Raw genomic sequence first — 57,671 nt, 5'->3', positions numbered from 1 at the left:
ATCGTCTTCGTCCTGAGCCTGAAGGACCGCGTCCTCACCGAGAAGCCCGCTGAGCGCTTCACGGTCGGCATGTTCTTCGGCTCGTTCGTCTTCAACCCCCGCAAGCACCCCGACTTCGGCTGGACCTGGCTGACGAAGTTCTTCGTGATGTTCGGCTACGCCGGCATCGCGACCTTCCTGCCGCTGTACCTCGTGACGAAGTTCCAGCTCGACGAGCAGGGCGCGGTCGGCACGATCCTGCTCGCCAATCTCGCCTCGATGGCCGCGATGGCGATCTCGTCCCCGCTCGGCGGATTCCTCTCCGACAAGCTCGGCAAGCGCCGTCCGTTCGTCGCGATCGCCGGGGTGATCATGGTCGTCGGCCTCGTGATCCTCGCCGTCGCCCCCGACGTCACGACGGTCATCATCGCGCAGGCGATCATCGGCCTCGGCGCCGGCTCCTTCCTCTCGGTCGACCTCGCGCTCGCCACCGAGGTGCTGCCCAACCCCGACGACGTCGCGAAGGACCTCGGCGTCCTCAACATCGCCAACGCGCTGCCCCAGTCGATCGCACCGGCGATCGCCCCCGGCATCATCGCGCTCGGGGCGGCGACGCCGCTCGGCGGCTACACCACCTGGTACCTGTTCGGAGCGCTCGTCGCGCTCGCCGGTGCCGTGCTCGTCTACCGCATCAAGGGAGTCAAGTGACCATGACGGACACCACCACAACGACCCGCCCGTGGCTCGACACCGAGCTGCCCGTCGACGAGCGCGTGCAGCTGCTGCTCGACGAGATGACGATCGAGGAGAAGGCCGGTCTCTTCTTCCACACGATGATCGCGATCGGCGACCTCGACGAGCCGAACCCGATCTTCGGCACGCCGAGCGCTCGCGAGTTCATCGACGTCAAGCAGATGACCCACTTCAATCTGCTCGGCGCTGCCCCCACCGGTCGCGAGATCGCGGCGTGGCAGAACGCGCTGCAGGACCTGGCGGCATCCACCCGACTCGGCATCCCCGTGACGCTGTCGACCGATCCGCGGCACTCGTTCAGCGAGAACCCCGGCGCCTCGATCCTCGCCGGCCCGTTCTCGCAGTGGCCCGAGACGCTCGGGCTCGCGGCGACGCGCGACGAGGCGCTCGTGGAGCGCTTCGCCGACATCGCCCGACAGGAGTACACCGCGGTCGGGCTGCGCGTCGCGCTGCACCCCCAGGTCGACCTCGCCACCGAGCCGCGTTGGGCGCGCCAGACGGCGACCTTCGGTGAGGATGCCGAGCTGTCGGGCGCGCTCGGCGCGGCATACATCCGCGGCTTCCAGGGCGCGTCGTTCGGTCCTGGTTCGGTCTCGACGATGACGAAGCACTTCCCCGGCGGCGGTGCGCAGAAGGACGGCGAGGACCCGCACTTCCCGTACGGCCGAGAGCAGGTGTACCCGGGCGGCCGGTTCGAGCTGCACCTGCAGCCGTTCGAGGACGCGCTCGCCGCCGGCACACGCCAGATGATGCCCTACTACGGCATGCCGGTCGGAACCGAGTACGAGGAGGTCGGCTTCGGCTTCAACAAGTCCGTCATCACCGGGCTGTTGCGCGAGCGGTATGGCTTCGACGGGCTGGTCTGCACGGACTGGGGCCTGATCAACGACTCCGAGATCTTCGGTCAGCCGTTCCCCGCGCGAGCGTGGGGCGTCGAGGAGCTGTCGCCACGCGAGCGGATGAAGAAGGTGCTGGATGCCGGCGCCGACCAGTTCGGCGGCGAGGACTGCCCCGAGCTGCTGCTCGAGCTCATCGCCGACGGTGAGATCAGCGAGGAGCGCATCGACGTCTCGGCCCGACGGCTGCTGCGCGAGAAGTTCGAGCTCGGACTGTTCGAGAACCCCTTCGTGGATGCGGATGCCGCGGACGAGATCGTCGGAAGCGCGGAGTTCCGGGCAGCGGGTGAAGAGGCGCAGCGCGCGTCGATCACGGTGCTCGCGAACGGCGGGGCGCTGCCGTTCAGGCGCGGGCTGAAGCTGTACGTCGAGGGGATCGATGCCGCCGTCGCCGCCGCATACGGCGAGGTCGTCGCGACGCCGACCGAGGCCGACCTCGCCGTGATCCGGTTGCAGGCGCCGTTCGAGGAGCGGGAGACGATGTTCGAGAACTTCTTCCACGCGGGCTCGCTCGACTTCGATGCCGACACCGTGGCGCACGTGCGTGCGGTCGCGGCGGCAGTGCCGACCGTGGTCGACGTGCTCGCCGACCGTCCGCCGATCCTCACGCAACTCGTGGACGCCGCGGCGGCGGTCACCGTGAACTGGGGCTCCTCGGGTGCAGCACTGCTCGACGTGCTCAGCGGTGCAGCACCGGCGCAGGGCAGGCTGCCGTTCGACCTGCCGCGCTCGATGGCCGCGATCGAGGCATCCGCCCCCGATGTGCCGTTCGACACCGCCGACCCGCTGTTCCGCTTCGGGCACGGTCTCTCGCTCTAGCCCCGCCCCCCCCGGTGCCGACCGGCCCCCTTGCGTGCGAGCCACCCCTTTGGCGACGTATGCAAGGGGGCCGGTCGCATGGAAGGGGGCCGCTCGGCGGATGGGGGAGCGGGCATCCTGTCGCCTGGCGACAACGGCGAGCGGGGATGTGCCGGGAGCAGGTTGGAGGAAGAGCACAGGCGACTTCGTCATGGTTTGTCGCAGACCTACCATGAGAGCATCCCTACTTCTCTTCGAGAGGAATGCTCATGGTCGACGCCGCCGTCCGCTCTTCGACGCCATCCGCCGAGCCGAACACCGCTCAGCGCACCCCGCAGATCGATGTCTCCCAGCTCACCGACAAGCTGCTCGGCACCTGGGGCGACACCCGCCGCCAGGCGCGCGAGATGATCAAGGACTCGGCGTTCTGGCGCAAGGACGAGCTCGGCAAGGACGAGCACCGCGAGCGCGTGCTGAGCCAGCTGCACCTCCTCGTCGACAACAAGGCGGTGCACCGCGCCTTCCCGAAGTCGCTCGGCGGCGAGGAGAACAACGGGGCCAACATCGCCGGCTTCGAGGAGCTCGTGGTCGCCGACCCGAGCCTGCAGATCAAGTCGGGCGTGCAGTGGGGCCTCTTCGGCTCGGCGATCCTGCAGCTCGGCACGAAGGAGCACCACGAGCAGTGGCTGCCCGGCGTCATGGACCTGTCGATCCCCGGCGCGTTCGCGATGACCGAGATCGGCCACGGCTCCGATGTCGCGGCCGTCGGCACGACCGCGACCTACGACGCGGAGACGCAGGAGTTCGTCATCAACACGCCGTTCCGCGGTGCGACGAAGGAGTACCTCGGCAACGCAGCCCTGCACGGCGTCGCGGCCACCGTCTTCGCGCAGCTGATCACGAACGGCGTGAACCACGGCGTGCACTGCTTCTACGTGCCGCTTCGCGGCGAGGACGGCGTCGACCTCCCGGGCATCGGCCGCGAGGACGACGGCCTCAAGGGCGGCCTGAACGGCATCGACAACGGACGCCTGTCGTTCGACCACGTCCGCATCCCTCGGACCAACCTGCTGAACCGCTACGGCGACGTCGCCGCGGACGGCACGTACTCCAGCGCGATCGACAGCCCCGGCCGCCGCTTCTTCACGATGCTCGGCACCCTGGTGCAGGGCCGTGTGTCTCTCGACGGTGCGGCCTCGTGGGCATCCGCGCTCGGACTCCAGATCGCGATCACCTACGCCTCGCAGCGCCGCCAGTTCGACGGCGTCGACGGGCACGAGGTGGTGCTGCTCGACTACGGCAAGCACCAGCGCCGTCTGCTGCCGCGTCTCGCGACGACGTACGCGCAGATCTTCGCGCACGACGAGTTCCTGCAGAAGTTCGACGGCGTCTTCTCCGGCCGCACCGACACCCCGGACGACCGCGAAGACCTCGAGACGCTGGCTGCCGCGCTGAAGCCGCTGTCGACCTGGCATGCGCTCGACACCCTGCAGGAGGCACGCGAGGCCTGCGGCGGTGCCGGGTTCATGTTCGAGAACCGCCTCGTCGGACTCCGCGCCGACCTCGACATCTACGTCACGTTCGAGGGCGACAACAACGTGCTGCTGCAGCTGGTCGGCAAGCGTCTGCTCACCGACTACGCCAAGCAGTTCACCGGAAAGGATGCTGCGGCGCTCGCGAAGTTCGCTGTCGGGATGACGGCGGGCAAGGTGTTCCACGGAGCCGGTCTGCGTCAGCTGGGTCAGGCGTTCGCCGACCTCGGCCAGGTGTCGCGCTCGGTCGAGAACGGCCTCCGCGAGGAGCAGCAGCACGCGCTCCTCGCCGGACGAGTGCAGCAGATGGTGTCCGACATCGCCGGGCGCCTGCGACCTGGCGCGAAGGACAGGGCGCTGGGCTCCCGACTGTTCAACGAGAACCAGGCCGAGCTCATCGAGGCCGCCCGTGCGCACGGCGAACTGCTGCAGTGGGAGGCGTTCACCGACGCCGTGCACACGATCACCGATGCCGACACGAAGCAGGTGCTCACCTGGCTCCGCGACCTCTTCGGGCTGCAGCTGATCGAGAAGCACCTGGCCTGGCACCTGATCAACGGTCGTCTGTCGACGCAGCGAGCCGCAGCGGTGTCGAGCTACATCGACCGCCTGTGCGCGCGGCTGCGTCCGCACGCGCTCGACCTCGTGGAGGCGTTCGGCTACGAGCCGGAGCACGTGCGCGCGCCGATCGCCTCCGGCATCGAGCAGCAGCGCCAGGACGAGGCCCGCGCGTACTACGCCGACCTCGCGGCGTCAGGCTCCGCCCCGATCCAGGAGAAGGCGCTGAAGGCCAGGAAGCGCTGACCTCGGCGTTCACGATGCAGTGATCCCGCCCCGAGCCGCTGCGTTCGGGGCGGGATTCGTGTGCGGTGCAGGCGGTCTCGCTGAATCCCGCACATGAACTCCCCGTGTAGCGTCGATCCGGCGCCGGCCGCGGCGCATGATCGAGAGCAGGGAGCACCCGAATGACCACCGTCACCGCCTATGCCGCACCGAGCGAGGCAGCGCCCCTCGAGAAGACGACGATCGAACGCCGCGAGCTCGGGCCGCACGACGTGCTGATCGACATCGCCTACGCCGGCATCTGCCACTCCGACATCCACACCGTCCGCGGTGACTGGGGTCCGCAGCACTACCCGCTCGCACCGGGGCACGAGATCGCCGGTACCGTCGCGGCGGTCGGCACCGAGGTGACGAAGCACGCGGTCGGCGACCGGGTCGGGGTCGGGTGCCTCGTGAACTCCTGCGGCGAGTGCCGCAACTGCCTTCGCGGCGACGAGCAGTTCTGCACGCAGGGTGCGGTCTTCACCTACGGCGGCACGGACCGCGACGGCACGATCACCCAGGGCGGCTACTCGCAGCAGGTCGTGGTCACCGAGGGCTTCGCGCTGCGCATCCCCGACGGGCTCGCCCTCGATGTCGCGGCGCCGCTGCTGTGCGCCGGCATCACGACCTACTCGCCGCTGCGGCACTGGAACGTCGGACCGGGCACCAGGGTGGCGGTCGTCGGCCTCGGCGGTCTCGGCCACATGGGCGTGCAGATCGCGCACGCGATGGGGGCAGAGGTCACGGTGCTCTCGCAGACCCTGAACAAGAAGGACGACGGGCTGCGGCTCGGCGCCGACCACTACTTCGCGACCGGCGACTCGGAGACGTTCCGCGACCTGCGTTCGTCGTTCGACGTGATCCTCAACACGGTCAGCGCCGTCGTCGATCTGCGCGCATACCTCGGGCTGCTCGACGTCGGCGGCACGATGATCTGCGTCGGAGCCCCCGCCGAGCCGCTGCCGGTGCAGGTCATGTCGCTGATCGGCGGTCGCCGTTCGCTGGCCGGCTCGAACATCGGCGGCATCCAGGAGACCCAGGAGATGCTCGACTTCTGCGCCGAGCACGGCATCGGCGCCGAGATCGAGGTCATCCCGGCCTCCGAGATCAACGCCGCCTACGACCGGGTGCTCGCCTCTGACGTGCGGTACCGCTTCGTGATCGACGCCTCGACCTTCGAGGACTGAGACGACGACTGGAGGCTGCGGGGGTGCCGACCAGCACCCCCGCAGCTCCGCGCCATCCGACCAGCGTCAGCCGACCAGCGTCAGCCGACGAGGACCTCGGCGCCGGTCATGCGTGCCACGAGATGCGGTGCGAGCGGAGCATCCGTGGCGAGCACGACGCGGACCGTCGCGCCGGGCTGATCCACCGGTCCACGGCGCTGGCCCCTGAGATCGCAGATCACCTGACCGCGTGCCGGTCCCTGCGAGGTGTCGACCACGACGTCGACGGCCGGCGCGTTCGTGGCGGTGATCCCGCCGACCGCGATCGCCGCGGCGAGGGGATCGTGCAGGGCGCTGCAGCGATCGCCGTAGGTCTCGACGTAGAAGTCGAAGTAGAAGTCGAGCATCGCCCCCACCGTCTTCGCCAGCGGCGCATCCGAGGCCAGCAGGGCTGCGCGATCCTGCTCGTCGAACACGTTCTCCATCGTCACGTCCAGCGGCACCAGCGTGACCGGCCAGTCCGCCGCGAGCGTCGCGGACGCGGCCTCCGGGTCGTTGCCGATGTTCGCCTCGGCGACCGGGGTGATGTTGCCCGGTACGAGTGCGGCGCCGCCCATCGCGGTGACCTGCGCCACCCTCGACGGCAGGGTCGGGTCGAGTTCGAGCGCCGTCGCGATGTTCGTCAGCGGGCCGACCGTGATCACCTCGAGCGTGCCCCGGTGCTCGTGCGAGAGCCGGATCAGCATCTGCGCCGCGCTCTCCTGCTCCGCTGCTCGCGCTGCGACCGGCAGGTCGACCTCGCCGATGCCGTTGTCGCCGTGCACGTGCGGGGCGCCGCCGTCGAAGGGGTGCGAGAGGAAATCGTGTGCGCCGATGGCCACCGGCACGTCGGTTCGGCCGGCGAGCTCGAGCAGTGCGAGCGTGTTGACTGCCGCCTGCGCGGCGCTGGTGTTCCCGCTGACGGTGCCGATGCCGACCAGCTCGATCTCCGGAGAGGCGAGGAGGTAGGCGAGGGCGAGCGAGTCGTCGATGCCGGTGTCGCAGTCGAAGTAGACGGGACGGGTGGGGGTGAAGGTCATGAGGTGCTCCGGTGGTCGGGAGGGCGGCCGCGGGTGCGGCCGCCCCGTCGGTCAGTCCGCTGCGGGAGTCCGCGTCGTGATGAGGAAACTGGTGAAGAGGGCACGGTCGTCCGCGAGGCGCTGATGCTGCTGGAGGAGGACGGGCTCATCATCACGCGCCGTGGCATCGGCCGATTCGTCGCCGACGACCTCCCTCGGGTGGGCCTCGAGGAGCTGCGGCCGTTGGAGCAGGCGCTCTCCGACGGAGAGGACGACGTCGTCGTCCGCACGGTCAGCTTCGAGCTGCAGTCCACCACCGACTTCACCTCCAGCAAGCTCGCCCTGGACCCCGCGGCGAACACCTGGTTCCGCGAAGCCGTCGTCGAGCGGCACGGTGAACCCGTCGCCATCCTGCAGGAGCATCTGCCGGCAGGACGCTATCTGAGCGACATCAGCCAGGAGCTCGCCGACGGACTGGATGCTGCGGCGGCATCGTCGTCGAGCGTGCTGGCGGCGCTGCGCGAGCAGACGAGCGTCGTCTTCGACTCGGCGGTGTGCGAGATCACCGTCAACGTCGTCGGCACCTCCCGCGGTGCGCTGCTCGGTCTCGGCGCCTCCGATCCCGTGCTCATCCTCACCCAGACCGTGACGACCGGGGGCGTGCCGGTCTACCTCGCCAAGTGCATCGTCTCGTCGAGAGTCGGTCACCTCTCCGTCGTCCAGACCACCACCTGAATGCGAGCCGTCGTGCAGAACCCTCTCTCCCTCACCATCGTCGGCAGCATCAACGTCGACCTCACGGCGCGTGCCGATCGTCTTCCCCAGGCCGGCGAGACCGTCGGCGGCGGCCGGCTGGTCCGCGAAGCGGGTGGGAAGGGCGCCAACCAGGCTGCGGCGGCCGCCCGGCTCGGCGCCACCGTCCGGATGATCGGCGCAGTCGGTACCGACGGTGACGGTGCATGGATGCGATCGGAGCTCGACGCGGCCGGTGTCGACACGAGCGGCATCGCGGTCAGCGAGGAGCCGACCGGCGTCGCCCTGATCGTCGTCGATCGAGAGGGTGAGAACCAGATCGCCGTCTGCGAGGGGGCGAACGGCGACATCGATCTCGACGGCATCGTCTTCGCGCCGGGTGAGGCCGTGCTCGCACAACTCGAGATCTCGATCGACCTCGTGGCCGAGCTCGCCGAGCGCGTGCAGGGCTACCTCGCCGTGAACGCTGCGCCAGCTCGGGAGCTGCCCGACGTCGTGCTCGAGCGCGCTGACCTCATCATCGTGAACGAGACCGAGTACGCGCTGATCCCGGCGCTCCGCGAGGCGAAGCGCGTTGCCGTGACCTACGGCGCCGACGGGGCTCGGCTGTTCGAATCCGGCGTCGAGGTCGCCGCGGCGCCGGCGGTCAGGACCACGGTCGAGAACACGGTCGGAGCCGGCGACGCGTTCTGCGCCGCGCTCACGATCGGCCTCGCATCAGGGGTGGCACCCGCGGATGCGCTCGCCGCCGCCTGTGCGGTCGGTGCCGCCGCCGTGGCCGATCCGCGATCGCAGCCGCTGCTCTCCTCGTACTCCAGCTACCTCCGGAGTTGAGTCCGCTCGGCGATGTCAGCCACCCCGGCTAGCCTGAGCGCATGACCTCCCTGATCACCGGCCCTGACGACCGCGCCCGCTGCGCCTGGGTGGGCGACGATGTCGAGTACCGCCGGTACCACGACGAGGAGTGGGGAACGGCGCTGCACGGCGACCGGGCGCTGTTCGAGAAGATGGCGCTCGAGGGCTTCCAGGCCGGGCTGTCGTGGATCACGATCCTGCGCAAGCGGCCGAGGTTCCGAGAGGTGTTCGCCGGGTTCGACCCCGAGCTGGTCGCCGAGTTCGATGATGCAGACATCGAACGGCTGATGGCGGATGCCGGCATCATCCGCAACCGCGCCAAGATCCTGGCCACGATCGGCAACGCGAACATCGTCCGAGGCATGGCCGAGGGCGAGCTCGACGTGCTGATGTGGTCGTTCGCGCCGGCGGCATCCGATTCCCGACCTCACTCGTTCGCAGACGTGCCCGCGGTCACAGCCGAGTCGACGGCCCTGAGCAAGGAGCTCCGCCGCCGCGGCTTCCGCTTCGTCGGTCCGACCACGATGTACGCGCTCATGCAGTCGGCCGGGATGGTCGACGACCATATCGAAGGGTGCTGGCGCGCCTGATGGATGGGCAATTCTGCCCATGCGGTGATATACCGAGCCGCGGTTAGGATAATCACGTGCGCCGTACGGCCTGAGGTCATCGGCACGAAGTCGAGCACGGACCTGTGGGGGGAACACGGTATGAAGGCGCTGTCATGGATGCGTGCGCGGCCGAAGACGTTGGCGTCGGCGGCAGGTGTCACGGTCGGCGTCATCGCGATCACCACCATGGCGTTCACGTATGAGGGGTTTCCGACCACCAAGGTCGATCTGAACGACGGCGGCGTCTGGATCACCAAGACCTCGAGCCTGCTCGTCGGTCACTTCAACCACGAGTCGACGGTCCTCGACGGAGGGCTCCGCACGACCGGCGAGAACTACGACATCCTGCAGGCGGCATCGAACATCCTCGTCGTCGATGAGAACGCCTCCACGGTCACGAGCGTCGATCCTGCTCGGGTATCGCTCGGAGACTCCGCCGGGATCCCCTCGGCCTCGAAGGTCGCGCTCGGCAGCAGCACGGCGGCGATCCTCGATCAGAAGACGGGCGAGCTGTGGGTCGTGCCGGTGCAGGGCGTCTCCTCGTTCGAAGCCGAGGTCAGGGACCCGGTCGCCGAGCTCGGCGCGAACGCCGATGTCGTGGTCGCGGACGACGGGACGGTCTTCGGGCTCTCCGCTGAACGCGGTGAGGTCGTCACCGTCCCGGTCGACACCGAGGGCGAGCCGCTCGACTCGTCGACCGCGTCGGTCGGCGAGATCGACGCCTCGGCGAAGCCCACCATCACCGCAGTGGGCCGCACCCCGGTCGTCCTCGATGCAGCGGCTGGTGTGGTCACCTCGCCGGGCGGATTCCGCACCGAGGTCGCGGACGCCGATCAGGCTGTCCTGCAGCAGGCATCGGCGACCACGGACGCCGTGGCGGTCGCCACTCCGACCGCGCTCCTGAGCGTGCCCCTCGACGGCAGCGAGCCGACCGAGGTCGACGCCGGCTCGAACGGCACCGCAGCGGCACCGGTGTGGCTGCGGGGGTGCACCTATGGAGCATGGGCGGGGTCGGCGACGTTCATCCGGGAGTGCCCTGGGACTGCGAACGACGTCAATGCGACGGTCGACGGCGCTGAGGACTCGAAGAGCCTCGTCTTCCGCGTGAACCGTGACGTCATCATCCTCAACGACGCCGTCGGCGGCGCAGCATGGCTGGCCGACGAGAGCCTCCAGCGCGTCGACAACTGGAACGATCTCACGCCGCCGGAGGGCGAGACCGAGAACGAGGACGACTCCACCGAGGAGACCGTCGAGACGACCCTCCCCGAGCGCAAGGAGGAGAACACTCCTCCGATCGCCGAAGACGATTCCTTCGGCGTCCGTCCCGGCGTGACCACGATGCTGCCGGTGCTCGACAACGACAACGATCCGGACGGCGACGTGCTCGTCGCGACGCTCGCCGAATCGCAGCCGTCGATCGGCACGATCCAGCAGGTGCAGAACGGTGGATCGCTGCAGATCGCTGTCGCGGAGGACGCGTCGGGCTCCACGAACTTCACGTACGAGGCCGATGACGGCCGCGGCGGCAAGGACACCGCATCGGTCTCGCTCACGGTCTACGAGACGAGCATCAACACGGCGCCGGTGCCGAAGCGGAAGACGAGTCTCACCGTCGAGACCGGTGGCACGATCTCCTACAACATCCTTCCCGACTGGATCGATCCCGAGGGCGACGACGTCTACCTGAAGGACGTCGTCCCGGCTCCTGGCGATGAGGTCGACTTCACGACCGACGGTCAGATCACGTACAAGGCGACGGCGAGCCTCCAGGGGCGCAAGGAGATCCAGGTCTCGGTCGCCGACGCGTACGGAGAGACCGCCACCGCGACGGTGACCCTCGACGTTCGTCCCGAGGGCTCGACGCAGCCGAAGACCAATGCCGACCACGTCGTGACGCGCGTCGGCGAGCAGGTCACCGTGGCGCCGCTGGCGAACGACACCAGCTCCGGTCGAGAGTCGCTGCGCCTCGGTCGCGTCAGCGAGGTGCCTGGGGCGACCGTACTCCCCGACTTCCCGAACAAGACGTTCAGCTTCACCGCCGACGCTCCCGGCACGTACTACGTGCTGTACCTGGCGACCGCCGGGCCCGAGAACGGCGAGGGCATCGTGCGTGTCGACGTGCTGGAGGCGAGCGAGACGGACCTCCCGCCCGTCGCCGTCCGAGACGTCGCGCTCCTCCCGACGGGTGGCGACGTCCTCATCGGCGTGCTCGCGAACGACGTCGACCCTGCAGGCGGGATCCTCGTCGTCCAATCGGTCTCGATCGAGGAGAACTCCGGCATCTCGGTGTCCGTGATCAACCACGAGACCCTGCGGATCACCGACCAGGGCGCGCTCACCGACCAGGCACGCATCAAGTACCGGATCTCGAACGGGTCGAAGTCTGCCGAGGGCGAGGTCATCGTGATCCCGATCCCGGCACCGGACAAGATCCTCCAGCCGGATGCGAACGACGACACGGCGATCGTGCGCGCGGGCGATGTCGTCACGATCCCGGTGCTCGACAACGACACGCACCCGAACGACGACGTGCTGCACCTCGCACCGGAGCTGATCGAGCCCTTCATCGATCCCGAGGACGGCGAGGCGTTCGTCTCGCAGGACGTGGTGCGCTTCAAGGCGGGGCCGGTCGCGAAGACCGTCTACCTCACGTATGAGGCGGTCGACTCGAGGCAGCAGAAGGCCGCTGGGTACGTCACGATCCAGATCCTCCCCGTCGACGTGGAGACGAACGCCGCTCCGCGTCCGCAGGACCTCGTCGCCCGGGTGCTCGCCGGATCGACGGCGAACATCGCCGTGCCGCTGGACGGCATCGACGCCGACGGCGACTCGGTCGAGCTGATCGACATCGCCTCGAGCCCGACCAAGGGTCGCATCACCGAGACCGCAGCGAACTACTTCTCCTACGAGGCGTTCGACGATTCGGCCGGCGTCGACGTCTTCAAGTACCGCGTGCGCGACCGCCTCGGCAAGGAGGGCATCGCGACCATCCGCGTCGGCATCGCGCCGGGCGAGCAGACCAACCAGGCGCCGTATGCCGTGAAGGACGCCGTCGTCGTGCGCCCGGGGCGAGAGATCGCGGTCCCGGTCTTGGAGAACGACTCCGATCCCGAGGGTGACGAGATCGTCCTCGTCAAGGACGGACTCGAGGTGCCGACCGAGACGGGCATCACCGCCCGCGTCTCCGGAGACCGCGTGCTGGTGCAGGCGCCGGACAAGGCGCTGGAGACGTCGCTCCAGTACACGATTCGAGACACCCGTGGAGCCACCTCGACGGCTGCGCTGCAGATCACGGTCGACGAGGACGTGCCGCTGCAGGCTCCGGTCGCGCGCGATGACCGCGTTCGACCCACGGACCTCACCGACGGCACGTTGAGTGCCGACATCGAGATCCTCAAGAACGACGAGGATCCGGATGGCACGACGGACCGCCTGAAGGTGACGCTCGGCGACGGAGCCACGCAGCTCGAGAACGGCAAGGTGCGCGTCACCGTCACCGAGGACCTGCAGCTCATCCGATACACGATCACCGATCAGGACGACCTCGCGGCATCCGCGTTCATCTTCGTACCTGCGGAGTCCGATCTCCGACCCATCCTCGACTCGACGAAGCCGATCGAGGTCATGAGCGGCGAGACGAAGGACATCCCGCTCTCGAAGTACGTCACCGTCGCCGGCGGTGGAACCGCGCGCATCACCGAGCACGCCAAGGTGAGCGCGATCCACGCGAACGGCGCCGACCTGGTGCAGGATGAGACGACGCTGGTCTACACCTCGGCCGACGGCTACTTCGGCCAGGACGCCATCACCTTCGAGGTGACCGACGGGACCGGTCCCGACGACCCGGAGGGCCGCACGGCGACGTTGACCATCCCGATCAACGTGCTGCCGCCGGAGAACCAGCAGCCTGAGTTCATCGGCACCGAGATGATCGTCGCGCCCGGTGAGGAGGCGACCAGCCTCGACCTCGCTCCGCTCACGACGGACCCCGATCCGGAGGACGAGGGCAAGCACTCGTTCAAGTACGTGAGCGGTGCAGGCAAGGGCATCACCGCGAAGATCGAAGACGGCAAGCTGCTCGTCGCGGCGTCGTCCGATGTCGAGAAGGGGACAGTCGCGTCGCTGAAGCTCGAGATCACCGACGGCACGACCGAGCCCGTCGACGGCACCGTGACGGTGCGTGTCGGCGCCTCGACCAGGCCGCTTCCGACGGCGAACACCGACACGGTCTCCGAGGCGGACCAGGGCAAGAGCATCACCGTGCCCGTCCTGGCGAACGACTTCAACCCGTTCCCCGAGACGCCGCTGAAGCTCCTGAGCGCGTCGACCGAGTCGGGCTCCGGCGGCGCCTCCGTCAAGGGCGATGAGGTCGTCGTCACTCCCGATGCGAGTTTCGTCGGCACGATGGTCGTGCGCTACCGCATCCAGGACGCGACGAAGGACCCCGACCGCGAGGCGAACGGTCAGATCGTCGTCACCGTGCAGGGCGTCCCGGAGGCGCCGGGTGCTCCGACCGTGTCGAGTGTGCAGGACCGTCTCGTCGTCGTGTCGTACGGTGCGCCGTCGAACAACGGTGCGGAGATCACGAAGTACACGGTCAGGTCGGTCGGCGGCAATCCGTACACGAAGGAGTGCCAGTCGACGACCTGCACGCTCGACGGGCTCACCAACAACGTGGAGTACACGTTCCAGGTGACGGCGACGAACCGCGTCGGCGAGTCGAAGCCCTCGGGGACGTCGGCCGTCGCGCGACCGGACGCGCGCCCCGACACCCCGAACCCGCCCACCCTGGTCTTCGGCGACAAGTCGCTCAAGGTCAACTGGGTGACCCCGACGACGCCGGGGTCACCGGTCGAGAGCTACACGCTGGAGATCTCGCCGGCACCGCCGTCCGGTGTCTCGCAGAAGCAGGCGACCGGAAACTCGATGACCTGGGAGGGCCTCGAGAACGGGGCGAACTACCAGATCCGCGTGCAGGCGCACAACCGCGCACCGGAGCCGTCGAGCTGGAGCGGCTGGTCGGCATCCGAGATTCCCGCGGGTCCGCCGTTGGCTGCTGCAGCCCCGACGACGGCCGAGATCCAGGGCGTGGGCTCGCAGGCGCAGATGCAGGTGTCGTGGGTGCCGCCGAACTCCAACGGCGACGCGATCGACTCGTACGAGCTCCAGGTGTGGGAGGGGTCGACCCTCCGCAGCACGATCACTCCCGGAGCATCCGCCAAGACGCAGGCCGTCACCGTTGCGGCCTCCGAGACGGCGTACACCTACCGCATCCGAGCGACCAACAAGGCTGGGTTCGGGGAGTGGAGCCCGATGTCCGCGCCTCGCCGTGGCGTGAACAAGCCGGGGGCGCCGACCCTCTCGTCGGTCACTCCGGGTGACCGGTCGCTCACGCTCGGCTGGACGGCAGGTGCTCGCAACGGCGCCAAGCAGACTGAGGTGCAGCACCAGTACTCGCTCAACGGCGGTGGCAGCTGGGCGGCGATGCCGGGGAACAACGTCGTCACCGGTCTCAGCAACGGCACGAACTACAACGTGCGGGTGCGCTCGGTCGCGACCGTCGACGGCACGACCTACGCGAGCGACGCGTCGAACCAGATCACGGGCAATCCGTACGGGCCGTTGAAGGCACCATCGACCAGCGCGCAGCAGAACGCGAAGAGCGTGACATTCACCTGGAACGCGAACACCTCGGAGAACGGTCGCGCGATCACGGGAGTCCGCATCCGCATCGACGGCGGCGGGTGGCAGTCCGTCGGTGCGACGGGGAGCCGGACCGTCGGCGACGGCTACAGCGAACGGCACACCATCGACGTCGAGGTGACGGATGCAGCCGGCCAGAAGATCACGGGTTCGGATGCCGGCACCTCGGGCAGGAAACCGGATCCGCGCGCCTGGGTCACCTCGAGCGGTGACGCGAACGGCCAGCCGAACTGCAGCGACGGAACCTGTGCGTACTTCTATCTCAACGCGCAGGGCTTCGACGCCGGCCAGAACATCTCGGTCCGATGCAACAACAACGACGCGACCTACGGTGGCGTCTGGGGTGGCCCGTATTCGATCACGATGGACGGCGCGGGCAACTACGGTGGCCGGTTGAGCTGCTACCTCGGCAACCGCCGTGGCGTGATCGAGGTCTGGGTCATGGTCAACGGCACCGCCTTCGAGCACCGCGTCTGGCAATGACACTTCTTCCGCTTTCAGAACAAGAACAGGGAACGACACACTCATGACAATGACTCCCGAGCAGGCTGCCTGGTTCCAGGGGACCTTCCACCGCCTCGTCGAGAACATCGACAAGGCCGTGCAGGGCAAGCAGGAGATCGTCGGTCTCGTGCTCTCGGCGATGCTGGCGGAAGGGCATGTGCTCCTCGAGGATGCTCCGGGTACCGGCAAGACGAGCCTCGCGAAGGCGCTCGCCGCGACCGTCCAGGGCACCAGTGCTCGCATCCAGTTCACGCCGGACCTGCTGCCGTCCGATGTCACGGGTGTGACGATCTACGACCAGCAGTCGCACCGATTCGAGTTCCACAAGGGCCCGATCTTCGCGTCGATCGTGCTCGCCGACGAGATCAACCGCGCATCGCCCAAGACCCAGTCGGCTCTGCTGGAGGTCATGGAGGAATCGCGCGTCACGGTGGACGGCGTCACCCACGAGACGGGGCGCCCGTTCCTCGTGATCGCCACGCAGAACCCCATCGAGCAGGCGGGAACCTACAAGCTTCCCGAAGCGCAGCTCGACCGATTCCTCATCAAGACCTCGATCGGCTACCCGGACCTCGCGGTGACCGAGAGCATCCTCGCCGGGGCCTCCGACCGAAACCCCTCCGCAGGGCTCGGCGCGATCATCACCACGAGCGCGGTCGCCGACATGGCCGACCTCGGAGCCTCCGTGCACGTGGAGCCTGCCGTGCTCAGGTACGTCGCACAGCTCGCAGAGGCGACGCGTGATGACTCGGCGACCAGGCTCGGTGTCTCGGTGCGTGGTGCCATCGCCATGATCAGGATGGCGAAGATCTGGGCCGCAGCCCACGGTCGGCACTTCGTCCTGCCCGACGACATCAAGGCGCTCGCGCGGCCGGTGTGGCAGCACCGTCTGCTGCTCGACGCTGAGGCCGAGTTCGCCGGCACCACGAGCGATGCTGTGATCTCGCGCGTGCTCGACGACGTCGCGGCTCCGCAGGCCCGAACGGCGGCGTAATGACCGCGGAGGCACTTCAGACGACGCAGACCCCGATCGAACGCGATGCCGGATGGCGTGACGTCGCGGCTGTGCTCGGTGTCCGCGCGCTGTCGCGCCTCCGACTGATCGCTCGTGCGATCCGGCCGCTCGCGTGGGTGCTGATGGCGCTGGCTGTCGCGTTCTGGATCCTCGGCCAGATCGCCGGATGGTCGGAGTTCACGATCGCCGCGATGGTCATCGCCATCACGGTCGCGCTGTGCGCTCTGTTCCTGATCGGACGCACGGCATACGACGTGTCGCTCGACCTCGCTCGCACGCGCGTGGTGGTCGGCGAGCGAGCGGTGGGCGCGCTGACGCTCGCCAACCGTGGCACTCGCGCGATCCTCCCCTCCCGCGTCGTCCTGCCGGTCGGCTCCGGACGAGGCGAATTCGGCATCCAGCGTCTGGCACCCGGCGAGGAGGCCGAGGAGCTGTTCGCGATCCCGACGCAGAAGCGCGGCGTCGTGAAGCTCGGGCCCGTGAGCGTCGTCCGAGGCGACCCGCTCGGCCTGTTCGAGCGTGCACACCGCCGGGACGACCCGGTCGACCTCTTCGTGCACCCGCGAACGATCCTCTTCGACGGCCAGTCGCTCGGCTTCCTGCGCGACCTCGAGGGCATGCCCGCCTCCGACCTGTCGCGCGACGACGTGTCGTTCCACGCCCTGCTGGAGTATCAGCCGGGCGATGACCTTCGTCACGTGCACTGGAAGTCGACGGCGCGGACCGGCACCATGATGGTCCGTCAGTACGAGGAGACCAGGCGGTCGCACTTCGTGATCGGGCTCTCCCGATCGAGCGGCGACTACGCGACAGCAGACGACTTCGAGCTCGCGGTCTCGGCAGCCGGGTCGATCGGACTGCGAGCGCTCAGAGACTCCCAGCGGGTCGACATGCGGGTGCAGGGCAGAGAGCTCCCCTCCGGCACCGGCAAACAGCTGCTCGACTCCCTGTCTGCGGTGGAGAACAGCAAGGCGCGCGATGGCGGCATCGCCGAGCTCGCCGGTGTGCTCGCAGCGACGATGCCGCTCGCGAGCGTCGTGGTGCTCGTGTGCGGGTCGAAGGTGCGCGCGGATGATCTCCGCCTCGCATGCGCGCGGCTCCCGTACGGTGCCAGAGTGCTCGCCGTCGTGACCGACACCACGGTCGACGCCCCGGCGCTCCGTCGCATCGGCGAGGCCGATGTCGTCACCGTCGGAACGCTCGGACACGTTCCGCTCGCGCTGCAGAAGGTGCTCGCATGACCGCCCTCGCCACCACGCCCACGGTCATGCCGGTGCGGCGCTGGGTCCTCGACCTGTCCGCGACCGCCGTCCTCATCGTGATGGCCATGATCGGCTTCTGGCCGACCTTCGCCGGCCCGTCCTTCCTGCCGGCGGCGATCGGCGGCATGGTGCTCGGTCTCGCGATCGCCGCGGTCACCACCTGGCGTCGGTGGGGCATCCTGATCATCACCGGTCTCACCGTGGCGGTCTACTTCGTCTTCGGTGGGGCGCTCGCGCTCCCGCAGACGACGATCGCGGGAGTGATCCCCACGCTCGAGACATTCGAGAAGCTGGCCGTCGGGACGGTCACCGCGTGGAAGCAGATGCTCACCACGGTGGCTCCGGTGGCCGCCGCAGACGGCCATCTGCTCGTCCCGTTCCTGCTCGCGCTCGTCGCGACCACGACCACGGCCTCCCTCGCGCTGCGCCTGTCGAACGCGGCCTGGGCCCTGATCCCCGCCGGCGTCCTGCTCATGACCGTGATCGCACTCGGCACCCCGGAGCCGGCGTTCCCGCTCGTGCAGGGCCTGCTGTTCGCCGTGGCCTCGATCGCCTGGCTGGCGCTCCGGCAGCTGTGGGCGCCGCAGAACTCCGCGGTCTCGGTCGGCGACGTCGATCCGTCGCGCGCTGCGCACATGCGCGCGCGGCGGCTGATCGCCGGCGCGGCCGTGCTGGCGATCGCCGGGGGAGCGGGCATCGCGTCGTCCGCGATCGCGGCGCCGATGGAGACCAGGCACGTCTTCCGCGACGTCATCATCCCGCCGTTCGACATCCGCGACTATCCCAGTCCGCTGCAGGCATTCCGCAAGAACGTGCGTGATGAGAAGGAGAAGACCCTCTTCACCGTTCGCGGCCTGCCGGAGAACGCGCGTATCCGCATCGCGGTGATGGACCAGTTCGACGGCATGGTGTACAACGTCACGGACGGCGGACCGGAGTCGTCGAGCGCGTTCACGCCGCTGCGATCGAACATGTCGCCGGATGCCGAAGGCATCCCCGTGACGCTGCAGGTCGAGGTGGGTGAGTACAGCGGCGTCTGGGTGCCCGATGCCGGAGCCGTGACCGAGATCTCCTACACGGGCGACCGCGGGGAGGAGCTCCGTCGGGGAACGTTCTACAACACCGACACCGGCACCGCCGTGGCGACGCCCAGGCTCGAGAAGGGCGACACATACAGCGTCGACACCGTGATCCCCGGCGAGATCGATGACGACCGGCTCGAGGACGTCGACTTCGGCAAGGTCTCATTGCCGAAGCAGAGCAACGTCCCGGAGGAGCTCACCTCGCTCGCGGCGGAGACGGTCTCGAACGCCGAGTCCCCGATCGAGCAGGTGCGTGCACTGGAGACGATGCTCGCTGACGGCGGCTTCTTCAGTCATGGTCTCGAGGGTGAGGTCATCTCGCGCGCGGGCCACACCTCCGAGCGCATCTCGACGCTCATCGGCGGTGACCAGATGATCGGCGATGACGAGCAGTACGCCGTGGCGATGGCGCTGCTGGCACGCGAGGTCGGCATCCCGGCACGCGTCGTCATGGGGTACTACCCGGACGAGGAGAACGCCAAGGACGCGGAGTTCGAGGCGACCGGCGACGATGTGCACGCCTGGGTCGAGGTCAACTTCGAGGGCGTCGGGTGGCTGCCCTTCAACCCGACTCCGCCTGAGGATCAGGTCCCGAACGATCAGAACACGAAGCCGCGCGTCGACCCCAAGCCGCAGGTCCTGCAGCCGCCGCCCCCGCCGCAGGAGCCGGTCGACCTTCCGCCGACGCTCCCCGACGACCGCAAGTCGGAGGATGAGAACCTCAACATCGCGGGGATCATCGGCGCGATCCTCGTGATCGGCGGCATCTCGCTCGCCGTGATCGCCCTGCTCGCCTCGCCGTTCATCGTGATCGGCGCCTGGAAGGCATCGAAGCGTCGTACGCGTCGGTCGGCGGCGCGCACGGCGGACCGCATCAGCGGAGGGTGGGACGAGCTCACCGATCGCGCGGTGGACTACGGTGCCAGGCTGTCGCCCGGTGGCACGCGCCCGGAGGACGCGGCTCGTGTGCTCGAGACGCTGCCGGTGCCGCAGGTCGTGGCGCTCGCCGACCGGGCGGACGCCGAGGTCTTCGGTCCCGTCGATCCGACGCCTGAGGACGTCGATGCGTTCTGGGGCGAGGTCGATGCGATCGTCGGCGGCCTCGGCAAGGACGCCGGCTTCTGGAAGCGGACGAAGGCACGGCTGAGTCTGCGCTCCCTCATGGACGGTTCGGCGATCTCATCCGGACTGCAGGGCCTCCGCGATGCCGCGACCGCGCGCGTCCGGCGCGAACCTGGCACGATCGACAAGAGCAGCACGAGTACACCCGCCCCATCCGAGAGCGAGACCCCATGACGCAGCCTGCGTTCGCACACATCGCGCCGATCTCCCGACGTGCGATCGGCTACCTCATCGACGCGCTCATCGCCGCTGGGCTCGGGATCGTGCTCGGTGGTGGTCTCCTCATCGCGGCGGCGATGTCCGGTGGACTCGAGGGAACGCTCGCGACGCTTGCGATCGGCGGACCGATCGTCTCGCTGCTGCTGCTGGGATGGTTCGTCGTCTACACGGTCATGCAGGCGGGGCAGGGGTCGATCGGCATGCGCGCTCAGGGTCTCCGCCTGGTCGCAGCGCAGGGCGAGGGCCCGCTCGGATTCGGCAGGACGCTGCTGCGCAACATCATCTTCGGGCTGGCCGGCTCGATCGTCGTCGGCTACTTCACGCCGCTGTTCGACGGTTCCGGTCGATTCCAGGGATGGCATGACAAGGTCGCCGGCTCGCTGATGCTCGATGCACGGGTGACCTCTCCAGGTGCACCTGCGGCATCACCGCCCGTCGGCAGCCAGACCGCCGTGTCGCCCGGCTACCCGGCGACACCTGCACGTCCGGCGACGCCGGCGATCCCCGGCATCCCGCTCCCCGAGGCCCCGGCCGCTGCACCTGCCTCCTCGGCCCAGTGGCCGTCCGCCCAGGCGCCGGCGACCGCGGCTCCCTTCGTCTCCGCGCAGTCTGCGTTCCCGCCATCGGCTCCCGTGCAGCCCGCGGCTCCCGTGCAGCCCGCGGCTCCAGTGCAGTCCGCTCCGGCGCCGTCCTCCGACTCGGATTCGTTGATCGCCTTCGTGCCGGGCATCACACAGGATGCGCCGCCGCCGCGCACGATGCCGGCACCAGAGCCCGAGATCGACGAGACGGTCCAGCAGTGGCCCTCGCCTCCTGCCGAAGCTCCGGTCTCCGCTCGCACCGCTCCACCGTCGCCCGCCGTTCCGGCAGCCGCACCAGCGCCCTCGGCCGCTGAACCCGCCGCCGCCGAACCCGCCGCCGCCGAATCCGACGACCCGGAGGACATCGAGCACACGCGCATCAGCATCCCCGGTCATCGTCTGGTGTTCACGTGGGACGACGGCACCCGCGTCTCGGTCTCGCGCCGCACGATCTTCGGTCGCAACCCCTCGGCAGAGGAAGGCGCCGTGGTGGTGTCGGTGCGCGACGAGACGCTCTCGCTCTCCAAGACGCACTTCGAGGCCGCAGCCGAGTCCGCCGGCGGCTGGGTGCTGGATCGGCATTCGACCAACGGCATGACCCTCGTCCGCGACGGCCAGCGCATCGCGTGTCCCGCTGGGCAGCGCGTGCCGGTGCGGCTCGGCGATGCGCTCGAGATCGGCGATCGCATCGTCACGATCGGCGGCTACGCGTGAGGCCTGCACTGATCGTGTCGACGGGGTCCGCGACGCACCCCGGACTGCGGCGTGCGCTGAACGAGGACGCGCACCTCGCGAGCGCTCCCGTGTTCGTCGTCGCCGACGGCATGGGCGGGCACGAGGGCGGTGAGCTCGCGAGTGCCGCGGTGATCGCGGAGTTCTCGAGCTCCGTCGGCCGCGCATCGCTCGAGCTCGACGACGTGCGACTCGCGCTCGCTCGGGCACGGACCAACGTCGAGGAGCTCTCGACGGCCGGGAACGGTCGCGCCGGGACGACGCTCAGCGGCGTCGTCATCGCCTCGGTCGACGGCATGGGCTACTGGCTGGCCGTCAACATCGGGGACTCCCGCACGTATCGCCTGGCCGACGGAGAGCTGGAGCAGATCAGCGTCGATCACTCGGTCGTGCAGGAGCTCATCGAGTCGGGGGAGCTCACGGTGGAGGACGCTGCGACCGATCGACGGCGCAACATCATCACCAGGGCGATCGGAGCCAGCAGCACGGGGGATGCCGACTACTGGCTGTTCCCGGCCGAGCTGGGCGACCGGATCATGGTGTGCTCGGACGGGCTCACCTCCGAGGTCCCGGATTCGCGGATCCGTGAGGTGCTGCGGACCACGCCCGACCCGCAGAAGGCTGCCGACGTGCTGATCGATGAAGCAGTCGCCGCCGGCGGCAGGGACAACATCACCGTCGTGATCGTGGATGCCGTGCTGGTCGCCTCGCGACCTGGCACGCTCCTGGAGACGGACTCGGACATCGACATGGACACGCGTCCGCGTGAAGCAGCAGGAGGGGTTCGCTGATGCAGACGACCTACCGACCGGGACACTGGTACCTGATCGTCATCCCGGGTGCCCTCGTGGCACTGCCCCCCGACGTCCCTGGCGACGTCGTGGCAGGACTGTGGGAGCGGCTGCCCGAGCAGAAGACGCTCGCGACGGTGGTCGACGTGCTCACCACCCACGCCGGCGGCTCCTTCGCAGCGCTGCCCTCGTTCGTGGCGGCGGTCGCCGAGGGATCCGATGTGCGCATCGCGCTGCGCGGCGACGTGAGCGCACAGGTCGACGATGCCTCCGGTGACACGCACGAGCTCTCCGGGAACGACGTCACGACCTGGAGCGAGCGGTTCATCGGCGGCGCGACGCGCATCGAGATCACGGTCGAGTCGGCCGACTCGGACATCGCGCTGCCCGTGCAGGGCGGCGTCGTGCGCAGCGCAGGTGCGAGCGCCGAGCTGGAGTCCAGCGACGCCGCCCCGCTCGGCGGCGCGCTCGGCCCGACGCCGGTGGTCGCCGCTCCGCCGGCTCCGACGACCTCGAATGGGCCGGACGCCGTCGCCGCTGCGCCGATCGCGGCGCCGCTCCCGGTCGACGCCCCGGAGCGGGAGCTCGAGTCCCAGATCGATGCCGTGCTCGCATCCGAGGTGAGGAGCGATGCCGGAGCGACGGACGCATCCGCGGACGAGCCGGGGTCGGACGCCGAGGAGATCCCGGCGAGCGAGACTCCGACCGAGGCCCTCGACCTGGTGGAGGGCGCAGCAGAGGCGTCCGCCCCGGTGAACGAGGCGACCCTGGGCGCGACCGGCGAGACGCTGGCCTCCGACGATGACTTCGACCAGCTCTGGGGTGCCACCGTGCACTCCGTGCCCGGAGCGCCGGTGCCGCCGGCACCCCTCGTGGCCCCAGCGCCGCTCCCGGTCGCCGGTGACCATGACGGCGCCACCATCTCGGCTGCCGAGCTTCGCGCGCTGCGGCAGCAGCCGCCGATCGCGAACGATGCACCGACGGCAGTGCTGCCGGTGACGGATGCGGCGGCGGCCGGCCGCATCCGTGTCTCGACCGGTCAGGTCGTGGCCCTCGACCGCACGGTGATCATCGGGCGGCGTCCGCGGTCCACTCGCGCCAGCGGTGCGAACCTCCCGCACCTGGTCGCGGTCGAGAGCCCGCAGCAGGACATCTCGCGCAGTCACCTCGAGGTCCGCCCCGAAGGAGACACGGTCGTCGTGATCGACCTGCACACCACCAACGGCTCGACACTGCTCCGACCTGGTGCGGACCCGATGCGTCTGCACCCCGGCGAGCAGACGCTGGTCCTCTCCGGTGATGTGGTGGATCTCGGCGACGGCGTGACGGTCGCCTTCGAGGATCTGCCGTGAGCCGTCGCCCTTCTCCTCCACCCGATCTGCCCGGCTTCACGTACGTGGAGCCCTTGGGGACGGGCGGCTTCGCCGACGTCTTCCTCTACGAACAGGAGATGCCGCGCCGTCGAGTCGCGGTCAAGGTCCTGCTCGCCGACCGCATCTCGAGCGGCGCAGCCCAGGAGTTCACCGACGAGGCGAACGTCATGGCGATGCTCTCGACGCATCCGGCGATCGTGACGATCTACCAGGCAGGCGTCGCCGGCGACGGACGACCCTATCTGGTGATGGAGTACTGCCCGCGCCCGAACCTCCAGCTGCGGGCACGCAAGGAGCCGTTCTCGGTGGCCGAGGCATTGCGGGTCGGCGTGCAGGTCGCCGGAGCCGTGGAGACGGCGCATCGTGCCGGCGTGCTCCACCGAGACATCAAGCCGGCGAACATCCTCGTCACCGAGTACAACCGTCCGGCGCTCACCGACTTCGGCATCGCGTCGACGACGGGGGCCACCGGCGAGGCATCCGGCATGTCCATTCCGTGGTCCCCGCCCGAGTCCTTCGCAGAGCCGCCTCGGAGCGGGCCGCGCACCGACGTCTGGGCGCTCGGAGCGACGTTGTACACGCTGCTCGCCGGGCGATCGCCGTTCGAGCGGCCGGGTGAGCGCAACTCGAGCGCCGACCTGATCGAACGGATCGAGCGGGCGGCACTGCAGTCGCTCAACCGACCGGACTCTCCTGAAAGCCTGCAGCGGGTGCTCGACCGCGCGATGGCGAAGAACGCGAACGATCGGTTCCCGAGCGCCGTCGCATTCGCCCGCGCGCTGCAGAAGGTGCAGATCGAACTGTCGCACTCCGTGACGCCGATCGACATCGTCGACGAGCATCCTTCGCAGGAGGAGCTCGAGGATGACGGCGACGGCCTGACCCGCGTGCGGGAGATCGTGAGCATCGATCCCGATGCCGCCTCGTTCACCCGCCCGTCGGCGACCACGCAGCCGCGGGGCGCGCAGTGGGCGCCCACCGACGTTCCCCGCTTCGACGTGCCACTCGCTGCCGAACCCGAGGTCGAGGCGACGCAGATCCGCCCACCGCGTCCGGCAGCCCCGGCTCCTGATGTCGACGAGCGGACGATCCTGCGCGCTCCGATGGTGGTCGCACCGGATGCGGCGGGCACGCCGTTCACGCAGTCGGCACCCCCGCCGCACACCCCCGTGACCACCGCCCCGCCGGCGAGCGGCGCGCCACCTGCGCCACGCAGTCGACGCGGTCTGTGGGTCGCGCTGATCGCTGCCGCCGTCGTCCTGATCGTCGGAGGCATCATCGGTCTCAACGCGCTCGTCGCCGGCGTGACTCCCGAACCGAATCCGGAGGCGTCGGATGAGACGGTCGCCCCGCAGAACCCCGTGTCCGAAGCCGTGCCCAAGGTCGCAGACCTCCAGGGCGCGCGTGCCGGCGATCAGGTGACGTTCACCTGGACGAACCCCAACCCGCTCGAGGGAGACACCTATCTCTGGACGAATCTGGACCCGGCGAGCGACGGCGCGGTGAATCGCGCCGAGGACGAGATCGCGACGGTCGACGGGGCAGGACAGGTGTGCATCGAGGTGATGCTGCGCCGACAGGACGGCCGCGCCTCCGACACCGTGCGGGCGTGCGGATGAGCGCCGCAGCGGGGGTCACGGTCGAGTTCGCGGGGGAGTACTTCCCGGTGAGCGCCGGCGGACGATTCATCGTGGGCCGCGAGGGCGACCTCGAACTCGACGACAACCTGTTCCTGCATCGGCACTTCCTCGAGATCATGGATGCCGACGGGCTGTGGTGGCTGTCGAATGTCGGGACCCGCCTGACCGCGACCGTCACCGACTCGGCCGGAGGCGTGCAGGCGTGGCTCGCGCCGGGTGCTCGACTGCCGCTCGTGTTCGAGAAGACGACGGTGGTCTTCAGCGCGGGCCCGACCACGTACGAGTTGACCGTGCACGCCGCGGAGCCGACGTTCCGTGCGACCAAGCGCGAGCACGACGACGGCGGAGCGTCCACGATCGGAGACATGCCGCTCACGCTGAGCCAGCGTCTGCTGATCCTGGCGCTCGCCGAGCCGCAGCTGCGGCGCGACGGGACGGGCATGAGCGAGATCCCGACCTCGGCGAAGGCGGCGGAGCGGCTGGGCTGGACGGTCACGCGCTTCAATCGCAAGCTCGACAACGTGTGCGACAAGTTCGATCGCATCGGTGTCCCGGGGATGCGCGGAGGGCAGCGCAGCTTCGCCACCAACCGGCGCGCGCGTCTCGTCGAGCATGTCATCGCATCGCGGCTGGTCACCAGGGCGGACCTTCCACTGCTGGACGCCACGCATGATGAGGAATCAGAAGGAGAGCACGAGTGATCTGGGAGATCGACGATCACGCTCCCGAGATCGAGGGACTCGACCAGCACGGACGACCTGATCCGGCCTACGCCGAATCGCTCGGGTTGATCACCGCGAAGCGCGGACCCCGCGTCGGCGCGGCGCTGCTGGAATGGGCCGTCGCCGTGATCATCGCCCTCCCGGCGATCATCGCGCTGACTCCGGTGCTGGCGCAGGTCGTCGCCGGCGGCTTCGCGCCGGAGAAGTTCTTCGCACGTCCCGACCTGGTCTGGCTCATCATCGCAGCGGCCGTGTCGCAGGGCCTGATGCTCGCGTACGTCGTGGTGCAGCTGGTGCTGCACGGCCGCAAGGGCATCACGCTCGGGAAGGCGGTGTTCGGGATCCGCTCCGTCAACGTCCGCACACTCGAGCAGCCCGGCTTCTGGCGCGGAGCCGTTGTGCGGTATCTCATCGCAGGTGCCTCGTTCCTGATCCCGCTGATCGGTCCGGTGCTCGTCATCGCGCTGTCACCGCTGTTCGACATCGAGCGTCGTGGTCGCGGATGGCTCGACCTCGCTGCCGCCACCTGGTTCGTCGACGCGCGTCGCGGCCTGAATCCCTACGACCAGAAGCGGATGCGCATCGCACGCAAGCGCGTGAAGACCCCCGAACACGAGGAGCAGGCGCCGCTGCCGTCGCTCGCGACCCCCGTCGACCGCGACGCCAGGGCGGAGTACGTGCCGAGCGCGCGCCTCTCCGGCGGCGTGATCGGCGCGCATCGCGGCGGCACCTCGAGCCCTGCTGCTCCGCAGCCCGATGGCGCGGCATCCGGCGCGATGGTCTCGGCCGTACCGCCTTCGCTCGCGACGGGAGCCGCGCCGCCGGCGGCGCCCTCCGTCCCTCCCGCCTCTGCCCCCGCTCCCGCACCCGCAGCGGTCGCCGCAGACCCGGCGGCGTCGTTCGCTCCTCCGCTCAGTCCAGCGCCGCCAGCCGTGCTGCGCCCCGCCACAGCGCCGCCCGCCGCCCCCGCAGCGCCCGCAGCGCCAGCCGGCACGCGCGCAGTGCTGATCCTCGACACCGGTGAACGCATCGACGTTCGCGGCACGACGCTGTTCGGCCGCGCCCCCGATGCCGCCGCTGGCGAAGGCGAGGCGCAGCTGGTGCGCGTGGCCGACGACACCCGATCGGTCTCCAAGACGCACCTCGCCGTGATGCCTGCGCGACGCGGTGTGTTCGCCGTCGACCGGGCATCGACCAACGGCAGCGCGATCATCCGGAACGGTTCCGAGACCGCTCTGGCGGCCGGGCAGCCGGTCGAACTGCAGATCGGTGACACCGTGCGCTTCGGCGACCGGACCCTGTCGGTGGAATGGGTATGAACGCACACGAAGACACGCGCCCCCGGCGCGGTGAGGATGCACGATGAGAGTCAAGCTGACCCTGCGTCGCCCAGCGGCTCCGTTGACCGATGTGGTGGTGATGGCGGACTCGACGGCGACCATCGCCGATGTCGCGCGCCAGATCGCGTCGACCGATCCGCTGCGCAGCATCGCGGCCGCGCCCGCGGACGTGCTCACGTTGGCCGTCGCGCCGCCCACGAGCGATCAGACGACCATGCTCAACCCGGACCTGCTCGTGGGTGACGCGCCTCTCGGCTCCGGCTTCCTCGCGGAGGTCGTCAACGTCGGGCCCAACCGTGCTTCGGTCGGCACCATCGGCGCGCGTCCGGCTGCGCTGCTCAGCGTGGTCTCCGGACCGGCATCCGGACAGGAGTTCCCGCTGCCGATCGGTCACTTCCTGATCGGCCGCGACGCGACGAACGATGTCACGGTCACGGATCCGCTCGTGTCGAAGCGGCACGCCAGGATCGAGGTCGCGCCGACGTTCGTCGAACTGGTCGACCTGAACTCGGCCAACGGCATCCTCGTGGACGGCGGACTCGTGCAGCGCCTCCGTGTGATTCCCGGCCAGCGGTTCACGCTGGGTGACTGCGAGTTCGTCGTGCACCTGGTGAGCGATTTCGACGGCTCGGCCGACGGCGACCCCGTGCTCGAGCGCGGCGGCGCCCTCATGTTCAACCGCAGCCCCCGGGTGGAGGAGCGGTTCAGCGGGCAGGAGCTCGACGAGCCGCGGTACCCCCGCGATCAGGCATCACGACTGTTCCCCTGGCCCATGCTGGTCGCGCCGATCCTGCTCGCGATGACCATGTTCAGCCTGACAGGGCGGCCGGCGTCGCTGTTGATGGCGGCAGCCTCGCCGATGATGATGTTCGGAAACTTCATCTCGCAGAAGACGAACATCGGCCAGCGTCGGCGCAAGGAGGTCGAGTCCTTCGAGGAGCAGTTCGAGCGGCTCGAGGAGAAGCTCTACCACTCGCATCCGAAGGAGCGGGAGGTCCGGCAGAACGAGGTGCCGGCAGTCGCGGTCGTCTTCGACGAGGCGATGCGTCTCGGCCCGCTGCTGTGGACGCGCAGGCCGGAGCACTGGAACTTCCTGTCGGTCCGGCTCGGCGTGTGCGACGACCTCGCCCGCACACGCATCAAGCGGACGGAGACCCCGGAGGCCCTGGTCGAGTACGTCGAGCGCGTCGACCGGCTCGAAGAGCGGTACCGCACGATCACCGGCGTGCCCATCCTGGAGTCCTTGCAGAGCGTCGGGTCGATCGGCGTCGCCGGACCCACCTCGCTCGCGAGCGATGCGCTGCGCGGGATCGCGGTGCAGCTGTTCGGCACGCACTCCCCGAACGAGCTCGTCACTGTCGCGCTCACGGAACCGGGCTGGGCGAACGAGCTGGATTGGCTCAAGTGGCTGCCGCACACCTCGAGTGAGCGCAACCCGTTCAAGGACATGCCGCTCGCCGACTCCGCGTCCACCGGCACGGCACTCCTCAGCGGCCTCGAGGAGATCGTGCTGCGACGCTCACGCGAGTCGAAGTCCGCGCGCCCTCCGTACGGGGCCGACTGGGATCCGATGCGCTACGGCACCGACGTCAAGCGCGCAGCCGAGGACGCCACCTTCCCCGGTCAGACGGCCGTCGTGGTCATCGTGACGAACGACGCTCCCGTCGACCGCGCACGCTTGACCCAGATCCTGGAGCGCGGCGCAGACGTCGGCGTCTACGCCCTCTTCGTGGCTCCAGTCGTCGAGGCGCTGCCGGCGGCGTGCCGCACATTCGTCGATGTCAGCAAGGGGCTCGAGGACGCCAGGGTCGGCACCGTGCGGAGCGGCGTCGACTATCAGGGCGCGCAGGTCGAGGGCGTCTCGCACGCGTACATGATGATGTTCGCCAAGCGGCTCGCGCCGGTGGTCGACTCGAGCACCGTGATCGAGGATGCATCCGACATCCCGAACTCCGTCAGCTTCCTCTCCCTCGTGGGGACCGAGATCGCCGAGGACGCGAACGCGGTCATCGATCGGTGGCGGCAGAACAACACGATCATCGATCGCTCCGGTGCCCCGCAGTCGCGGCTCAAGAAAGCCGGCAACCTGCGCGCCATCATCGGCCAGTCGCAGACCGATGCCATGACCCTCGACCTGCGCCTGCAGGGCCCGCACGCGTTGGTCGGCGGCACGACCGGTGCGGGAAAGAGCGAGTTCCTGCAGGCCTGGGTGCTCGGTATGGCCGCGGCGCACAGCCCCGACCGCGTCACGTTCCTCTTCGTCGACTACAAGGGCGGCTCCGCCTTCGCCGACTGCGTCGACCTGCCGCACACGGTCGGGCTGGTCACCGACCTGAGCCCGCACCTCGTCCGGCGCGCGCTCACGAGCCTTCGGGCCGAACTCCACCACCGTGAGCATCTCTTCAACCGCAAGAAGGCGAAGGACCTGCTCGAACTCGAGAAGCGTCGTGACCCTGAGACGCCCCCGGCACTCGTGCTCGTGATCGACGAGTTCGCCGCGCTCGCCGGAGAAGTGCCCGAGTTCGTGGACGGCGTCGTCGACATCGCACAGCGGGGTCGTTCCCTCGGCATCCATCTGATCATGGCGACCCAGCGCCCAGCCGGCGTCATCAAGGACAACCTCCGCGCGAACACCAACCTGCGCGTCGCGCTGCGCATGGCCGACGAGTCGGATTCCAAGGATGTCGTGGACGACCCGGTGGCGGCGACGTTCTCGCCCTCGCTGCCCGGCCGTGGCATCGCCAAGACCGGACCCGGGCGTCTCGTCCCGTTCCAGTCGGCCTACGCCGGCGGCTGGACCACCGAAGAGGCGCAGGTCGCCGAGGTCAAGGTCGCAGAGCTCCGCTTCGGCTCCATCCAGACCTGGGAGGCCGAGCAGGCCCCGGAGTCCGATTCGCATGACGAGGACCTCGGACCGAACGACCAGAAGCGCATCGTCGCGACCCTGGTGACCGCTGCACGTCAGGCGCGCATCCCGGCTCCGCGTCGACCATGGCTCGACGACCTCGAGGGCGCCGTCGACATCCGCGACCTGCCGGTGCTCGGCGATGGCCAGGTGCTGCTCGGCAAGATGGACGTCCCGGAGCGACAGCTCCAGGAGCCGGCGTACTTCCACCCGGACAAGGACGGCTCCCTGCTCGTCTACGGCACGAGCGGATCGGGCAAGTCGACGGTGCTGCGCACGATCGCGATCGCGGCCGGCTTCGACCCCGCGCACTCGAACGTCGAAGTGTACGGGCTCGATTTCGGATCGGGTTCGCTGAAGAGCCTGGAGGTGCTGCCGCACGTCGGCTCGGTCATCTCCGGGGACGACTCAGAGCGCGTGCAGCGCGTGCTCCGCTCCCTCGCGAAGGTGCTCGACGATCGGGGCAAGCGCTTCAGCGCGGCCAACGCCTCGAGCCTCACCGAGTACCGGGAGATCACCGGCAAGGACGAGGCGCGCATCCTCTTCCTCATCGACGGCTTCCCGCAGTTCCGTGCGGAGTGGGAGTCCACCACGGCGCGGATGCCGTTCTACCAGACATTCATGCGCATCCTCGGCGAGGGGCGTCCGCTCGGCGTGCACGTGATCGCGAGTGCCGACAGGTCGGGGTCCGTCCCCACCGCCGTCAGCGCGAACGTCTCCCGGCGTGTGGTGCTGCGTCTCTCGGACGAGTCCGGCTACGCGATGCTCAACGCTCCGAAGGATGTGCTGGACGAGCGTTCAGCGCCCGGTCGAGCGATCGTCGACGGCCGGGAGACCCAGATCGCGACACTCGGCGGCACCCCCAACGTCGCCGAGCAGACCAAGCTCCTCGAGCGGCTCGCCGAGGGACTGCGCACCGCCGGTGCGAGGGAGGTGCCGGAGATCGGCGCCCTGCCGACTCGGCTGTCGCTGCGGGAGCTGCCCGATCGCCTCGGCGATTTCCCGGTGCTCGGCGTCGCGGAGGACACGCTGGCCGCCAGGGACTTCGACCCGGTCGGCACGTTCGTCGTCGCGGGGCCTCCGGCGTCCGGCAAGACCAACGCGCTGAAGGCGATCATCACCTCGATGCGCCGACTCGATCCGCAGATCAAGCTCTTCCATTTCGGCGGCCGGCGTGCGCAGCTCAAGGACTACGTCGAGTGGACTCGCAGTGCGGTGACTCCGGAGGATGCCAAGGAATTGGCCAAGGAGATCGCCGAGATCGCCGCCGCAGAGACCGTGGGCGTGCGACTGCTCATCGTCGTCGAGGATGTCCCGCAGTTCGCCGACAGCCCTGCCGAGCGCGAGATGAAGGCGCTGTTCCAGGCCATCAACCGCAGCGACCACCTGCTCATCGGCGATGCCGACGTGACCCAGGTGACCAGCGGGTTCGGGTTCATCGCGGACTTCAAGGCGGGCCGCAAGGGCATCATCCTCAAGCCGGACGCCTTCGACGGCGATGCGGTGTTCAAGGTGCCGTTCCCGAAGGTCAAGCGCACCGACTTCCCCGAGGGCAGAGGCATCTTCGTGCAGGCAGGGCGTCAGGTGACGGTGCAGATGCCGTTGGTGGATGCCGCGGCGCAGGCGTGATCGATGGGGAGTTGTCCCCATCGACAGAGGTCGGCGCGTTTCCGTAGTGTGAGTGATGTCGGACCGGAGGGGTCCGGATTCTCGACGAACGAATGAAGGAGTTGACGATGGCTGATTTCGGAGCATCGTATGCAGAGATGGAGCAGGTGGCGTCGTCGCTGTCGCAGGCTCGTGATGACATTCAGGGTCAGCTGGACACGCTGAAGGGTCAGGTCGACACGCTGCTGGGTGACGACTTCAAGACGCAGCACGCGTCCGGCAAGTTCGGTGAGGGATACACCGAGCTGACCACGGGTCTGAAGACGGCTGTGGATGGCATCAACGACATGTCCGAGTCGCTGCTCGGCATGATGCGCGCGATCCAGGACCTGGACCAGCAGCTCGCAGGCAGCTGAACCGGCGCATCGGTTTCGCAGAGAGGGTCGACCATGACGGTCGGCCCTCTCTGGCGTGTACGGCCCTCTACGCTGGGAGCATGAGTGCGTCTGATGCTGTCGATGAGTTCGAGCGCGGGGTCCTCGAGTCGAACGCCCCGCTCGCTTCCCTGCATGCGGCCTCGGCCGCGGCGGGGGAGCTGCGCATGCGTGAGTTGTCCGCGCGAATCGCCTTCCCGTCCTGGCCGGGGGCGACGTCGGCATCCGCGTTGAAGCGCGCTGCGCAGGAGGCGGAGATCACGGCGGTGCTCGACGAGTACGCGGCGTCGGCCCGCGAGCTCATCCGACCTGCCGACCAGGAGCGGTGGGAGGCGTTGGTCGCGGAGGCCCAGCGAAGGAGCGGCGAGGGGCTGCTCGCCGATGAGCTCGGGCGAAGCGCCGTCGGTGCGTCGCTGCTGCGCGAGAAGCTGGGCGGGCGTCCGCATCGCTCACAGCAGCGCGGCGGCATCGACTGCGCCTGCGGCTACGCGATCGACGGCATCCTTCCGAAGGTCCTGTGCCCGGAGTGCGGCGACGTGCTGCTACGGCGTTGGGTGGCCGAGGAGCGTCGGCTGCTTCGGGGACTCCCCTCCTACGCCGAAGCGGTCACGCAGGCCATCGAGGTGACCGCCCAGAAGCAGGCCAAGGTCTACGAGCGCCGTGGTGATCACCTCGCGTCGGAGGCGAGCGCACAGCGCAGGGCAGGCGGGCGTCGGCTCGCCGGTCTCCGCCGCAGGCATCGCGCGGACCTCGCGGCGCTGGATCTGCGGCGCTGGTCGAGTTTCATCGAGCCGCTCGCACGCGAGGCTCGTACGGGGGTGCGGACGACGGCCGCGAAGGCCGCGAAGCGGGGCCTCGGCGCTGCTGCGCTCACAGAACTCTCGCTCCTGTCCGACGCCGCCGCGATCAGGGTGGCGAGCCGCATCCTGGAGAAGCGGAACAACGGCGGCGGCTAGCGATCGGGCGACGGAGCGCGGATGGGGAGTAGTCCCCATCGCGTCCCGCGGATCTTCCCAGTAACGTCGAAGCGTCCGGGAACGAAGGAGGGGGCCATGGCAGGCGAACGCATGCTCGTGCCGATCAGTGATCTGAGCATCACCAGCGAGAAGCTCACGGCGATCGTCGCTGAGCTGGAGTCCGCTGGTGCGAAGCAGGACGACGTCGAGGAAGCCGTCGGCAAGCCGTACGGCGATGGTCGTCTGAAGGATCGCTGCCACGACTTCGAGGGCAGTTGGAACGACAGTCGCGACAAGCTGCTGACCAAGCTCAAAGAGGTGGCCGACCGCGTCAAGGGCACGGTCGACGAGGTCACGAGCCTGGACACCGAGATCGCGTCGTCGATGGAACAGTCCGGTTCGGGTTCCGCACCGGCACCCGGCAATCAGCCGGCCGCGGTCTAAGGGGAGAAGCGCATGCAGACCAGCAAAGGACGCGATGTCGAGGTCGTCCCCGGCGATGCCGTGGCGATCGCCGATCGTGGATCGAAGATCAAGGAACTCGGCGACAGCATGGTCAGTGCTGCCGCGACCCTCAAGGACATCAAGGACGGGTCCATCGACGGCGAAGGCTACGCGATGGACAAGATCAAGGATGTCGTCGGCGACGTCCACAAGGACCTCGATGAGGCGGGCCGCCGGTACAAGCCGGCCGGCACCACGCTGAGCAACTACGCGACCGCGCTGGAGACGGCCCAGAGCCGCATGCGCACGATCGTGTCGGACTGCCAGACGAGCCTCACCGAGCTGCAGACCGCGCAGTCGAACGCGGCGGACGCCGCCGATGCGCTGCAGGCGCACAACAACTCCACGCGCCTGAACCCGCCGGAGCCCGAGGACGCGTCCGCGAACACGACGGCCGGCACGAACCTCGCGAATGCGGCGTCCGGCGCTGCCTCGTCGCTGACGACCGCCGAGACGACGCACAACGACAACCTCGACGCGTTCGACGGCGAGTACGACACCTGGCACACGGCCTACGAGACCGCAGTGTCCGGGCTGAGCGACGCGAACGAGATCGGCGAGGACTCCAGATGGGAGAACATCGCCGGCGTCCTCGCAGTCATCGCCGAGTGGGTGAGCTGGATCGGGCTCGCGATCGCGGTGCTCGGGCTGATCATCGGCGGGCCGTTCTTCGCGATCGCCGCCCTGGTGGTCGGCGTGATCGCGCTCGCGCTCACGGTCGCCCTGATGTTCGACGGGCGAAAGGGCTGGGGGGATCTGGCGATGTCCATCATCGGCATCCTGCCCATCGGCAAGCTCGGACAGGGATTCGGCAAGTTCTTCAAGGCGATCCCGAAGCAGCTCACGGGCCCACTCGGTCAGATCCGGAACATCCGCAACATCTCGGCGCTGCCGAAGGGCGGGTGGAAGGCGGCCAGCAAGGTGAACTTCGCCGACTTCGTGACCAAGGTGTCCAAGACCCGCATGACGGGACCGTTCTCGCTCGCGGGGCTCGGACAGCGGTTCCTCGGCGGTGCGAACCGCTCGTTCACGGTCGCATTCCAGGATGCGGCGGCCGCGGGCACCGGATACGGCAACCGGCTCATCAACCAGCTGCCCGATGCGCTCCAGAGCCTCGCGAAGTCTCCGGCGCCGGACCTCTTCGAGCAGGCGTACAACGTCTACAAGTGGGCGGACAAGGGCGTCGCGCTGGCCGGCGGAAGCCCATCCGGTGGGCTGTCGCCCGCTGGGATGGTCAACGGTCTCACCCGATGAGCCCGCTTCCGGTCTCCATCGGTGGCGCGAGCTGGGATTTCGCGTACGACTCCGAGTGGTTCATCCCGTTGCCGTCTCCCGAGGAGCTGCAGCGCGAGCCACTCGCCGGACAGCAGTGGGTGGCCGCCGCGGTCGGCCACTATGCGGAGCGCACCGAGCTCACCGACGGTGATCGCGAGGCGCTCGCGCTCACGGCGCAGGGGCTGCTCGGCGTCGCCGGGAACGCCGCGAGCCAGCTCTGGTTCGTGCCGCGCGGGATCTACAGCGACATCCTGATCGAGGTGACGGTCGCCGCGGCGGACGCCCTCGACACCCAGGCGGTCCTCGCCGAGATCGCCACGCTTCCCGACTCGACTGCCTCCGAGCTGACCGCGCTCGAGACCGACACCCACGGCAAGGGCTTCCTGCTGCGTCGCACGTCTGCGGTGATGGTCGAGGACGAGGCCCGGCCGATCGCGAATTGGACGGTGATGCTGCGCAAGGGAGAATGGGCGATCATGATCGAGGCGATGGGTTCGACGCTCGAACCGTTCGCCCTGATGGAAGGGCAGATCCCCAAGATCATCGCCGGCATCACCCTGCCGACCGGTGTGCCTGCGTGATCAGCGACCGCACGATCGATACGAGGAGTGCTGCCAGATGAGTGAGATGAACGACCTCGGCGTGGAGTTCCGCTACGGCATCCCTCCGTTCCGGCTGGTGCTCCCTCCCGGTTGGGCGACGCATCTGCCGACCAACGCCGGGCAGCAGGAGGACGTGCGCAAGGCCAGCGCGATCTTCATGCAGGCCGGCCGTCCTGACCTCGACGCGGAGTTCCGCAGCATGATGGCGCAGGCGAATCAGGGCATGCGCCGTACGAAGGTGTTCGCGATCTTCCGGCAGGAGGACGTGCCGCTCGAGGAGCTCCTTCCCCTCTCGATCACGGCGTCCGCGCTCGACGCTCCGGACGCGGAGAACCTGGACGCCTGGGTGACCGAGGCGTTCCGGATCCGCGGTGCGGTCTTCCTCGACGATCACCTGAAGCACATCGTGCGCTGGTCGGCTGAGACCAAGCGTCCGGACGGCGCCTCGGCGATCGACGGGGTCGGCGGGCGCACCGTGACGTACATCATCCCGGTGCCCGGCACACTGCGGCGCAAGGCGCTGGTCTTCACGTCGACGATCGTGATCCCGGACGGCGATGTCATCCCGGCAGATGTGCTGGACGGCATCGAGCTGCTCAGCGACGCCATGATCTCGACATTCGCGTGGGAGCAGCTCGCGGAGGAGCCGGCGGTCCCTGAGACGGCGGACCACGCTGCAACCACCGACAGCTAGGCGCCGGGAGATCGATGGGGACTTGTCCCCATCGACAGGGTCGCCCGGGGGTCCGTAGTGTGGATGTCATCGGGCCGGAGCGGTCCGATCCGATCGATTTCCGGAGGTGTTGACGATGGCCGATTTCGGTGCGTCTTATGCAGAGATGGAGCAGGTGGCGTCGTCGCTGTCGCAGGCTCGTGATGACATTCAGGGTCAGCTGGACACGCTGAAGGGTCAGGTCGACACGCTGCTGGGTGACGACTTCAAGACGCAGCACGCGTCCGGCAAGTTCGGTGAGGGATACACCGAGCTGACCACGGGTCTGAAGACGGCTGTGGATGGCATCAACGACATGTCCGAGTCGCTGCTCGGCATGATGCGCGCGATCCAGGACCTGGACCAGCAGCTCGCAGGCAGCTGAACCACTGCACCGCAGGAAAGGGGCTGACGGAAGACCGTCGGCCCCTTTCTCTTCCACACGTCAGCATTCGTCGGGGGGCGAGCGATGAGCGATGTCGAGATCTTCTACGCCGAACTGAACGACGCGTCCAGTGCGCTCACCACGGCGACGTACGAGGTGCTGCTGGAAGCGGCGAACGTCTACGGCGAGGACACCGGTGTCGAGAATCCCGCGCAGCGCGCAGGGCTCCGTCTCGAGATGCACCGACGCCTGACCGCCCTGCATGACGCGGCCTACGACCGCATCGAAGCGGGCGACGCCCTGGCGGCCGCGATCTCCGCGATCGCGAACGAGTACACCGATCTCGATGCGGAGCTCAGCGGCGGTGACCGCTCATGACACTCACCTCGCCGAACCGCGGCTATCCGCTCGAACGCCTCGAGGGCAACAGCGGGTCGATGTCGTACTGGAGCAGCCTGTTCACACGCGTCGCCGACCGACTCGGCGATCTGCGCACGGCGGTGCAGTCAGCGCATGACCTGCCAGGCCTCGGCCGGGCCGTCACTGCGGTGCGCGCCGATGCGAGCGACCTCTCCGGGTCGCTCCCGGCGGACATCGCGGAGGCGCAGCTGCTCGCCGGGGTCATGCAGCGATACGCCGATGCCTTCGACGCCCATGCGAAGCCCGCGAACGACCTGATCGACGACATCGAGACGGCGCACGCGGAGTGGTCGCGTCTGAACCTGACCGCCGACCACGCCGGTCGGGCGGCGATGTCGGCAGCCTCCGGTGACGACCAGGACAGGATCGACGACACGAACGATGCGGCGACCGCGGCCATCGGTGACCGGGATGCGGCGAAGGAGGCGCTCGACGAGCTCTGGACGCAGTTCGAGGGATACTACGGCGACTGGGACACCGCGTATGCCGCCGCGCTCTCTGAGCTCGCCGGCGGAGGCGGAGTCGTGCTGACCGACGAGGCGCGCGATCTCCTCGACGCGCTGCTCGCGGCCACGAGTCCGGAGGAGATCCACCGGCTGTGGCTGGAGAATCCCGCGCTGCAGCAGGAGATCATCGACAGCCATCCCGAGATCATCGGCAACCTCGACGGCATCCCCTGGGATGTGCGGGCGACGGTGAACGCCGCACGGCTGGACGAACTGCTCGAGACCGAGCCCGAAGGGCCGCATCGAGACGAACTCGAGGCGATCGTGAGAGCGCTGAACACGGGTGGGGTCCCGGTGCCGAACCTCATCAGCTTCGATCCGGACGGCTCGGCGCAGGTGACCGCAGCGATCGCATACGGCGATCTGTCGACGGCGTCCGAGATCAACACGCTCATCCCCGGCATGAAGGGGAACGTCGAGGACCTGCAGTCCTGGGGCGAGTCGGCGAAGGCGCTCAACGCCGCGGTCGGGCCGGGATCCGCCACGGTCGTGTGGTTCGGCTACGACACCCCGGAACTGCTCGAAGAACCCGACATGGCTCGCGCCGAAGACGGTGCTGCTGCGCTGCGTTCCTACCTCCTGGCGGTACGCGCCCTCTCGCCCGAGGCCGACGTGAACGTGATCGCCCACTCCTACGGCTCCACCACCGCTGCGCTCGCGATCGGCTCGCAGCCGGACGGACTCGGCGTCACCTCCTTCATCGCGGTGGGCTCCGCCGGATTCCCGAACGATCCGACCGTGGTCGAGAACCTGACCAACGGCAGGCCGCCGCAGATCTACGCGACGATCTCGGAAGACGACGCCGTCGCCCGGGTCGGTCGTGCCACCGCTCCCGGGCATCCTGTCAGCCCGGAGCGCCTGCCAGGGACTACCGTGTTCGACAGCGATGGTGGCGTGGACGAGTCCGGGGAGAGCCTTCCGTCGGCGACCGGACATGACGCCCTCGGGCCCGGTGCCTATCTGGAGCCGGGATCCGAATCGTTCTACAACGTCTCGGAGATCATCCAGACGGGGCAGCCGGGAACCGAGCGCGGAGGCGAAGGCAGCACGCAGGGATTCTGGGATGCGGACAACTGGTGGATCAGCGATGAGTACGCGCTCATCGACTTCTGAGCGGATGGTGGCGGATGCGCGGTAGGTGGCAGCGCGGACTGATGGCGGCAGCAGCCGTCGGATTGGTGATGACGATGACGAGCTGTGGGACTGCGCCTGAGGGCGACGCGCTGTATCGCGAGGGTGAGAAGCACTACGTCGCGTATGCCACGGTCATGCACCATGTGATCATGGCGGTGCATGAGGGCGAATGGGCCGTGGATCAGGGGTCATTCGGTGCTTCGCCGATTCCCTGCCGCATCGACGGCGAGGTGACGGGCTACACCTTCTCCTGGATGCGCGTGCTCGAACCCGACGAGGAGATCGATGTCGATGCGGTCGTCGCGGCCGCCACCACCGCCTTCGAGGAAGCCGGCCTGGAAGCGAGCACTGCCCGGTTCGGCGAGGGCGATCGTCAAGAGGTGAACGTCATCGGCACCGGAGGCGACGTCGGTCGCGGCGCGGTGACGATCCGGCCCGGCCGGAACCAGATCTCGGCGTCCGCGACCCCGGGCTGCATCCCGGGCGACGCGGCAGCCCTCTCCGACATGGTCTTCGGTGGCGAGCTCGCCTACGAAGGCGCATCGCTGCGTTTCCCCGCGTTCGAGGGGCCGAGTTGGCAGCCGCGCTTCTACTTCCCTGAAGAGGGGAGTCCGGTGTACTCCAACGAAGACGGCACGCCCGTCGAACCCCAGCCGACGACGACCGATTTCCCCGAAGCCCCCTACGGCGGTTGACGGAGACGAGCAGCCGTGAGGCTCAGTGCGCGGCCGTGGCGTCGGCCAGGTGCCTCGCGTTGTGATTCAGCACCTTGACGATGATGCCGTGGCGGCGCAGGTCCGAGACGGTTCGCGCGCCTTCCTCGGCGTCGCGGCCGAGGGCGTTGATGTTCGCGACGACGACGACATCGCCCTCGCGCAGCGTCGAGATGAGGCGCGTGAGCCGATCGCTCCAGCTCTCCAGGATGTCGGGCGCCGGATGACGGAAGCCCTCGATCGGCACACCGAAGCGGGTGAGGTCATCGCGCTGTTCGACGACCGACGGCATCCCTTCGCGGGCGACGACGAGGCCGACCAGACGTGAACCGTCGGGTCGCGCGATCCAGAAGTTGCGGTTCTGCTGCAGTTCGGTGAAGCACTTGGGGCACTGCGCAGCGTCGTGCGGCAGGTGCAACGGGCTGGTCAGGGCATCATCGACGGATGCTGTCGCCTTCATGGGATCGATCGTCTCGCTCATCGCGCACCTCCGTCTCCATTCTGCCCTGTCCGGAGCCGCGCTGCGAGCGCTCTCACAGCAGGCCGAGCTCCCGCACGGTCTCCCGCTCCTCGAGCAGCTCGGCCACCGAGGCGTCGATGCGCTGCCGAGCCCACTCGCTCACCTCGAGCCCCTCGACGATCCGCCACTCGCCGTCGACCGAGGTCACCGGGAACGAGGAGATGAGTCCCTCCGGCACGCCGTACTCGCCGTGCGAGACGACGGCAGCCGAGGTCCAGTCGTCCGTTCCCCGCACCCAGTCGCGCACGTGCTCGATCGTCGCATTCGCGGCGGATGCCACGGACGACGACCCTCGGACCTGGATGATCTCCGCGCCGCGCTTGGCGACCCGCGGGATGAAGATGCTGTCGAGCCAATCCGGGACGTCGTCGACGAACGCGCGCAGCGCCTCCATGACCGGTGCGCCCCCGACGGTCGCATGGGAGACATCGGGGAACTGCGTCGCGGAGTGGTTTCCCCAGATCGGCACCCGGCTGATCGTGGCGACGGGCACGCCGAGGATCTGCGCGAGCTGGGCCCGAGCTCGGTTCTCGTCGAGCCGGGTGAGGGCGCTGAAGCGCTCGGCCGGGACGCCGTCGGCGGATGCCGCCGCGATCAGTGCGTTCGTGTTCGCCGGGTTGCCCACGACCGTGACCCGCACGCCGGGTGCCCCGTTCGCCGCGATCGCCGCGCCCTGCGGTCCGAAGATCCCAGCGTTGGCCGCGAGCAGGTCGCCGCGCTCCATGCCGGGTCCGCGCGGTCGTGCGCCGACGAGCAGCGCGAGATCCGTCCCGTCGAAGCCCACGGCGGGGTCGTCCGTCACCTCCACGTGCTCCAGCAGGTCGAAGGCGCCGTCCTGCAGCTCGAGGGCCGCGCCCTCCGCGGCGCCGAGCCCCTGCGGGATCTCCAGCAACCGCAGCCGCACCTTCTCGTCCGGTCCGAGCATGTCTCCTGCCGCGATCCGGAAGAGCAGGGCGTAGCCGATCTGTCCGCCGGCGCCGGTGAGGGTGATCGTGGTCGTCATGCCCCGAGCCTACGACCGATCACAGGTCGGGGTCCGGAGTACTCTCTGTCTCATGACCTTCAATCCCGACGCCGATCTCTCCGGCAACACGACGCGTCGTCGCGGACGCACCGCCGCGATCGCCGGTGGCGGCGCCGTCGGCGTGCTCGGCATCATCGCGCTGATCGCTGGACCGCTGCTCGGCATCGACCTGACTCCGCTGCTCGGCGGTGGCACGCAGCCAGGCGACTCAGGATCGAACGGCGGCTCGGTGATCGAGGGTTGCGCGACCGGGCAGGACGCGAATGAGGACGTCGACTGCCGCATGGCCGGCGCCCAGGTCGCGCTCGATGCGTTCTGGGCCGACAACGTCGAGGGCTATCGCAAGCCGCAGATGGTCGTCGTCGACCAGGCGACCTCCACCCAGTGCGGCACCGCGTCGAACGCGGTGGGTCCGTTCTACTGCCCGCCCGACGAGGGTGTGTACGTCGATCCGACGTTCTTCTCGCTCATGCAGCAGCAGTTCGGCGCATCCGCCGGCAATCTCGCGCAGCTCTACATCGTCGGGCACGAGTGGGGCCACCACATCCAGAACATCACCGGCACCATGACGGAGTATCCGAACAACGGCACCGGACCCGGCAGCAACGGCGTGCGGATGGAGCTGCAGGCCGACTGCTACGCGGGTGCGTGGATCGGACGGATCTCGGAGCAGACGGATGCCGACGGCGACCCGTACCTGGTGAAGCCGACCGAGACCGAGCTGCGGGATGCGCTCGACGCGGCCGCGGCCGTCGGCGATGACCACATCCAGGCGCAGTCCGGCATGGTGAACCCGGAGAGCTGGACGCACGGCTCCAGCGACCAGCGTCAGTACTGGTTCGCGAACGGCTTCCAGAACGGCCTCGACGTGTGCGCGCAGGCGTTCACGCTCAGCGAGGATCAGCTGGGCTGAGCATCGCTGGGCTGAGCGCCGGGCTCAGGCGCGCAGCGCCCGCGCCAGGGTGCGCACCAGTCCGAGCACGCCGCCGGTCGCGCGGAACCGGGTCAGTCCCTCGCTCACGACTGCGCCGGTGCGCGCCGAGACGAACCACGGCGGCTTCGGCAGGATCGTGAATCGGCCGCCGCCGTTCAGGATCGGGAGCGAGCGGGGGAGTGGTCGGAAGGGCCCGCGGATCACGGAGCGCTCGACGTCGTCGAGCAGGAGCGCGTTGTGCACCACGCCGATCCCGCTGCCGACATCCTCGATCGTGCTGCCAGGGAACGCGCCCCAGGTGAGCGTCGGGGTGATGAACCCGAACGCGGTCCAGCCGTTGATCGCGATCGAGCCGTACCTGAGCGACGCGATCGCCCGTTCGAAACCCGCGCCGAGCGAGCGCTCCGTCGCCGGGTGGATCAGCAGATTCGCGCCGAGCGTGCCCTGCAGCTGGTCGTTGGCGTACGCGACGGCGGCATCGAGGAACGTCTGTCCGGTGCCCGCGACCGTGACCACGCCGAGCACCGGCGCGAAGTACTCGGTGCGCTGCAGCGCGGCGGCATCGTCGTCGCTGTCGATCTCGACCAGCACGCGGTCGCCGAGCACGAGCGCATCAGGGTAGTCGTCGGTGGCCCGGTGCACGCGTGCCGGTGCTCCCGGGTACCAGGTCGGCCGCTCGGGGGCGCCGGCGTAGGCGCGGCGGAGCTCGGCGCGGAAGGCGTCGGCCTGCGCCCAGTCGGAGGAGAGGATCACGACCTGCCCTGCGATGCAGTTGTGTCCGCTGTTCTGCAGCCGCATCGTGGCGATGTGCTCAGCGTGATACGTGAGGTCGGCGGCTGACCACTCGCCAGGCACGACGATGATCGGCGAGACGCCGCCGAGCTCAGCCGTGATCGGCTTCTGCAGCAGCGGCCGGTGCTCGTTGCGTCGACGGGTGGTCGCGGCCTTCTGCGCTGCTGAGCCCGTCGAAGCACCCCAGACGATCGTGTCGAAGGTCGCCGCCGAGCCGGTGATGTGCACGTGGTCGATGTCCGGATGGGCGGTCAGGTAGCTGCCGACGGACGGCCCGCCGCGAACGATGCGCACGAACCCCGGCTCGATCAGCGGCGCAAACGCCCGCTTGTAGACGGGCACGAGCGAGTCCTGGGTCGGATTGACCTTGAGCAGCGCGGTGCGGTTGTGCGCGAGCAGTTCGTAGAGCACATCGAGCACCGGGATCGAGGTGATGTTGCCTGCGCCGAGCACGAGGCCGACGCCGCCCGACTCGGTCGGCGTGCGCTGCGCGAGACCCGCTCTGGCCCGCGCCTGGTTCGGGGTCACGCCGGGTTCGAGCCAGACCTCGCCGGTGTAGCCCGAGAGCAGGAAGCTGTCGACGCCCGTGAGCGGGAAGGCATGCACGCGGGTACGACCACCCGGGGCGCGGTCGACCGTGATCCCATCGAGCGGGTTGGTGCCGCTGGCCAGCCGCGAGAGCGTCTCGATCGACGCATCGAGCGCGCCGAGCACGCTGTACGGGCCGCTGAGCCACTCCTCGCCCCGGAGCGGATGCCGCGCATCGAGCCCCTTCGACGCCGCGGCGGTGGTGGCCCAGTCCTCGGCTGCCGCGGTGACACTCGTGCGCACGGCACGGAGCAGGGTGACGCGCTGCGCGAGCGTGAGCGCTGCCCAGGTGCGCGCTCCGACGTGCAGATCGGTGATCGCGGCATCGAGGCGGCCGGTCTCGGCATCCTCGAGCTCTGTCGATGCGGCCGGCGTGGTCACGGAAGTCATCTGCTCTCCTTCGGGCGGGATCCCAGCTTATGCCGCCCCTCTCCGCGCGCGACCTGCACCCCTGCCGAGCGGCCCCCTTGTGTGCGAACCACCCCCTTATCGACGTACAGAAGGGGGTGGCTCGCACAGAGAGGGGCCGCTCGGCGAAGGACAATCACGGGAAGTCAGAACGACGGAGCCGGTAGCGGTGCAGGGGAAGCAGGCTGGCGAGCATCAGGAGGGCGGGAAGGATGCTGAAGCTGAGCACGATGCCGGTGACCGCTGTGCCGGGCTGCGTGACCGTCGCGCCCGCGACCGTGGAGATGTATCCCGTCGCCGCGAGCATGAGCGACACCGTGGTGGCGCCGAGCGCGAAGCCCACGGTCTCGCCGGCGGTCCAGACTCCGGTGAAGGTACCCGCCTGTCCTCGGCTGCTCGTCCGCTCGTCGTGCGAGATCACATCGGGCAGCATCGCCATCGGCAGGGACTGGAGGCCTGCGTAGGCGATGCCGGCGACCGCGATCGAGGCGTACATCCAGGCGTCTGGGTGCCAGACCGCGAGCATGAGGGATGCCGCGGCGACCGCGAAGACGATGCTCGCGATCGTGAACGCACGCTCCTTGCCCAGGCGTCGGGCGATCAGGGTCCAGCCCGGCGTGGCGAGCAGCGCGGGTCCGACCAGCGCCACGAACACCAGTGTCACTGCGTCCTCCGAGCGCAGCACCCAGGTCGCGACGTACTGCGCACCGGCGAGCATCGTGCCGGTCGCGAGGGCCTGCAGCAGGAAGGTGCCGAGCAGCGCCCGGAACGGCTGACTGCGGCGCAGCGCGCGGAAGCCGGAGAGGTACTGCGCGCGGATGCCGACAGGCTCGGCCGCCGGCACCGATGGCGCGGTGGCTGCGGCATCCGCTGTCCTGGAGGCGATCAGCATGCCGATCCCGATCCCGACCCCGGCGATCACGCCCATCAGCAGATACCCGGTCACCTGATCGGAACCGGCCTCGCGGAGCGCCGGTCCACCGGCACCGAACAGCAGGATCGCCGCAGTGAGCACGACCACACGCCAACCGAGCAGTCTGGTGCGCTGGTCGTAGCTCTCGGTCAGTTCAGCCGGCAGCGCAACATACGGCACCTGGAACAGGCTGAACGCGGTCGCGGTGCCGAGGAACGCCAGCAGCACGCAAGCCGCCCCGGCGACCGGTCCCCAGTTCGGGGGGACGGCGAACGTCAGTGCGAAGAACACCGGCAGGGCGAACGCGCCGGTGACCATGAAGCCGCGGCGGGAACCGGTGCGCGCGAGCTGGCGGTCGGAGGCTGCGCCGATCAGGGGATCGATCACGACATCCCAGATCTTCGCCGCGGTCACGATCAGTCCGGCGGCGAGCGCCGCGACACCCAGGTTGTCGGTGAGGAAGTACGTCAGCACCAGCCCTGGCAGCGTCGCATAGCCGCCGGTGCCGACCGAGCCGATCGCGTAGAGCGCGATCGTGCGCGCAGAAAGGCGGACTGATGCCCGCTCTGGCCGAGCCTCGGTGCTCATCGCGCCAGTGTAGCGACGCGATGCCGTCTCAGATGAGGGAGAGTTCGCGCAGCTTCGACTCGACGTCGGCGTTCGACGGCTCGACGTGGTGCGAGGAATCGGGGTAGACGACCACGGGGATGTTCGTGCGGCCGGAGATGTCCTTGGCGACATCGGCAGCGTCGGGTTCAGCCACGAGGTCGACGTAGGTGTACTCGACACCGAGCTCGTCGAGCTGCTTCTTGGTGCGGATGCAGTCGCGGCACCAGTCGGCGCCGAACATCGTGATGGTGGATGCGTCGAGAGAAGTCATGCATCAAGGGTATGCCCGCTGACTGGGAGTGGCGTCGAGGTGACGTCGACGCGGAATCCGCGGAGGGGCGCAATCGAGGATTGAAGCTAAGGGTAGCCTTACCTATACTGGTGGCATGAGCGCGTGTGAGCATCTGAGCGACCCGGACTGGGACAGCATCGAAGGCCCGTTCCTGATCGCAGGAGACGCGGCGGATGCTGCGGCGATCGCGGGTATCGCGGCTCGACTGCCGTGGGATGCGCAAGGGACGATCGTCTTCGAGGCCGCGGCCCGGATCCAGTTCCGGCACATCGACGTCCCCGACGGAGTCGAGGTGCGGTGGCTGGTGCGCGGCGATGGGGTCCGCGCACACACCAAGGGGGAGCGGCTGGCCAACGCCGTGCACGCCTGGTGCGTCGAATGGACCTGCACCGAGCCGCCGGCGCACTGGACCGTCTGGCTCGGGCCGCACACGCCGCCCCACGTGGCGCGCATGGCCCGCAGCCTGCTCGGCGTCGCGAACTGATCGCGACGCCCGCGTTCAGCGGCTCGCGACCAGTGCCGGTGCGTTCGCCCCGGCGGTGATCGCATCGAGGGCGCGACGCAACGACGAGCTCGACGTGTGCGCGGTGTACGGGAAGTACACGACCTCCACGCCGACCTCTGCGAAGTCGCGCTCGAGACGGAGGCCCTTGTCGGTGCCTCGCCAGTCGTCACCCTTGAAGAAGTGCGTGAATCGCACGTCTTCCCATGCGTCCATCTTCGACGGACTCGTCTCGACGTAGACGTCATCGACGAAGGAGATGTGACTCACGATCTCCGCGCGCTCAGACGTCGGGATGACGGGCTCGATGCCCTTCACCTGACGCAGCATCTCGTCGCTCACGACACCGGCGATCAGAACGTCGCAGTGCTGCTTGGCATGACGGAGCAGGTTCAGGTGTCCCACATGGAACAGGTCGAATGCCCCAGCGGCATAGCCGATACGCGTAGCCATGATCTCCCCAGATCAGTACTTCCCCAGAAGGCGGATCCCCATCCACCCAGCGACTCCCACAGCCGCATCGGCCCAGCCTAGCGGATCCGGCACGCCCTGCGCGAGTCTTTCATCATCGGAAGAAGCCGCGGGCTGACGGTTTCTCAGGGCACAGGATCCCGTGGGACGATGGTGCCGCGGACCGAAGCACAGGGGAGGGCGGCGCGTGGGGACAGCGGTCACGGTCATCGTGCCGACCTTCAACGAACGCGACAACGTCGCGGAGCTCGTGGCGCGCACAGCCGCCGCACTGCACGGCCGTGACGCCGAGATCCTCTTCGTCGACGACAGCACGGACGATACGGCGAGCGAGGTCGCACGCGTCGCCGTCGGCGCCGCCGTGCCGGTCCGCGTGATCCATCGCGACGACAACGTCGGCGGACTCGCCGGCGCGGTCGTCGTCGGCCTGACCGCTGCGGCATCCGACGTCTGCATCGTGATGGACGGCGATCTGCAGCATCCGCCGGAGCTGCTGCCCGCACTCCTCGAACGCTACGAGGCGAGGGATGCCGATGTCGTCGCCGCCTCGCGCTACGTCGGCGGCGGCGACACGAGCGGGCTCGGCACCGCCATGCGCTTCGGGGTCTCCCGTGCGGCGACCTGGCTGACCAGGGCCATGTTCCCGATCCGGCTCGCGAACAGCACCGATCCGATGACCGGCTTCTTCCTGGTGGACAGGGCACGGCTCGACATCGCCGCGCTCCGGCCGCAGGGGTTCAAGATCCTGCTCGAGATCCTCGCGCGCACAGACCTGCGCATCGCCGAGATCCCGATGGAGTTCGGCGAGCGCCGTCACGGTACATCCAAGGCGAGCCTGCGGCAGGGCGGCACCTTCATCGCCCACCTGGCGCGGCTGCGCTTCGGGAAGATGTCGCTGTTCGCGATGATCGGCGTGATCGGCGCCGTGGCCAACCTCGGCATCATGTGGCTGCTGACCCTGATCGGCGTGCCCTACATCTGGGCTGCGATCATCGGCGCCGAGGTCACCATCATCGGCAACTTCCTGCTGCAGGAGCGATTCGTCTTCGCCGACATGCGCACCGACGCGCGCGGACTCGGCGTGCGGTTCGCAACCTCGTTCACGTTCAACAACGTCGAGGCGGCGGTGCGCATCCCCGTGATGGCACTCATGGTCGAGACCTGGCACATCTCCAGCGTCCTGGCCACCGGCGTCACGCTGGTCGTGGCGTTCTTCGCCCGGTTCCTGTTCCATTCGCTGGTGGTCTACGCGCCGAAGCGACGCCGTGGCACAGCGGGCGAGCCGCCCGTCGACACGGCCGCGCTGCGCGTGATCCGGGCGATCGACGCCGAGGCGATGCGGCCGGGCGAGCTGTAACGAACCTGGAGCTTTTCCAGCTTCATGGGGTATGGTGCGCAGCGGGGAGGGACCAGAACTCGAGTGGTTCCCGCAAGAACACGGTCGCATCGGTGACGCCGACGCGACGGTGACGGATCGCCCGAGCTCGCTGTCAGAAGCACGATCCCCCACGAAAAGGCCCGGGCTCTCCCACATGACTTCGTTCCATCAGGTCGCGTCCCAGCGATCGTCGAACCGTCCGCACACTCCTCGATCGATCTGGACCGCGACGACCGTCGCGCTCGTGATCGGCGCACTCGCCGTCCCGTCGGCGGCAGCCGCTGCCACCGACGCATCGGCTCCCGAACCCGGCAGCGCACTCGCCTCCGCGGTGGCGCAGACCACGACGGATGCCGATGGCTCCGAGACCTGGACGGACACGTTCACGCGCACGACGACCGGAGGGTGGGGCGACGGCTACGTGTCGTCCCCCGCGGCCGACGTCTCCGTGAGCGATGATGCCGGCGTGATCGCGACCAGCGGCGGACACCGGAGCATCCACGTCGCCACGACCGCGACGGCGACCGATGCGACCGTCGGCGCGACGGTCCGCTACTCAGCGGTACCGACCGCGGGCTACGGCGCGACGACCATCGTGACGACGCGCAACAGCGATTCCGGCTACTACGGTGCCCGATTCCGGCTCGACACCCAGTCGCGCGGCGTGCTCTCGATCGGCCGCTACGACGCGAACGACACCCAGACGGTGATCCGGCAGGATCTCCTCCTGATCGGCGAGGTGCCTGAGGGCGCCGCCGTGCGGGTGGAGATCGAGGCCGACGGCACCGACGACGTGACGGTGCGCGCGCGTGCCTGGATCGTCGGCAGCGAGACCCCGGACTGGCAGATGACGGTGACGGACGGATCCGCGGATGCCGTGCGCACCGCCGGCACGCCGGGCATCCAGACGTACATGTCACCCGGCAATCAGCCGCTGACCGTGAGCGTCGACGAGCTCAGCGTGGACTCGGATGACGTGCAGCCTGCTCCCGAGCCGGTCCCGACGCCTGCGCCGGAGCCCACCGCGTCCCCGGAGCCGACGCAGGAGCCCACGCCGGTCCCGACGCAGGAGCCCACGCCGGTTCCGACGCAGGAGCCCACGCCGGTTCCGACGACCACACCGAAGCCGACCGCGACGCCGACTCCGAAGCCGACCGCGACGCCGACTCCGAAGCCGACCGCGACCCCGACTCCGACCTCGACTCCCACGCCGGAGCCGACAACGCCGCCGCCGACGCCGCCGACGACGCCCCCGGTCACGCCGCCGACGACGCCCCCGGTCACGCCCCCGGCATCCGGCAGCGGCACGGCCGGTTCGATCCCGGTCGGTCAGACGTCGTACCCCGCGCCCGCTGACGCGATCTACGTCGTGCCGGACGGCACGCGCAGCTCTGGCAGCGGAACCAAGACGAACCCGGTGGCGGGTGCGCAGCGGGCGATCGATGCAGCCCCCAGCGGCTCGACGATCGTGCTGCGTGCTGGCGTGTACCGCGAGAGCGTCTCGGTGCCGTTCTTCAAGAAGCTGACGATCCAGTCCGCACCCGGCGAGGCGGTGTGGCTCGACGGCTCCAAGCCGGTCACCGGCTGGTCGCAGTCCGGCAGCACCTGGGCCGCGCCGTGGAGCACCTTCTTCGACAGTCGTGTGTCGTTCAGTGCAGGTCAGGACGAGACCGGTTGGTGGGTCAACGGCTCGAACCCGCTGGCGGGCCACCCCGACCAGGTCTGGTTCGACGGTGCGCCGCTGACGCAGGTCGGCAGCCGTTCGGAGGTCACCGCAGGCACCTTCTTCGTGGACCAGGGTGCGAAGCAGATCGTCGTCGGCGACGACCCCGCAGGTCACGCTGTCGAGGCGAGCGCGCTCGCCAAGGCCCTCAAGATCCAGGGCGAGGGGACCACCGTTCGCGGCATCGGCGTGCAGCGTTACGCCACGACCGTGGCGATGCTGGGTGCTGTGAGCGCCGAGGTCGACGGCCTCACCCTCGAGAACATGGTGATCCGCGACAACGCGACGGTCGGTCTCTTCGTCTGGAACGACGACAAGACCCTTCGCAACCTCACGGTCACCGGCAACGGTCTGCTCGGCATCGCCGTCAACGACTCCGACAACCTCACGGTCGAGCACTCGCTCGTGACCGGCAACAACGCCGCGAAGTTCAACTACACGCCGGTCGCCGGCGGGGTGAAGATGTCGCGGGCGTCGAACGTGACCGTCTCGGACAGCATCATCTCCGACAACGTGGGCTCCACCGGTCTGTGGTTCGACGTCTCGAGCTCGAAGCTGAACATCACGAACAACGTGTTCGAGGGCAACGGTCGGGAGGGGCTCGAGATCGAGCTCAGTCAGACCGCGACGGTCGCAGGCAACTACATCATCGGCAACGGCAACAGCGGTGTGTTCGTGTTCGACTCGGGCGACGTCGACATCTGGAACAACACGATCGTCGACAACGGCCGGACGATCACCTACATGCAGGACGAACGCCGACAGGAGATCCTGAGCATCAGCTCGCTGATCCCCTGGATCACCAGCGATGTGGTCGTGCGCAACAACATCCTCTCGTACGGCGGCCAGGCGTGCCCGATGCTCGTGCAGGACCTGACCAACACGTGGAACGGCAGCCAGTTCGGGATCACCCAGGACGCGAACCTGTACCACCGGTCGTCTGCGTCGTCGCCCGCGAACTTCGCGTGCTGGGCTGACGGTGCGAACGGCACCCGTGGCATCACCACGATCGAGGAGTTCCGGGCGCTGACCGGCAACGACACGAAGTCGGTGCTGTCGGAAGGTGCACCGATCGTGGATGCCACGACGTGGCAGCTCACGACGTCGATCCCCGGCGTCGGCGCCTCGGCGCTGCCGGGGAAGCTCGCGGACCTGCTGGGCGTGTCCCTGCAGACCCGCGCGGTCGGCGCGCCGCACCCGCCGGTGACCGCCCGCTGACCTCGTCGGCTGACGATGCCAGAGCGGCGTCGTCAGCCGACGAGCACCATCCGACGGCGCAGCCGGCCTGAGCGCAGCGCATCCGCCAAGGAGACCGTGTGCAGTCCGCGCCGCTCGTACTCGTCGAGGACGTCAGCGATCAGTGCCACGCGGTCGAACGGAGCGATCTCGGGGTCGTCGACACCATCGGCTGCCCCCGCGCGGGAGTCGTGCGCGAGCACGATCGCTCCCGCTTCGATGCCGGAGGTCGCCCTGGCGAGCCGCTCGGCGTGCTCCGCGTCGCGTCCGTCGAGCACGCTGGTCGTCCAGAGCACCGGGGTCATGCCGGAGCGGCGGACCGCGCGCCAGGTCGACGGGGTCAGCGCGCCGTATGGGGGGCGGTACCAGCGGATCGGGACTGCTGCCAGCCGCTCGAGCTCGGCACGGGATGCGTCGAGCATCCGCAGGGCATCGTCGCCGGTGTACGACGTCAGCCGTCGGTGATCCGCCCCGTGCAGGGCGATCTCGTGCCCCTCGGCGACGATCCGTCGGAGGAGGTCGGGGTGCGCGCTGGTGCGGGTGAGCAGCACGAAGAACGTCGCCGTCGCGCCGCGCCTGGCGAGCTCGTCGAGGATGCCGGGGGTCCACGCCGGATCGGGGCCGTCATCGAGCGTGAGCACGATGGCCCTTCGAGTGGTGCTGACGCTCACGACGGAGCGGAACACCGGTGAGACGCCGCGCACGATACGGCGCAGCGCGCCGCGAACACGACGGACCCCACGGGCGGAGTCGGCCTCGCGCGCGTACTCCGGTGCGGCGGCGCCGAGCGCTCCCTGCACGAGTCCGATGCCGCGCTGCACGTCACGCGCTCCTCGTGCGCGACGCTCGAGCGAACCGGACAGCATCCCGACCACTCGTCGCGTCGTGCCGCGGGCAGACCAGCCGACGCCCTTGATCAGGTTCCGCGCTCGCGAGCATGCTCTCGCCGCCGCACCGTGCGCCATGCGCAGCTCGATCACCGACTGCGTCTGGCCGTGATGGCGCGCTCGCGCCAGGGCGAAGCGCCGGGTCGCTCGCTCCACCTCGAGCTCGTCCTCGGCGACCGAGGCGGGGCAGGCGACGACGCGGCCGCCCGCACGAACGATCGCACGGGTGAAGAGCGTGTCCTCGCCGCCGGAGAGACCGAGCGAGGTGTCGAAGGAGATCCCCGCAGCGCGCACCTGTTCCAGGTCGAGCAGGAGGTTGCCTGCGCCCGCGGCAGGGAGCGACTGGCCATCGCTGCGGAGCGGACGGGCGAAGAGCCCTGATGCCAGCACCCACGGATCGGTGCCGGCTGGGAACTCGGTGTGCACGTGTCCGGCCACGGCCGCAGCTCCCGTGCGCCGCCAGGTGTCGACGAGTGCTCGCAGCCAGTTCGCCCGAGGGACCTCGTCGTCGTCGATGAACGCGAGGAGGTCGTACTCGCCCGCCACGTCGAGCGCGTGCTGGCGGGCCGCCGCGATGCCGGGCGTCGGCTCCGGAGCGTAGGTCACTCGGATGCCGGGCGACGGCGCGATCGCGGCATCCTGCGCACTGCCGTCCGGGTCGTTGTCGATCACGAACACGTCGACGCTGTCTCGCTCATCGAGTTCCGCGAAGCGCGCAGGGAGCACGGCGAGGAGGCTGGTCAGACGCTCAGGCCGCCGGTAGGTCGGGATCGCAACCGCGATCCGGATGCCACCGGTCATCGACGTGCCTTCCGCAGCGCGGACGCGGCGTGGAACGCTCTGGAGTGCTCGGCGCCGACCGTTGACCAGTCGCGCTGCGAGAGGTCGGGGGAGCCGTCGATGCCGGCGGAGACCGCCGCGCGCACGCGCGCCAGATCCGCATCGGTCAACTCGCCGTCGAAGAGGTGCACCCAGCGCTCGCCGACCTCGATCGCCAGCGCCCGGTTGACCGTGTTGTCCGGGACGAGGATCGCGCGTCCGACCGAGAGGGCCGCCAGGGCGGTGCCGGAGTTGTGCATGTGCCGGTACGGGAGCACGATGAACTCCGCCTCGGAGATCCGCGCGACCAGCTCGGCGTCATCGAGGAAGCGGAAACGGAACTCGATCCGCTCGTCGTCGCCGGCGAGACCGGTCAGCTCGGTCTCCAGGTCGTCGGTCGATGGCCGCCCCGCGACCGAGAGGCTCGACCCATCGGCATCCAGCGCCCGGAACGCCTCGATCAACTGCTCCACGCCCTTGTACCGGCGGATCAGTCCGACGTACCCCATGCGGCCCTCGATCGCCGGCGGCGTGGGGTGCGACGCGAACCAGTCACGGTAGTGCCCGTGGAGGATCGTGCGCCGCGCATGGCCCTTCGGCAGGGGCGTGTCGTCGTTCAGCGTGATCGTGAGGGTCGTGAGGCGGTCGACGGCGTCGAGCAGCGCGAGGTCGATCTTCGCCATGCCGGACGGACGCTCGAGGTTGTGCAGCGTCCGCACGATCGCGACGCCCGTCAGACGCGCCCTGACGAGGAACACCGCGGTCAGGATCCGTCGAGCGATCCGGCCGGACAGGCGGTGGCCGCCCACGAGGAGTTCGGGCCAGTGCACGTGCAGTACGTCGAGGCGGCCGAGGATGGCGCGCTTCCAGCTGAAGAAGAAGAGGTCGATGCCCGGCGTGCGGTCGAGTGCCTCGCAGAGCTGCACGAGGTACGGATTGGTGGTCGGGCGCAGCCGCGTGAGCGACTCCATCACGGCGAGGGGGCGTCCCCGTCCGCTCATCGCCGTCGTGTACCAGTCGCCGACGATCGCCGGCAGTCGGTCCTCGGCCCATCGCCGATGCGGTCGCCCCGGTGAGGTGGACGAGTCGCGCAGCGTCTCGGCGAGGCGGTCGGGAAGGTTCGGCGCATCAGCCGCGACGACGCGGGCGTTGATGTCTGCGAGCGTCGGCGGTCCGCCCAGATCGAGGCACACCACGGGGAGTCCCATCGCACTCGCCTCGCCGACGATCCATCCGGCCTGGTCGTGCATCGACGGGAAGAGCAGGGCATCGGATGCCGCGAGGGTGTCCAGCGTCTCCTCCCGAGGGAGATGCCCGAGGAACTCGACGCGGTCGCCCACGCCGAGCGTCTTCACGAGCCGCTGCAGGCGAGCGCGCTCATAGCCCTCGCCGAGGATGAGCAGTCGCCACCCGTCGGCGGCCGGCCGCGAGATGGTCTCGATCGCGAGCGCAGCGCCCTTCCAGGCCAGGAGTCGCCCGGCGAAGACAGCCGTGCGCCCTGCGTCGCTGCCGCGGTGCGGCGGGATCTCCTCGGCGAACGCCGCATTCGGCTCGACGACGACACGCTTCGCCCGGCGGAATCGGTGCGCGACATCGGGGTTCTGCGCGACGACCAGCGCTGCGCGCCGTGCGGTCGCGTCGCCCCAGAGGGCGCGGGGAAGAGCGGTGAGCGCGGTGCGTGCGAGTTCGGTCACGGTGCCGCGGAGGCCGAGCCAGCGGCTGAGTGCCCTGATCGGGACGCGGCTGGCGCCGCCGACGGGGCCCCAGACGACCGGCACGTCGAGCTTCGAGATGCCGCACGGCAGCCAGTCGTTCGCGAAGCTGACGTGATGCGCGACGTCGAACGAGATGTCGGCGTGCAGCCGGGCCGCGGTCTTCCCTGCCAGGCGCTGCCACAGTGCGTAGTACCAGTAGAGATCCCACCCTCGCCGCTTCAGCCGCATCACGCGGGCCGGCAGGTCGATGTGCACGACCGTCACCCGTGCCGCGAGCTCCGGCGACGCTGCGAGTGCCGTCGACAGCGACTCGCGGAAGCGCTCGCGGGTGAGGATCCAGACGTCGCCGGTCTCTGCTGCGGCGCGTGCGAGCGCCCAACCGGCGGTGGCCTCCGGTCCCTGATCGGGACCGCAGGCGTACGCACTGATGAGAACGCGTGGCCGAGCGGCTCCGTTCGGAGGGTCGACAAGGGTCATTGCAATGGTCCTCCCCTTCGCCGAGACGTCAGCGACGCTCCCCAGATGCGTGCCCCCTCGGCAAGGCATACTCTATCTGGTGGATGAGGCCCCTTTTCTTCGGGGTTCGACGGAGGGGACACGCCGAATGGCCACGGAGAGTTTTGCTGATTCGATGCGGCGCCTGTCTTCCGCGCAGAAGGGCCGCGCGAAGGGCGCCCCCGCCTACAGCGTGTACGTGAACCGTCCGGTCGGCCGGGTGTTCGCTGCCATCGCCTATCGCATCGGGCTGTCGCCGAACGGCGTCACCGCGGTGAGCGCGGTCTTCACGTTCTCCGGCATCCTCGTCCTGGCTCTGGCGACACCGGCCTGGTGGACCGGATTCCTCGTCTGGCTGCTGCTCGCGATCGGCTACGCACTCGACTCGGCTGACGGCCAGGTCGCGCGACTGCGCGGGGGCGGCTCGCTCGCGGGGGAGTGGCTCGATCACTTCATCGACGCCATCAAGATCGTCTCGCTGCCGATCGCCACCGCGATCGGTCTCTTCCGCTTCACGGATCTACCCACCCCGTACCTGCTGGTGCCGCTCGCCTTCGCTGTGGTCGCGACGGCGACCTTCTTCGGCATGATCCTGAACGACCTCCTGAAGTCGTCGAAGGGCATCGCCTCCTCTGCGCAGACCGGCGGTGGCGGAGCCCTGCGCTCCGTCATCCTGCTGCCAGTGGACTACGGCGTGGTGTGCTTCGTCTACGTGCTGTGGGGATGGGCGAGCGTCTTCGCCGTCGCCTACGCGTTCTTCTTCGCAGCGGCCGCCGCCTTCTGCCTGCTCGCGGCCGTCCGCTGGTTCCGCGCCATGCGCAGTCTCGGGAACGGTGCCCCCGATGTCGGATGAGTCGACGCTGGCGATCATCGTCGTCAACTACGGGTCATCCGCGCTTCTCGAACTGAATCTCGTGGCGACGAGCCGAGCGCTCCCGGATGCGGCCGTGTACGTCGTCGACAACCGCACGACGGCCGAGGAAGCCCGCGCCGTCGGCGAGCTGGCCGGGCGAGAGGGATGGATCGCCCTGCCGCAGCGCGGCAACCTCGGATTCGGCGGCGGCGTGAACCGTGGCGTCGAGGCCGCCCGCGCCGACGGAAGGACCCGTTTCCTGCTGCTCAACCCTGATGCCTCGATCGGAGCCGAGGCGACGCGCCTCCTGCTCGCGGAGGTCGACGTCGCCGAGCCGGTGGTCGCGGCACCCCTCGTCGAGGACGGCGCTGGGCGGGTCTGGTCGGCCGGTCATGTGCTCGATCTGCAGGATGGCGCGACCCACGGACGCGCATGGGCGCAACGGCATCCCGATGCGGTCACGCGTCGGTGGCTCACCGGGGCCGCGCTGATGATCAACGACTCGGCGTGGACATCGGTCGACGGGTTCGACGAGGAGTACTTCCTCTACTGGGAGGACGTCGACTTCTCACTGCGGATCGAGGATGCCGGTGGGCGGCTGGTGCTCGTGGAGCAGGCGAAGGCCATCCACGACGAAGGCGGAACGCAGGGAATCGGCGATCCGGACATGCATGCCAAGTCGCCGCTGTACTACTACTACAACATCAGGAATCGGATGCTGTTGGCGCAGAAGCTGCTCGATGCCGAGACCGTGCGCCGGTGGGATGCCGGATCGGCGACCGCGGCGCGCGAAGTGCTCCTCCGCGGTGGCAGGCGGCAGCTGCTTCGACCGTGGCGCCCACTGAGCGCGGTGTGGCGCGGGTGGCGCGACGGCCGGCGCATCGCGCGGCAGGCGTCCTGACCTCCTCATCCGGATGCGGGATGGTCCGATAGGATCTCGGCATCCGTCGACATCACGACGGAGCGGGGCGCGGAGGGGACGATCATGGTCGGAGAACCGGACGGATCAGTGCAGGGCAGTCGTCGGAAGACCTGGCTCTGGATCGCGCTCGCCGCGGTGATCGCGATCGTCGTCGCCGTCATCGTGTACTTCGCCGTCACCGCCGGCTCGTCGGAGGGCGGCACGCCCACCACCACCCCGTCGCCGTCGGCATCCTCCTCTGCTCCCGCGGAGAGCGCGGACCCGAGCGCGCAGCCCACCCCGGACCCCTCGGCGACGCCAGGCACCATGCCGGAGCTCGCCCCGGTCGCACCGGACCAGCCGTCCGACAACGGCGAGGGCCTCGTCGCGCAGATCACCGCGATGAAGGCCGTCCAGGGCGAGGCGGTGCAGGCCGGCGAGATCGCCGGCCCCGCTGTGCAGTTCACGCTGCGACTGACGAATGACACGGATGCGCCGCTCGATCTCGGACTCATCGCGGTGAACGCCTACATCGGTGAGGCGCTGACCCCGGCCGGCGGCCTCGTCAAGCCAGGAGCCGCACCGTTCGAGGGAACGCTCGCAGTCGGAGACTCGACCGACGGCGTGTACGTCTACAGCATCCCCGAGGATCAGCGCGGCGACGTGACCGTGACGCTCGACTATCGCGCCGGTCAGCCGGCGTTCGTCTTCCGCGGCAAGGTCGGCTGACGGGTCGGCCGAGCCGTCGGGAAGGACCGTTCGGCGGCCGGCATATTGCGCCTTGCCGATACGCCGGGATTGCCCTAGGATCAGCGCAGGGGAAAGGTCGTCTATGGGGGACGGCCTTCATTTATGCGTCGCTTCTCATGCGCGCAGTGCAACTCTGGGGAGAAACAGTGCACATCTATTGGGGTGGCCGTTCTGAGACGGCCGACAAGCTCGAGCACCGTGGCCGTCGTGGCGTGAAGCTGATGGGCGCCGTCGCCGCAGCCGTGGCGCTCATCGTCGGTGCGCTGACCGTTCCGGTCGCGGCCGTCGCAGACACCACGCCGGCCGCAGGCACGCCGGAGACGTTCGCCGCGGATGCGCTGCCGACCGTGCAGATCGACGGTGTCGTGTACGCGCAGGAAGTCGTCGGCAAC

The 57,671-nt window shown here is 69.2% G+C and carries 45 protein-coding genes (1 of these 45 running past the window's edge); 36 read left to right on the top strand and 9 right to left on the bottom strand.

From position 1 onward, the window contains the following. The 4 genes from V7Z82_RS06530 to V7Z82_RS06515 all read left to right on the top strand — a co-directional run. On the top strand, positions 1–687 hold the 3' portion of the coding sequence (locus V7Z82_RS06530; protein WP_334149266.1) for an MFS transporter. The gene continues 612 nt to the left of window position 1, outside the view; 687 of the gene's 1,299 nt are visible here — the last part of the coding sequence; its start codon lies off the left edge, out of view; the stop codon is at positions 685–687. A gap of 2 nt (positions 688–689) precedes the next feature. After that, positions 690–2,447 (top strand): glycoside hydrolase family 3 protein, encoded by a 1,758-nt coding sequence (locus tag V7Z82_RS06525; RefSeq protein ID WP_334149265.1) that lies wholly within the window; start codon positions 690–692, stop codon positions 2,445–2,447. A 248-nt stretch (positions 2,448–2,695) separates the two neighbouring features. Then, the gene (locus tag V7Z82_RS06520; RefSeq protein WP_334149263.1) at positions 2,696–4,762 is read left to right on the top strand and encodes an acyl-CoA dehydrogenase family protein; all 2,067 of its coding nucleotides are present in this window, start codon (positions 2,696–2,698) and stop codon (positions 4,760–4,762) included. A gap of 161 nt (positions 4,763–4,923) precedes the next feature. Next, a complete protein-coding gene (locus tag V7Z82_RS06515) occupies positions 4,924–5,970 on the top strand; it encodes an NAD(P)-dependent alcohol dehydrogenase (RefSeq protein WP_334149261.1) in 1,047 nt (348 codons plus the stop codon). Positions 5,971–6,050: 80 nt separating this feature from the next. Here V7Z82_RS06515 and V7Z82_RS06510 read toward each other — a convergent pair whose 3' ends face one another. Then, complete coding sequence (locus V7Z82_RS06510; protein ID WP_334149259.1) at positions 6,051–7,028, bottom strand: nucleoside hydrolase; 978 nt, start codon at positions 7,026–7,028, stop codon at positions 6,051–6,053. Between the two features lie 123 nt (positions 7,029–7,151). On the opposite strand from V7Z82_RS06510, the gene V7Z82_RS06505 reads away from it, so the two are divergent. The 24 genes from V7Z82_RS06505 to V7Z82_RS06390 all read left to right on the top strand — a co-directional run bounded on the left by V7Z82_RS06505 (position 7,152) and on the right by V7Z82_RS06390 (position 39,451). Continuing rightward, complete coding sequence (locus V7Z82_RS06505; RefSeq protein ID WP_334149257.1) at positions 7,152–7,742, top strand: UTRA domain-containing protein; 591 nt, start codon at positions 7,152–7,154, stop codon at positions 7,740–7,742. A 12-nt stretch (positions 7,743–7,754) separates the two neighbouring features. Further along, positions 7,755–8,594, top strand: a complete 840-nt coding sequence (locus tag V7Z82_RS06500) for a PfkB family carbohydrate kinase (RefSeq protein ID WP_334149255.1) — start codon at positions 7,755–7,757, stop codon at positions 8,592–8,594. Between the two features lie 41 nt (positions 8,595–8,635). After that, a complete protein-coding gene (locus tag V7Z82_RS06495; protein ID WP_334149253.1) occupies positions 8,636–9,205 on the top strand; it encodes a DNA-3-methyladenine glycosylase I in 570 nt (189 codons plus the stop codon). A 120-nt stretch (positions 9,206–9,325) separates the two neighbouring features. Next, positions 9,326–15,415 (top strand): Ig-like domain-containing protein, encoded by a 6,090-nt coding sequence (locus tag V7Z82_RS06490; protein WP_334149251.1) that lies wholly within the window; start codon positions 9,326–9,328, stop codon positions 15,413–15,415. Positions 15,416–15,458: 43 nt separating this feature from the next. After that, positions 15,459–16,430: an AAA family ATPase gene (locus V7Z82_RS06485; RefSeq protein ID WP_334149248.1), complete on the top strand. Its 972-nt coding sequence runs from the start codon at positions 15,459–15,461 to the stop codon at positions 16,428–16,430. Then, positions 16,430–17,692 (top strand): DUF58 domain-containing protein, encoded by a 1,263-nt coding sequence (locus V7Z82_RS06480; RefSeq protein WP_334149246.1) that lies wholly within the window; start codon positions 16,430–16,432, stop codon positions 17,690–17,692. Before V7Z82_RS06485 ends, V7Z82_RS06480 begins: the two co-directional genes overlap by 1 nt. Beyond that, complete coding sequence (locus tag V7Z82_RS06475) at positions 17,689–20,091, top strand: transglutaminase family protein (RefSeq protein WP_334149244.1); 2,403 nt, start codon at positions 17,689–17,691, stop codon at positions 20,089–20,091. Before V7Z82_RS06480 ends, V7Z82_RS06475 begins: the two co-directional genes overlap by 4 nt. After that, on the top strand, positions 20,088–21,431 hold the full coding sequence (locus V7Z82_RS06470) for an RDD family protein (protein WP_334149242.1): 1,344 nt from the start codon (positions 20,088–20,090) through the stop codon (positions 21,429–21,431). Before V7Z82_RS06475 ends, V7Z82_RS06470 begins: the two co-directional genes overlap by 4 nt. Continuing rightward, positions 21,428–22,240, top strand: coding sequence for a PP2C family protein-serine/threonine phosphatase (locus V7Z82_RS06465; RefSeq protein WP_334149241.1), 813 nt, complete (start codon positions 21,428–21,430; stop codon positions 22,238–22,240). Before V7Z82_RS06470 ends, V7Z82_RS06465 begins: the two co-directional genes overlap by 4 nt. Further along, positions 22,240–23,592 carry an FHA domain-containing protein gene (locus tag V7Z82_RS06460; protein WP_334149239.1) on the top strand — a complete coding sequence of 451 codons (1,353 nt, stop codon included), beginning with the start codon at positions 22,240–22,242 and terminating at the stop codon, positions 23,590–23,592. The genes V7Z82_RS06465 and V7Z82_RS06460 overlap by 1 nt, the downstream gene beginning before the upstream one ends. Next, complete coding sequence (locus tag V7Z82_RS06455; RefSeq protein WP_334149237.1) at positions 23,589–25,232, top strand: serine/threonine-protein kinase; 1,644 nt, start codon at positions 23,589–23,591, stop codon at positions 25,230–25,232. Before V7Z82_RS06460 ends, V7Z82_RS06455 begins: the two co-directional genes overlap by 4 nt. Further along, positions 25,229–25,954: a hypothetical protein gene (locus V7Z82_RS06450; RefSeq protein WP_334149235.1), complete on the top strand. Its 726-nt coding sequence runs from the start codon at positions 25,229–25,231 to the stop codon at positions 25,952–25,954. Before V7Z82_RS06455 ends, V7Z82_RS06450 begins: the two co-directional genes overlap by 4 nt. Then, on the top strand, positions 25,951–27,294 hold the full coding sequence (locus tag V7Z82_RS06445) for an RDD family protein (protein WP_334149233.1): 1,344 nt from the start codon (positions 25,951–25,953) through the stop codon (positions 27,292–27,294). The genes V7Z82_RS06450 and V7Z82_RS06445 overlap by 4 nt, the downstream gene beginning before the upstream one ends. 43 nt (positions 27,295–27,337) lie before the next feature. Further along, a complete protein-coding gene (locus tag V7Z82_RS06440) occupies positions 27,338–31,849 on the top strand; it encodes an FtsK/SpoIIIE domain-containing protein (protein ID WP_334149229.1) in 4,512 nt (1,503 codons plus the stop codon). Between the two features lie 107 nt (positions 31,850–31,956). Then, positions 31,957–32,244, top strand: coding sequence for a WXG100 family type VII secretion target (locus V7Z82_RS06435; protein ID WP_052678951.1), 288 nt, complete (start codon positions 31,957–31,959; stop codon positions 32,242–32,244). A gap of 80 nt (positions 32,245–32,324) precedes the next feature. Beyond that, on the top strand, positions 32,325–33,218 hold the full coding sequence (locus tag V7Z82_RS06430) for a hypothetical protein (protein WP_334149227.1): 894 nt from the start codon (positions 32,325–32,327) through the stop codon (positions 33,216–33,218). A 96-nt stretch (positions 33,219–33,314) separates the two neighbouring features. Further along, the gene (locus V7Z82_RS06425) at positions 33,315–33,662 is read left to right on the top strand and encodes a hypothetical protein (RefSeq protein ID WP_334149225.1); all 348 of its coding nucleotides are present in this window, start codon (positions 33,315–33,317) and stop codon (positions 33,660–33,662) included. 12 nt (positions 33,663–33,674) lie between these two features. After that, complete coding sequence (locus V7Z82_RS06420; protein WP_334149223.1) at positions 33,675–34,976, top strand: putative T7SS-secreted protein; 1,302 nt, start codon at positions 33,675–33,677, stop codon at positions 34,974–34,976. Continuing rightward, the gene (locus V7Z82_RS06415) at positions 34,973–35,578 is read left to right on the top strand and encodes a hypothetical protein (RefSeq protein ID WP_334149221.1); all 606 of its coding nucleotides are present in this window, start codon (positions 34,973–34,975) and stop codon (positions 35,576–35,578) included. Before V7Z82_RS06420 ends, V7Z82_RS06415 begins: the two co-directional genes overlap by 4 nt. 37 nt (positions 35,579–35,615) lie before the next feature. Continuing rightward, on the top strand, positions 35,616–36,293 hold the full coding sequence (locus V7Z82_RS06410; protein ID WP_334149218.1) for a hypothetical protein: 678 nt from the start codon (positions 35,616–35,618) through the stop codon (positions 36,291–36,293). Positions 36,294–36,408: 115 nt separating this feature from the next. Continuing rightward, positions 36,409–36,696: a WXG100 family type VII secretion target gene (locus tag V7Z82_RS06405; RefSeq protein WP_052678951.1), complete on the top strand. Its 288-nt coding sequence runs from the start codon at positions 36,409–36,411 to the stop codon at positions 36,694–36,696. 84 nt (positions 36,697–36,780) lie between these two features. Next, on the top strand, positions 36,781–37,074 hold the full coding sequence (locus V7Z82_RS06400; protein ID WP_334149211.1) for a hypothetical protein: 294 nt from the start codon (positions 36,781–36,783) through the stop codon (positions 37,072–37,074). Then, the gene (locus V7Z82_RS06395) at positions 37,071–38,735 is read left to right on the top strand and encodes an alpha/beta hydrolase (protein WP_334149210.1); all 1,665 of its coding nucleotides are present in this window, start codon (positions 37,071–37,073) and stop codon (positions 38,733–38,735) included. The genes V7Z82_RS06400 and V7Z82_RS06395 overlap by 4 nt, the downstream gene beginning before the upstream one ends. A 14-nt stretch (positions 38,736–38,749) precedes the next feature. Further along, positions 38,750–39,451, top strand: coding sequence for a hypothetical protein (locus tag V7Z82_RS06390; protein WP_334149209.1), 702 nt, complete (start codon positions 38,750–38,752; stop codon positions 39,449–39,451). 22 nt (positions 39,452–39,473) lie between these two features. On the opposite strand, the gene V7Z82_RS06385 is transcribed toward V7Z82_RS06390, so the two are convergent. Together V7Z82_RS06385 and V7Z82_RS06380 are read right to left on the bottom strand one after the other, a co-directional pair. Then, entirely contained in the window at positions 39,474–39,950 is a 477-nt protein-coding gene (locus V7Z82_RS06385) for a recombinase family protein (RefSeq protein WP_334149207.1), read from the bottom strand. 52 nt (positions 39,951–40,002) lie between these two features. Continuing rightward, positions 40,003–40,992, bottom strand: coding sequence for a malate dehydrogenase (locus tag V7Z82_RS06380; RefSeq protein ID WP_334149205.1), 990 nt, complete (start codon positions 40,990–40,992; stop codon positions 40,003–40,005). Between the two features lie 52 nt (positions 40,993–41,044). Between V7Z82_RS06380 and ypfJ the strand changes: the two genes are divergently transcribed. Continuing rightward, the gene (gene ypfJ / locus V7Z82_RS06375; protein WP_334149203.1) at positions 41,045–41,926 is read left to right on the top strand and encodes a KPN_02809 family neutral zinc metallopeptidase; all 882 of its coding nucleotides are present in this window, start codon (positions 41,045–41,047) and stop codon (positions 41,924–41,926) included. Between the two features lie 24 nt (positions 41,927–41,950). On the opposite strand, the gene V7Z82_RS06370 is transcribed toward ypfJ, so the two are convergent. The 3 genes from V7Z82_RS06370 to V7Z82_RS06360 all read right to left on the bottom strand — a co-directional run bounded on the left by V7Z82_RS06370 (position 41,951) and on the right by V7Z82_RS06360 (position 45,528). Then, positions 41,951–43,717, bottom strand: a complete 1,767-nt coding sequence (locus tag V7Z82_RS06370; RefSeq protein ID WP_334149201.1) for an aldehyde dehydrogenase family protein — start codon at positions 43,715–43,717, stop codon at positions 41,951–41,953. Positions 43,718–43,871: 154 nt separating this feature from the next. Next, positions 43,872–45,236, bottom strand: a complete 1,365-nt coding sequence (locus V7Z82_RS06365) for an MFS transporter (RefSeq protein WP_334149199.1) — start codon at positions 45,234–45,236, stop codon at positions 43,872–43,874. Positions 45,237–45,264: 28 nt separating this feature from the next. Next, positions 45,265–45,528, bottom strand: coding sequence for a glutaredoxin family protein (locus tag V7Z82_RS06360; protein WP_045278937.1), 264 nt, complete (start codon positions 45,526–45,528; stop codon positions 45,265–45,267). A gap of 115 nt (positions 45,529–45,643) precedes the next feature. On the opposite strand from V7Z82_RS06360, the gene V7Z82_RS06355 reads away from it, so the two are divergent. After that, positions 45,644–46,033, top strand: a complete 390-nt coding sequence (locus tag V7Z82_RS06355; protein WP_334149195.1) for an SIP domain-containing protein — start codon at positions 45,644–45,646, stop codon at positions 46,031–46,033. Between the two features lie 15 nt (positions 46,034–46,048). Here the strand turns inward: V7Z82_RS06355 and V7Z82_RS06350 are convergent, their stop codons facing one another. Further along, on the bottom strand, positions 46,049–46,504 hold the full coding sequence (locus V7Z82_RS06350; RefSeq protein ID WP_334149193.1) for an adenylyltransferase/cytidyltransferase family protein: 456 nt from the start codon (positions 46,502–46,504) through the stop codon (positions 46,049–46,051). 205 nt (positions 46,505–46,709) lie between these two features. On the opposite strand from V7Z82_RS06350, the gene V7Z82_RS06345 reads away from it, so the two are divergent. Beyond that, positions 46,710–47,879, top strand: coding sequence for a glycosyltransferase (locus V7Z82_RS06345; protein WP_334149191.1), 1,170 nt, complete (start codon positions 46,710–46,712; stop codon positions 47,877–47,879). 175 nt (positions 47,880–48,054) lie between these two features. Then, on the top strand, positions 48,055–50,841 hold the full coding sequence (locus tag V7Z82_RS06340) for a right-handed parallel beta-helix repeat-containing protein (protein WP_334149188.1): 2,787 nt from the start codon (positions 48,055–48,057) through the stop codon (positions 50,839–50,841). A 32-nt stretch (positions 50,842–50,873) separates the two neighbouring features. Here V7Z82_RS06340 and V7Z82_RS06335 read toward each other — a convergent pair whose 3' ends face one another. Further along, positions 50,874–52,547 carry a polysaccharide deacetylase family protein gene (locus tag V7Z82_RS06335; protein ID WP_334149185.1) on the bottom strand — a complete coding sequence of 558 codons (1,674 nt, stop codon included), beginning with the start codon at positions 52,545–52,547 and terminating at the stop codon, positions 50,874–50,876. Further along, positions 52,544–54,757 (bottom strand): glycosyltransferase family 4 protein, encoded by a 2,214-nt coding sequence (locus V7Z82_RS06330; RefSeq protein ID WP_334149183.1) that lies wholly within the window; start codon positions 54,755–54,757, stop codon positions 52,544–52,546. Before V7Z82_RS06330 ends, V7Z82_RS06335 begins: the two co-directional genes overlap by 4 nt. Positions 54,758–54,911: 154 nt before the next feature. Here V7Z82_RS06330 and V7Z82_RS06325 point away from each other — a divergent pair, with 154 nt between their 5' ends. The 4 genes from V7Z82_RS06325 to V7Z82_RS06310 form a co-directional block, all read left to right on the top strand. After that, positions 54,912–55,628 carry a CDP-alcohol phosphatidyltransferase family protein gene (locus V7Z82_RS06325; protein ID WP_334149181.1) on the top strand — a complete coding sequence of 239 codons (717 nt, stop codon included), beginning with the start codon at positions 54,912–54,914 and terminating at the stop codon, positions 55,626–55,628. Continuing rightward, on the top strand, positions 55,618–56,529 hold the full coding sequence (locus V7Z82_RS06320; RefSeq protein WP_334149179.1) for a glycosyltransferase family 2 protein: 912 nt from the start codon (positions 55,618–55,620) through the stop codon (positions 56,527–56,529). The genes V7Z82_RS06325 and V7Z82_RS06320 overlap by 11 nt, the downstream gene beginning before the upstream one ends. Before the next feature lie 84 nt (positions 56,530–56,613). Next, on the top strand, positions 56,614–57,258 hold the full coding sequence (locus V7Z82_RS06315) for a hypothetical protein (RefSeq protein ID WP_334149177.1): 645 nt from the start codon (positions 56,614–56,616) through the stop codon (positions 57,256–57,258). A gap of 137 nt (positions 57,259–57,395) precedes the next feature. After that, positions 57,396–57,671 (top strand): hypothetical protein (locus V7Z82_RS06310; protein ID WP_334149175.1); only part of this gene is annotated, 276 nt, incomplete at its 3' end.

Origin of the sequence: Microbacterium sp. (genome assembly GCF_036823965.1) — a bacterium.
In the GTDB taxonomy this organism is placed as follows: domain Bacteria; phylum Actinomycetota; class Actinomycetes; order Actinomycetales; family Microbacteriaceae; genus Microbacterium.
The sequence above is the reverse complement of the archived record's forward strand: the minus strand, read 5'-3'. Positions and strand labels throughout refer to the sequence as shown.

Excerpts from the sequence above, each read along its gene's own strand:
- V7Z82_RS06435 (WP_052678951.1), top strand. The coding sequence starts at position 31,957 with ATGGCTGATTTCGGAGCATCGTATGCAGAGATGGAGCAGGTGGCGTCG.
- V7Z82_RS06420 (WP_334149223.1), top strand. The coding sequence starts at position 33,675 with ATGCAGACCAGCAAAGGACGCGATGTCGAGGTCGTCCCCGGCGATGCC.
- V7Z82_RS06490 (WP_334149251.1), top strand. The coding sequence starts at position 9,326 with ATGAAGGCGCTGTCATGGATGCGTGCGCGGCCGAAGACGTTGGCGTCG.
- V7Z82_RS06440 (WP_334149229.1), top strand. The coding sequence starts at position 27,338 with ATGAGAGTCAAGCTGACCCTGCGTCGCCCAGCGGCTCCGTTGACCGAT.
- V7Z82_RS06355 (WP_334149195.1), top strand. The coding sequence starts at position 45,644 with ATGAGCGCGTGTGAGCATCTGAGCGACCCGGACTGGGACAGCATCGAA.
- V7Z82_RS06460 (WP_334149239.1), top strand. The coding sequence starts at position 22,240 with ATGCAGACGACCTACCGACCGGGACACTGGTACCTGATCGTCATCCCG.
- V7Z82_RS06335 (WP_334149185.1), bottom strand. The coding sequence starts at position 52,547 with ATGACCGGTGGCATCCGGATCGCGGTTGCGATCCCGACCTACCGGCGG.
- V7Z82_RS06400 (WP_334149211.1), top strand. The coding sequence starts at position 36,781 with ATGAGCGATGTCGAGATCTTCTACGCCGAACTGAACGACGCGTCCAGT.
- V7Z82_RS06425 (WP_334149225.1), top strand. The coding sequence starts at position 33,315 with ATGGCAGGCGAACGCATGCTCGTGCCGATCAGTGATCTGAGCATCACC.
- V7Z82_RS06405 (WP_052678951.1), top strand. The coding sequence starts at position 36,409 with ATGGCCGATTTCGGTGCGTCTTATGCAGAGATGGAGCAGGTGGCGTCG.
- V7Z82_RS06395 (WP_334149210.1), top strand. The coding sequence starts at position 37,071 with ATGACACTCACCTCGCCGAACCGCGGCTATCCGCTCGAACGCCTCGAG.
- V7Z82_RS06515 (WP_334149261.1), top strand. The coding sequence starts at position 4,924 with ATGACCACCGTCACCGCCTATGCCGCACCGAGCGAGGCAGCGCCCCTC.
- V7Z82_RS06315 (WP_334149177.1), top strand. The coding sequence starts at position 56,614 with ATGGTCGGAGAACCGGACGGATCAGTGCAGGGCAGTCGTCGGAAGACC.
- V7Z82_RS06340 (WP_334149188.1), top strand. The coding sequence starts at position 48,055 with ATGACTTCGTTCCATCAGGTCGCGTCCCAGCGATCGTCGAACCGTCCG.
- V7Z82_RS06520 (WP_334149263.1), top strand. The coding sequence starts at position 2,696 with ATGGTCGACGCCGCCGTCCGCTCTTCGACGCCATCCGCCGAGCCGAAC.
- V7Z82_RS06415 (WP_334149221.1), top strand. The coding sequence starts at position 34,973 with ATGAGCCCGCTTCCGGTCTCCATCGGTGGCGCGAGCTGGGATTTCGCG.
- V7Z82_RS06485 (WP_334149248.1), top strand. The coding sequence starts at position 15,459 with ATGACAATGACTCCCGAGCAGGCTGCCTGGTTCCAGGGGACCTTCCAC.
- V7Z82_RS06450 (WP_334149235.1), top strand. The coding sequence starts at position 25,229 with ATGAGCGCCGCAGCGGGGGTCACGGTCGAGTTCGCGGGGGAGTACTTC.
- V7Z82_RS06360 (WP_045278937.1), bottom strand. The coding sequence starts at position 45,528 with ATGACTTCTCTCGACGCATCCACCATCACGATGTTCGGCGCCGACTGG.
- V7Z82_RS06475 (WP_334149244.1), top strand. The coding sequence starts at position 17,689 with ATGACCGCCCTCGCCACCACGCCCACGGTCATGCCGGTGCGGCGCTGG.
- V7Z82_RS06370 (WP_334149201.1), bottom strand. The coding sequence starts at position 43,717 with ATGACTTCCGTGACCACGCCGGCCGCATCGACAGAGCTCGAGGATGCC.
- V7Z82_RS06510 (WP_334149259.1), bottom strand. The coding sequence starts at position 7,028 with ATGACCTTCACCCCCACCCGTCCCGTCTACTTCGACTGCGACACCGGC.
- V7Z82_RS06480 (WP_334149246.1), top strand. The coding sequence starts at position 16,430 with ATGACCGCGGAGGCACTTCAGACGACGCAGACCCCGATCGAACGCGAT.
- ypfJ (WP_334149203.1), top strand. The coding sequence starts at position 41,045 with ATGACCTTCAATCCCGACGCCGATCTCTCCGGCAACACGACGCGTCGT.
- V7Z82_RS06385 (WP_334149207.1), bottom strand. The coding sequence starts at position 39,950 with ATGAGCGAGACGATCGATCCCATGAAGGCGACAGCATCCGTCGATGAT.
- V7Z82_RS06325 (WP_334149181.1), top strand. The coding sequence starts at position 54,912 with ATGCGGCGCCTGTCTTCCGCGCAGAAGGGCCGCGCGAAGGGCGCCCCC.
- V7Z82_RS06330 (WP_334149183.1), bottom strand. The coding sequence starts at position 54,757 with ATGACCCTTGTCGACCCTCCGAACGGAGCCGCTCGGCCACGCGTTCTC.
- V7Z82_RS06365 (WP_334149199.1), bottom strand. The coding sequence starts at position 45,236 with ATGAGCACCGAGGCTCGGCCAGAGCGGGCATCAGTCCGCCTTTCTGCG.
- V7Z82_RS06505 (WP_334149257.1), top strand. The coding sequence starts at position 7,152 with ATGCTGCTGGAGGAGGACGGGCTCATCATCACGCGCCGTGGCATCGGC.
- V7Z82_RS06495 (WP_334149253.1), top strand. The coding sequence starts at position 8,636 with ATGACCTCCCTGATCACCGGCCCTGACGACCGCGCCCGCTGCGCCTGG.
- V7Z82_RS06470 (WP_334149242.1), top strand. The coding sequence starts at position 20,088 with ATGACGCAGCCTGCGTTCGCACACATCGCGCCGATCTCCCGACGTGCG.
- V7Z82_RS06525 (WP_334149265.1), top strand. The coding sequence starts at position 690 with ATGACGGACACCACCACAACGACCCGCCCGTGGCTCGACACCGAGCTG.
- V7Z82_RS06390 (WP_334149209.1), top strand. The coding sequence starts at position 38,750 with ATGCGCGGTAGGTGGCAGCGCGGACTGATGGCGGCAGCAGCCGTCGGA.
- V7Z82_RS06350 (WP_334149193.1), bottom strand. The coding sequence starts at position 46,504 with ATGGCTACGCGTATCGGCTATGCCGCTGGGGCATTCGACCTGTTCCAT.
- V7Z82_RS06410 (WP_334149218.1), top strand. The coding sequence starts at position 35,616 with ATGAGTGAGATGAACGACCTCGGCGTGGAGTTCCGCTACGGCATCCCT.
- V7Z82_RS06430 (WP_334149227.1), top strand. The coding sequence starts at position 32,325 with ATGAGTGCGTCTGATGCTGTCGATGAGTTCGAGCGCGGGGTCCTCGAG.
- V7Z82_RS06380 (WP_334149205.1), bottom strand. The coding sequence starts at position 40,992 with ATGACGACCACGATCACCCTCACCGGCGCCGGCGGACAGATCGGCTAC.
- V7Z82_RS06320 (WP_334149179.1), top strand. The coding sequence starts at position 55,618 with ATGTCGGATGAGTCGACGCTGGCGATCATCGTCGTCAACTACGGGTCA.